This is a genomic window from Sinorhizobium chiapasense (assembly GCF_045277575.1).
Taxonomy (GTDB): domain Bacteria; phylum Pseudomonadota; class Alphaproteobacteria; order Rhizobiales; family Rhizobiaceae; genus Ensifer; species Ensifer chiapasense_A.
In genome coordinates, this window is the sequence record NZ_CP144206.1 from 685,816 (window position 1) to 743,486 (window position 57,671).

Below are 57,671 nucleotides of genomic sequence, written 5' to 3' on the forward strand. Positions count from 1 at the left end.
AGTCGGGACAGGTGCCGGACACCCCTTCAAACAGTGAAACGCTGGCCGTTTGGGCGGCCAGCGTTCCCGGGAGATGCGGTTTATCAGCCGCCGATCGTCGCCTTGCGGGCGTCGATGATCGGCTTGTAGAAGTCGGAGTTAACTTCGGTATAGCCGGTGAAATCACCGCCCTGGATGGCCGAGAAGCAAGCGGCGTCGGTCTTCGGCAGGTCCATCATGAACTGCTTGAACTTTGCCTTCATGTCGTCGTTCATCGAGGTGCGGACAACGATTGGGCCGTTCGGGATCAGCGGTGACTTCCAGAGCTCGACGAGGTCGTTCATGTCGAGGATGCCCTTGTCGACCATTTTGCGCAGGTTGCCGGAGGTGTAGCCGTCCTTGAATTCGCCGACGCCCGAGCCGAAGGTCGTGCCGGCATCGAAGGTACCCTTGACCACTTCGAGAACGAGGTTTTCGTGACCGCCGCCGAAGCCGGTCTCACCGAAGAATTCCTTGACCGGAGCGCCGATTGCTTCCGGCAGGGTGACGAGCGGAACGAGGTAGCCCGAGGTGGAGTCCGGATCGGCGAAGCCGAGCTTCTTGCCCTTCAGGTCTTCGAGCTTGGTGATGCCGGAATCCTTGCGGGCAACCATGATCGAGTGGTAGCCGGTCGAACCGTCGGTCTGGACGGTCGTCAGGATCGGCTCGACGGCGTCAGCCTTGGCGAGGTAAATCTTGGCGTAGCCGGAAGCGCCGAGCTCGGCGTAGTCGAGCGTGCCGCCGAGCAGGCCCTGGATAACGCCGTCATAGTCGGCGGCCGGGAACAGCGAGACCTTCTCGACGCCGATGGCGGCCGGCAGCTTGTCGACGAGGCACTGGAAGTTGCGCAGGCGGTCGGCTTCGTTCTCGCCGCCAAGGATGCCGATGCGGAATTCCTTGAGGTCTTCAGCCTGAGCGTGGCCGACGAGGGCGAGGAGCGCGACGGCGCCCAGAAGAGCTTTCTTCAGCATAAGGTTCTCCCGTGTGTCCGGCTCGGCCGGATCCTATTCGGTTTCAAAGAGGTGCCCTTGACGCGGGCTTTCGATCCTGGCGGGCGTCAGATGCCGGCCAGTGCCAGCGGCTTGAGGCCGGCCGATGCCGTTTCTTCCTGCGGTTCGGTCGCCGGAATGTTGATGCTGGTGGAGGTCATCGATTCCTCGATGCCCGTAGCGGCGCCATAGATCTCGGCAACCGCTGCCGCGGTCAGATCCTTGGGCTGGCCGTCGAAGACGACACGGCCGTGCGCCATGCCGATGATGCGTTCGCAATAGTTGCGCGCGGTATCGAGCGTATGAAGGTTGGTGATGACCGTGATGCCGTCGCGCTCGTTGATGTCGCGAAGCGCATCCATGACGATCTTGGCGTTGAGCGGATCGAGCGAGGCGATCGGCTCGTCGGCGAGCAACACCTTCGGCTGCTGCATCAGGGCGCGGGCGATTGCGACGCGCTGCTGCTGGCCGCCGGAAAGCGTGCCTGCGGCCTGAAGGGCCGTCTGCTCGATGCTCAGGCGTTCGAGCGCGCCGATCGCCATGATGCGTTCTTCGCGGGTGAACATGTTGAGGATGCTCAAGACCGTCGAGCGGTGATTGAGGCGGCCGAGCAGCACGTTGGTGAGCACGTCGAGGCGCGGCACCAGATTGAACTGCTGGAAGATCATCGCGCAGTCGCGCTGCCAGTTGCGAAGTGCTGCACCGCGAAGCGATGAGACTTCGGTACCGTCATAGACGATCGAGCCCGACGACAAATCGACGAGACGATTGATCATGCGCAGCAGCGTCGACTTGCCGGCGCCCGAGCGGCCGATCACGCCGACCATCTGACCCTGGGGGATGTCGAAGGTAACCGAACTCACGGCTGTCTTCTTGCCGAATTGGCGGGTTACACTCTTCAACTGAAACATTTGTAGCAGGTCCTCTTTCGGGGAGACCGGTCATCGGTATGACACCTGCCATATCGGCGCTTCATGAAAGCGAAATGTCAGTTTGTTGTAAGTTCTGTTACAGTTCACAGCCTGACGGGCTGAGTTAATCATGTTCGGGCGAAACGAGAGAATTCTCCTGCACAGCGGTCTCCTGAGCAGCTTAGCTCTGCCCGTCAGCTTCCGTTTCAAGCCGCTCGACTGCCGCTTCGATATGCTCCGGCTGTTCGTGTTCGAGGCCGACCACCCCGTTTCGGGTTTCATGCATTGACACGATGATTTCGTCGAGCTTGGCGTGGATTGCCGCCGTATCGCGATAACCTTGGATCAAGACGACGCTGGTGATCACGATCGCTGCGACCGACAGCGCATAGGTGACGACGTCGGTGAGGCCGAAAGGCACCAGGGCGGTGCTGCCAGCCATCGCCAGAATCACGAAATAAAAGCCGGGAGGACGAGATAGAAAATCAGCCATCTGAAAGAGAAAGTGATTCACTCCGTGTTCTCCGTAGGTCGATGCTCTCATTAACTATCGGACTCAGTCACTTTCTCCGAGGAAGTCAGCTCGAGCGTCGGCCGTTAACAGACGAGTTTCATCTCCTGTCCGTCTCAATCACCCTTGGTCTTGCCCGCATCCGACAGTTTGCCGCGGTGCGGATCCTTCAGGCTCTCACCAACGGCATCCCGGTCCTCCTCGGGATCGTCGGTCGGCGGCAAATAGCCGCGAGGTCGCGTTTCCTTAGGCCCTTCCCAACGTGGTGACTGGTCCGTCGTACCGGGCCTGCCCGTTCGTGGTTCTTTCATCGCGATCTCCCTTTTAACGCCGATAGAACCTTCAAATTTGAGGTTTGTTCCGGATCGCAAGTCTTCGTGCGTTCCGGAAGGCCGGTCATGAGCCCTCGATGCAGCTCGCGCGTTTCGATTCAGGCTCATGAGTCAGGCGACGGTCTAAGTCATGGAGGCGGAACGTGGGTAGCTGGGAGATGGCGCTTGCACCTCGCCGACATTTTCGGCCGCAGAGCCGTTCGTCCCCGTCTCATGGATCTCCGCGGCGAGATGATGAAGATAATGCGGCGACCCTCCCCCGTTGCGCTACCGCGACGTCCACTGAGCGCCCGGGCTGAAACTCTAAGGCGCCGCGCGTCTTGTCAGGCGCGCAAAGGTCGCTGCAGCACTTTGATTTACTGCATGCCTTCGTTCTCAAATCGGGGTCGATTAAAGGAGGACATGAAGTAGGGATTAAGGCCAGAGGCCAGAAAGCCTAGCGGCGCCGTGGCGCCGCTACGGGCCAGGTTCCAAGGTCGTTCCGGAAATATAGAGCGCAATCGGCCGGATCTCGTAGATTGCCGTCGGATTGCTGCGTCGCAACTCGCGCGCTGCCGCGATGGCTGCCTCGAGTGTCGGGAAGTCCACGACGTAAAGGCCCAGAAGCTGTTCCTTGGTTTCGGCGAAGGGGCCGTCGGTGACGATACCTTCGCCCTTGCCCCTCAGCGTCACCGCCCCTTCCACGGGGCCGAGCCGTGCGGCCGGGCCAAAGGATTTCTGTTGAACGAAGCGATCGTGAACCTGGAGCAGGTCGGACATCAAGGCCGCGTCCTCCTCCTTGCTCCACGATTCGACCACGCCTGCCGTGTGATAAGCCAAGATTGCGTAATACATTGGACCGTCCTCCCGGACGTATTCCTGTCAGGTTTCGCCGAAGGCTTCAATCGGCTCGGCGAGGTCGAGGGCTTCTGCACGCATGCCCGAAGTCGGAAACGGCGATGGCCGGCGCTTGCTGTCGGCGTGACCGTACCTCCGCGCTGGAACGCGCTTCCTTGGCTCATTCATCACGCAGACGCATGGTCCCATCACTTCGTTTCATGGAGTGAGCGTGCTTCCGCCCTTGACTCATCTTTATCGATCTTTTCTAACTTATGTTGTCAGACATCTTACATAATCGGGAACCCATTGCTGACGTTCAAACAGGAGGATCGCGTGAGGAAACTGGTTCTAAAGCTCGCCGTCGGCGCTGCCGCGCTGGCGCTTGCCACCGCCGCACAGGCAGGCGAGACGCTCGACCGGGTCATGAGCAAGAAGGCGATGGTGGTTGCCACCAACAGCGGGTGGCCGCCGCAGAGCTATCTCGACGACAGCAACCAGCTGGTGGGCTTCGACATTGACGTCTCCCGGGAAATCGGCAAGCGCCTCGGCGTCGAGGTCAGCTTCGAGACGCCGGACTGGGCCACGTTGACCGGCGGCCGCTGGCAGGGACGTTATGACGTCGGCGTCGGCTCCGTCACCCCCACCAAGGCGCGCGCCCAGGTCATCGATTTTGCCGGCATCTATTACTACAGCCCCTATGTCTATGTGCTGCACAGAGACAGCGAGGCGAAGTCGGTCGCCGATCTGAACGGCAAGGTCGTCGGCGTTGAAACCGCCACCACATCGGAAGACTTCATTCGCCGGCAGTTGGAAATCGATGCTCCGGGGCTGCCGCCGATCGAATACAAGCTGGAACCAGGCGAGATCCGCACCTTCGCCGACTCGATGCTTCCCTTTGACGACCTGCGCCTCGGCAATGGCGTGCGCCTCGATGCCGTCATCGCGCCGGAACAGACCGCACTGAACGCGATCAAGAACGGGTATCCGCTCAAGGTGCTTGAAGGCGAATACGCTTTCAAGGAGCCGCTCGTCGTGATTGCGGAAAAGACCGATCCGGAGTGGACGAAAAAGATCGGCGACGTCATCGCGGAGATGAAGAAGGACGGCACGCTCGCGAGCTTTACCACCAAGTGGTACGGCAAGGACTACAGCGCCGATTGACCTTGACAAGTCTGCGAGGCGGCAGTCGTGCCGCCCCGCAACCCTTAATCGCTGTCTGCGGGGCGAGAGAAAATGTCGTATCCGGATACCTATTACAAAAAGACGATGGTCGATCGCAGGGTCAGACCAGTCCTTTCGGAAACCATCGACTGTGACACGGTCGTCGTCGGCGGCGGGCTTGCTGGTCTGACAACGGCGCTTCAGCTTGCGCGCGCCGGGCAATCGGTCGTCGTGCTGGAAGCCGAAAGCGTCGGCTTCGGGGCTTCCGGTCGAAATGGCGGCTTTGTCAGCCCCGGATTTGCGACCGGTGGCGAGAATATCGCGCGAATGGCCGGTGCCGAGGGTGCACGGGAGATCCATCGGCTGTCGATCGAAGGTGTAGATTTCGTGCGCGATACCATTGCGGCACTGAAGATCGACAGCGCCCATGTGCAGCCCGGCATCACCAGCGTGCTGCGCTATGACGACGGCGGCAGCTTGAAGGCACATGCCGACGCGATGCGCCAAAACTACGGATACGAACTGGAATATTTCGACACCGAGCGTGTCCGCTCCGTATTGAAGTCGAAACGCTATTTCCACGCCTTGCGCGATCCGCAGGCATTCCACATGCATCCACTGAACTACCTTCGCGCCGTTGCGGGAGAGATCGAGCGGCTTGGCGGGCGGATCTATGAGGGCTCGGCGGCAACGGCAAGCATGCTCGACGGTACCGAAAAGACGGTGTCGACAGCCCGCGGTCGCGTCAAGGCACGCCAGGTCGTCTTCACCACCGGTGGCTACACCGGACCGCTCAACAGCCGGCTGAAGCGTGCGTTCCTGCCGATCGCAACCTACGTGATGCTGAGCGAGGCGGCGCCGGATCTGATCCGCTCGGCCATCGCCACAAGCGACGCGATCGGCGACAACCGCCGCGCCGGCGACTATTACCGGCTGGTGGATGGTGGCAAGCGGCTGCTCTGGGGCGGACGGATCACCACGCGGGCGGCGTCGCCCGCGGCCCTGGCCGCGGAATTGCGGCGCGAGATGACCGGCACCTATCCGCAACTCAAGGAACTTAAGACCGAACTCGCCTGGTCGGGGCTGATGTCCTACGCCCGCCACCTGATGCCCCAGATCGGCGAGATGCGGCCGGGGGTCTGGCATTGCACCGCCTTTGGCGGCCACGGCCTCAACACGACGGCGATCGGCGGTAAGCTGGTGGCCGAAGGCATTCTCGGCCAGTCCGACCGCTACAAGCTTTTCCGGCCGTTTGGTCTGGTCTGGGCCGGTGGCTATGCCGGGCTGGCGGTGGCCCAACTCACCTACTGGAAACTGCAGGCACAGGACTGGTGGCGCGAGCGCGCGGCCTGAACGCCGGAGATTTTGAGATGATTGGTCGTCTGATACTGACTTATCCGGATGTCGCGCGACGGTCCGGCATGTTTCTGATGCTGGCGCTCGTCACGCTGGCGATCTACGGGCTCGGCATCAGTCCCGCCTGGATCGGCCATCTGCTGCCGCCGTCGGCGGGCTGGCTGGAAGCCAACCCGGCGCTCGGCCGGCTGATGAGCGCCTTGATGGTCGCCCTGACCGCGGCGGCGAACTGGAAGGCCTTGCGGCAGCTGCCGCGCGGCGGACAGGTGATCGGCGTCTGGATCGAGCTCTTCGTGCTGTTGATGCTGTTCTTCTATTCGTTCGATCTGTCCTTCGCCTTCATCGCCAAGAAGATCGGCTACCTGGTCTCGCAAGGCGTCGTCACGACGCTCTACATCTCGGTGCTCTCGATCGCCATCGCCACGCTGATTGCGCTCGTCGGCGCCATTGCGAAGCTGTCGAAGAACGGCGTGGTCTATGGGCTGGCCACCTTCTACACCTCGCTCTTCCGCGGCCTGCCGCTGTTGATGCAGATCTACATCATCTATCTCGGCCTGCCGCAGGTCGGCTACGTCATCGGTGCGGTGCCGGCGGGCATCCTGGCGCTGTCGCTGTGCTATGGCGCCTATATGACCGAGATCTTCCGGGCCGGCATCGAGAGCATTCCGCGTGGCCAGACGGAAGGCGCGACCGCGCTTGGTCTCAGCCCGAGCCAGACGATGGCGCTGGTGATCATGCCGCAGGCGATGCGGGTCATCATCCCGCCGACCGGCAACCAGTTCATCGCCATGCTGAAGGACTCCTCGCTCGTCTCCGTCGTCGGCGTCTGGGAGATCATGTATCTCGCCCGCACCCAGGGCCAGACCGAGTTCCGCCACATCGAGATGCTGATCACCGCCTCGATGATCTACTGGATCCTCTCGATCGGCCTCGAATACCTGCAGTCCCGTGTCGAAGCCCGCTTCGGGCGGTTCGATGTTCGCTGAGCACGGTGCGCGCTAATTCCTTGCGGTGAAAAGATTGAAGGCGCCCGCCATATACCCGGCCCGGTATTGAACCGGGCCGGGTAGGGCGGGCGAATTGCGTCAAAGTTTGTGCGGTTGCTGCGGAAACCCGCCGACATGGGTGCAGGTGCGCGCAGCGAGGTCGCGCCCGGCCTCCAGCCGTTCGATGAGCGGGCGGCCTTCGAGATGAGCGAGAATGAACCCGGCGATAAAGCTGTCGCCTGCGCCGGTGGTATCGATGACGTCCACCGGACGGCTGCCGGTCGATACCCGTTCGGCGCCGTCGGTGGCGAGTGAACCGAGGGCGCCTCGCGTGACGACGGCCAGTTCGGCTCCCCGAGAGAGGAAATCAACGGCCAATCGTTGTGCGTCCTTACCACCGTCGCCGCCGGACCCGAAGGCGATGCTGAGCCCCTCTACGCCAACGTCGGCAGGGGCGGCATTGACGGAGACGTCCTGTGAGACGCTGACACCGGCGGCGGCAAGGCTCTTGCGCAACGCGCCACCGTCGTCGAGCCAGCCGATATGCACGTGATCCATGGTCTTCAGAAGGGCGATGTCGTCCGCGTCGGGTCGGTAACCGGCGCAGGCGCCGAAATCCTCATAAAGGAAGACGCGGTCGCCCTCCGGCGTGATGCCGATGTCGGTATAGGCGGTGTGGACGTCGCGCTCGTTGAGGCCGTCGAGCCGCACGCCGTTCTGCTTAAGGAGCTGCCGCACTTGCGCGCCGTTGCGGTCACGGCCGACGGCGCCGAAGTAGAATGACTGCTGCCCAAGAAGCGCCAACTGCACGGCGACATTGATCGCATTGCCGCCGACATAGGTTTCGCCCACCGGCGCCTGGAAACGGTCGATGCAATTGTCGCCGACGGCGGCAAGGCGGAAGGTGGTCATGGCGTCTCCTGGCAGCCGCATGGAAAGGTCGCGAACGCGTTTTCGCATCCGCGACCGCTCTGCATGTCTCCTTAAATCGACCTCGATTTGAGGACGAAGACATACAGCAAATCAAAGTCCTACAGCGACCTTTGCGCGTCTGATAAGACGCGCGGCGCTGTAGGCGAACGATTACGTTTCGAATGCTCAGTAGGCAACGCGTTTGTAGTAACGCCGCGTCGTCAGCGGGTGATTGCGCATCACCTCCAGATGGGCGCTGATGCGCTCGAGCACGGTTGCAAGCACGATCGGCGAGACGAGACCGCGCACGTCCGGAGAAAGCCCGGGGAGGATAAACTCCGCGGTGTCGAGGACGGTCAGCTTGCTTGTGTAGTTCGGCACGAAGTTCTGAACGCGCTCGGCAAGGGGGCGCATCGCATCTTCGCCCTTGAACAGGATGACGCTGACGTCCTGTTCCACCAGTTCGAGCGTTCCATGGAAGAAGTCGGAAGCATGCACCGGACGGGTACGGATCCATTGCATCTCTTCGAGAATGCACATGCCGTAGTAGAAGGCCTCCGGCCACGCGTTACCGGCGCCGGTGATGATGTGATAGTTCGAACCGGCAAGAACCTTCGCGAATTCCTCTGCCCTGGCTTCGAAGCCGCGTTTCACCTCCAGCAGCGATTGCGGCAGGGTTTCGAGTTCGCCCAAGATCCGCTCGTAATCTTCAAGCTCCCCGCGGTGGCGCATGATCGAAAGTGCGATGAAGAGCGATTGCAGATAGAAGGATTCGCAGGAGGTGTCGTCTTCGGCGAAGTTGACGAAGACGTGGTCGCCGCCTTGGCCGAGCGGCGTGTCCCGATGTCCAACGAGCGTCAAGACGGTCGCGCCAACCGCCTTTGCCTTCTCTAGCAGCGCCACGCTTTCTTTCGTCGTTCCGGAGAGGGAGGGAATGACGACGATGGACCCGGAGTTCAGGTTCGCCGATCCGGAAAGGACGAGCTCTGCCGGCAGGTCGATAAAGGTGGGAAAGCGGGACCGGCGTTGAAGAAGCTGGGCGGCCGGCTGCATCAGGATGGCGGCGCCGCCCGTCCCAGTGAAGAAGATGTTCTCCGCGCCGGCGGCGAGACAGGCCGCGATCGTGGCGTCTAGTTGTTGGCGCAGCGCGACCGCGCCCGACTGGATGCGAAGAAATCTCTGTTCGTCAAAGTTCAGCATGACACGCTTTCCTGGTGGTTGCCTCGGCCGGCGGTCTTGGTGTCCGCCGCTCCCTTCAATGTTGTAAGACAACTGACAACAATGCGAGCCGGTGTCAAGGGAGATATCTCGCCAGCACGCACCGCGCATCGGGATGCACGCGGAGAAGCGTCAAAAATCCGGGCGACCTGGGGCGCACTTGACCTCCCAGGATTTGTCAGACAAGAACATCTTTGTGATTGTTCAGCGGAGTGAGAGGAATTGGACGAACCCCTTCGTGATACGCGCACACTGGTCATTCAGCTTCGCGACCGCATCGCGGATCTGATTCGCGACGAAGGGCTCAATCCCGGCGATAAATTGCCGACCGAAGCGCAGTTGACGCAGCGCTTCAAGATCTCGCGTCCGGCGCTACGCGAAGCGCTGAAGTTGCTCGAGCAGGACAGCATAATCTATGTCGAGCACGGGCGGGGACGCTTCGTCTCGGCGATGTCCGCCGTTCATGTCGATCGTCCGATCACCGTCTTCGAAAGCGTCACGGACATGGCCCGGCACTATGGCTACGCCACGGCCAACAAGGTTCTCTCCGTAGCGGAAGAAACACCTGATGCGACCACGGCGGAGCAGTTGCGGCTCCAGCCGGGCGAGCGGGTGATCCGCCTCGAACGGCTGCGGCTGCACAAGGACGAGCCAATCCTCTATTGCGTCGACTTTATCCCGCGCAGCATCATCCCGTTGCGCCTCTACGATGTCGATTGGACCGGTTCACTGCTCGATCTTTTGGATCAGCACAGGAGCAGGCCCAGGATGTCGGCTGCGATCGTCTCTGCCGTCATGCTTCCCGATGATGTGGTCGAGCGCAACGATTTGCGCGACTTCGGGCCGGCGCTGCTGATCCGCGAGACCTGTTTCAATGCGGCAGGCTTGCCGGTGGTTTACGCGCTCGACTATCACCGCGGCAGCCATTTTTCCTTCAGCCTGGCGCGCAAGTAATCCGGCCGGCCGTCGGCGGTTGCTGACGATCGGCTCGTGACCGACGACAAACCGATCCCGTTACTTCTCGAAGCGTGCCGGGCTGAATTTCGATGGGTTGAGGCCGATGGCGTCAAAGCCTTCCGGCGCTGCGGCGCCGATGACGAGGTTCGCGGCAAGGGCGCCAAGCGCGGGCGAGGTCAAGATGCCATAGCCGCCTTGGCCGGCGAGCCAGAAGAAATCCGGCCGGTCGCGGGCAAAACCGATGACCGGTAGTTTGTCGGGTGAGAAGCTACGCATGCCGGCCCAGCTCTTGAAGATGCGCCGAACCGGGACGGTCGTTGCCTCTTCGATATAATGCGCTGCCCAGGCGACATCGATTTCCTCGGGCTGGACGTCGGCCGGCTCGCAAGGGGTGGCGTCGGCCGGCGAGGCGAGCAGTCGCCCACCCTCGGGCTTCATGTAGAAGTCTTCATCGATCTCGTTGATTTCCGGCAAGGTGAGCGCGTCGATGCCTTCGGGAAGATCAACGGTGATCGCCGTGCGCCGGTGCGGCACGATGCCGACGGGGGCGACGCCGAACAGGTCGGCAACCGGATCGGCCCAGCCGCCGGCGGCGTTGACGATCGTCTGTGCGCTGAGTTCACCGGCACTCGTCGTCAGTACCCAGCGGTTACCGTCGCGGCGCGGTGCCAGCACGTCCGAGCGTTCGACGATCGCCGCACCATGGCGGCGGGCGCCCCTGACGTAACCCTGCACGAGGTTTTCCACCTCGATGTCCCAGAAATGCGGATCGTAATAGGCGGCCGCAACATAGTCCCGCCGGAGGATCGGCACGCGCGCGATCACCTCCTCGACGGTCAGCCTCCGGATTTCAGGATTGGCGCTGTGTTCCGCCAGGAGGACCTCCTCGAAGCGGTCAGCCTTCTCGGCATTGGCGATCATGACGCCGCCGCGTTGCTTGAGCAGTGCCACCTCTGAGAATCCTTCAGGCGGATTGTCGAAAAAGGACTTGGATAGGGTCGCGAGCGCACAGACCTCGGGCGCGTTGTAGCGCAGCACGAACTCTGCTGCCGAGCGTCCGGTGCTGTGGTAGCCGAGCCCGTCCTCCCGCTCGATCACCACGACGGAGCGATGTGGCGCCAGGAAATAGGCGAGCGACAGCCCGGCGATGCCGCCGCCAATGATTGCCACATCGTATTCGCGCATGTCCCGCCTCCGTTGGTTGTTGGCGGGACCATAGGCAAGCTGCTATCCGCGTTCAAATTTATAACCAGAAAGGCGGCTATCAATTCTGATGATGGTTAGACGATCTCATCGAGGCAGTGGTCGAGCGGTTCCGTGTCGGCGACATGAGCCAGAAACGCAGCCTCAGCCGGATTGAGGATCGCGTTGGGGTTGGAGATGCGGAAGACATTGGTCGTCGGCAGGTCGGTGTAGGGCGGCAACTGCCAAAGCTGGCCCTCCGCCGCGGCCGGCGCCGCCAGGTGATCAGGCAACATGCCGATGCCGACATTGGAGGCGATCAGCCGCATGACCTCTTCGACATTGCAGGAAACGGCACGGACCTGCTGACCGAAGGAGCCGATTGCGCGCACCGCCGTCACCGAGTTCATGTGCTGGCCACCCAGCACGTCGGCGATGAAAGCAATATAGGGATTACCCCTAAGGTCGTTGAAGTCGATGCCCTCGACGCCGAACAGCGGATGACTTCGGCCGCAATAGAGGGCATAGCGCTCGCGCACGTGGAATCGCTTGTTGAGCCAATCGGGTATGTTACCGTCGCAAAGGCCCATCGTCGCAACGTTGCGCTCGACCGCACTCAGCACGTCGACAGTCGTCGCGATGGTGACCGACAGCGTCACTTTCGGGTGCAGCCGGAAGAAGCTTTCGAGCTTGCGGTCCCAGGCAGGATTGTGGGCGTGACTGACGGAATGGATGTTGAGGTGGCCGGTGATTTCCTCGCCTGCGGTTTCCAGAACGTTCGGCAGGCGGATGACAGCTGCGAAGATATCGCGGCACTGGGCGTGCAGCCGGGTGCCGGCATCTGTCAGGTTGAAGCGTCCGGGACGCCGGTCGATGAGTTTCTGGCCAACCGTTTGCTCCAGCCGCTTCAGCGCCATGCTGACGGCCGGCTGCTGCAGAAGCAGCCGGTTTGCGGCTGCGGTAATGCTACCTTCCTCGACAAGCACGACGAAGGTGCGCAGCAGATTCCAGTCGAGATTGTGAGCGAAGCGTTCGAGGCGGTCGTTGGCCATGGTCGTGGCTTGCTTTTGGTCTCTTGCGTTGACTGGGCCGCTCGGCAGCGAGGATTGGCGGCCCAAGGGACTTCAGTTCTTGTCGTCATATTTCAGCGATTTTGCAACACGGGGCGCGTCCCGGGTCGAAGAAGAGGCCATTCCCTGGACGCATGAGGCGGTGCCTCAATTTCGTTTGAAACCGCCTGCACCCCTTGCGATAAGATCAGCCGAGTAATCCGATGGGAGAGAAACATGGCCGGCAAGACGCAATTTCAATGGGATGATCCGTTCCTCCTCGAAGATCAGTTGACCGAGGACGAGCGTATGATCCGCGACACCGCGCGGGCCTATGCGCAGGACCGGCTGCAGCCGCGCATCATCGACGCCTACCGGGAAGAGTCGACCGACCCGGAGATCTTCCGCGAAATGGGCGAACTCGGCTTGCTCGGCGTCACCGTCTCGGACACCTATGGGGGCGTCGGCGCTTCCTACGTCGCCTACGGCCTCGTCGCACGCGAAGTCGAGCGCGTCGACAGCGGCTACCGCTCGATGATGAGCGTACAGTCTTCGCTGGTGATCTATCCGATCTATGCCTACGGCTCCGAAGAACAGAAGCAGAAGTATCTGCCGAAGCTGATCAGCGGTGAGTGGATCGGCTGCTTTGGCCTGACCGAGCCGGATGCCGGTTCGGATCCGGCCGGTATGAAGACCCGCGCCATCAAGACCGAGAGCGGCTACCGCCTCGTCGGCTCGAAGATGTGGATCTCCAACGCGCCGCTCGCCGATGTCTTCGTCGTCTGGGCGAAATCGGAAGCCCATGGCGGCGCAATCCGCGGCTTCGTGCTCGAAAAAGGCATGAAGGGCCTTTCCGCCCCGAAGATCGCCGGCAAGCTGTCGCTGCGCGCTTCGATTACCGGCGAAATCGTCATGGACAATGTCGAGGTCGGCGAAGAGGCGCTGCTGCCGAATGTGGAAGGCCTCAAGGGTCCGTTCGGCTGCCTCAACCGCGCTCGCTACGGCATTTCCTGGGGCGCGCTCGGCGCCGCCGAATTCTGCTGGCATGCGGCGCGCCAGTACGGCCTTGACCGCAAACAGTTCAACCGCCCGCTGGCACAGACGCAGCTCTTCCAGAAGAAGCTCGCCGACATGCAGACGGAGATCACGCTCGGCCTGCAGGGTTCGCTGCGCGTCGGTCGGCTGATGGACGAAGGCCTCATGGCCCCGGAGATGATCTCGATCGTCAAGCGCAATAATTGCGGCAAGGCGCTCGATATCGCCCGCATGGCGCGCGACATGCACGGCGGCAACGGCATCTCCGAGGAATACCAGGTCATGCGCCACATGGTGAACCTCGAGACCGTCAACACCTACGAGGGCACGCATGACGTACATGCGCTGATCCTTGGTCGCGCCCAGACCGGCCTCCAGGCCTTCTTCTGAACGGCACGATCATGGAAGCGCCGCTGAAAGGCATTCGTGTCCTGGAACTGGCCCGCATCCTCGCGGGCCCCTGGATCGGCCAGACGCTGGCCGATCTCGGTGCCGACGTCATCAAGGTTGAAAGTCCGGCAGGCGACGACACACGCACCTGGGGCCCGCCCTTCGTCGCAGGCGAAGATGGCGAGAAGCTCGACGCCGCCTACTTTCACGCCTGCAACCGCGGCAAGCGCTCCGTGGTGCTCGATTTCACGACGGAGGAGGGGCAGGAGGCGGTGCGCCGACTGGCGGCGCAATCGGATGTTCTGCTGGAAAACTTCAAGGTCGGCGGGCTCACCAAATATGGGCTCGATTACGAGAGCCTGAGGAAGATCAATCCGCGGCTGATCTATTGCTCGGTCACCGGCTTCGGCCAGGATGGTCCCTATGCCCATCGTGCCGGCTACGATTATATCGTCCAGGGTATGAGCGGCATCATGGATCTGACCGGCGAACCGGATCGCGAGCCGCAGAAGATCGGCGTCGCCTTCGCCGATATTTTCACCGGCCTCTACGGCGTGATCGCCGTGCAGGCGGCCCTTACCCAGCGCGAACGCACCGGCGAGGGGCAGCAGATCGACATGGCACTACTCGACTGCATGACCGGCGTGCTTGCCAACCAGGCGCTGAACTTCCTGGTCTCCGGCAAGGCGCCGCGCCGGCTTGGCAATGCGCACCCGAACATAGCGCCCTATCAGGTCTTTCCGACCTCCGACGGCCACCTGATCGTCGCTGTCGGCAACGACCGGCAGTTCGTGAAGTTCTGCGCATTGCTCGGGCGTCCCGAGCTCGCGACAGACGAACGTTATCTGACCAACGCGCTCAGAGTGCAGAACCGGGACACGCTGACCCCGGAACTGGCCGCGGAGACCGCAAAGATCGAACGCGACACGCTGTTGAAGATGTTGGAAGATGCCGGCGTGCCCGGCGGGCCGATCAACACCGTCGCCGATGTCTTTGCCGATCCGCAGATCGCGCATCGGCAGATGCGGGTGGATACGCCGCATTCGGGCGCTGCTGCCGGCACATCACCGGGTGTCAGGACCCCGATCCGCTTTTCCGGTGCCGAACTTGCGCTTGAGCGCGGCGTGCCGCGGCTAGGAGAACACACCGACGAGGTGCTGGCGGAGATCGGGATGCAAGTCGCGAAGACGAACTAGCGCCACGTAAGGCGACAAAAGCGCAAGTTAAGTCGCCGCTGAAGGAAAGAGCAAAAAGCCCCGGAAATCATGGAGATTTCCGGGGCTTTAACTTTAGGCTTTCAGTGCGCGATCGAAGACGCGCGACAGCCGTTCGGCAAAGGCGCGCGGATCCTGCGGCTTCTCGCCGTCGAGCACGCGGGCCTGGTCGAGCAGGAGCTGAACGGCATCCGTCCGGAAAGCGGTATCGCCGGCAGGGCTGGCGGCCATTGCGGTGATCAGCGCATGGTTCGGATTGACCTCGAGGATCGGCTTGGCCGCGTCTTCGAGACGGCCGGCGCCCTGAAGCATCTTTTCGAGCTGGCGATCGGGACCGTGCTCCGGTGCGACCAGGCAGACGGCGCTTTCCGTCAGACGGTCGGACGTGCGGACGTCGGAGACGGCCGCGCCGAGTGTTTCCTTGGCAAAGGCGACGAAGTCGATGACCAACTGGCTGGCCTTCGGCGTTTCTTCCTTGCCGCCTTCGGGCTTGGCGATATGGCTGAGATCGGCAGCGCCTTGGGTGATTGACTTCCAGGGCTTGCCTTCGAAGTCGGGGGCGGACGTCACCCAGAAGCTGTCGACCGGATCGGTCAAAAGCAGGACCTCGATGCCGCGAGCGCGAAAGCCCTCGAGCTGCGGCGAGGCCTTGAGCTGGCCGAGATTGTCGCCCGTCAGATAATAGATTGCCGACTGGCCTTCCTTCATGTCCTTGACGTAGTCGGCGAGACTGCGCCGGCCTTCGTCCGAGATGGTGGTCCGGAAGCGTGACAGCGCGACCAGTTGTTCGCGGCGCTCGTAATCTTCGTAGATGCCTTCCTTGAGGACGCTGCCGAAATTTTCCCAGATCTTGTCGAAGGTCCCTGGCTCGCTCTCCGCCAGCTTCTCGATCGCAGTCAGCACGCGGTTGGTGACCCCCTTGCGGATGCTTGCAAGCAGCGGGCTTTCCTGGATCATTTCGCGCGAGACGTTCAAAGGCAGGTCCGAGGTGTCGATGAGCCCGCGCACGAAACGCAGGTAGCGTGGCAGCAATTCCGCCTCGTCGGTGATGAAGACGCGCTTGACGTAGAGCTTCATCCTTCCCTTGCGATCCGGATCGAAGAGGTCGAAGGGCTTCGAGCCGGGCACGAAGGCAAGTGCCGTATATTCATGCCGGCCTTCGGCGCGGAAGTGTACCGTCAGGGCAGGGTCGTCATACTGCCCGGCAACGCCGCGGTAGAAGTCCGCATAGTCTTCCTTGCTGATCTCGCTCTTCTGCTTGGTCCAGAGCGCCGTGCCGTCGCCGACCTGAACGGGTTCCGCGCCTGGCTTTTCCAGAATGGCGATCGGCACCGGTACGTGGCCGGATTGATCCTTGACGATGCGCTCGACCGTCCAGCGCGACGTATAGGTCTTGGCATCCTCCATCAGATGGAGCGTGATGCGCGTGCCGCGCGCCGGCGCGTCCGCAAGTTCGACCGCAGAAACGGTGTAGCTGCCCTTGCCGTCGGAGGACCATAGCCAGGCGTGTTCAGAACCTGCGCGGCGCGACACGACGTCGACCTTGTCGGCGACCATGAAGGCGGAGTAGAAGCCGACACCGAACTGACCGATGAGCTGTGCGCCTTCCTTGCCCTGCGCGGCCTCGATGCGTTCCATGAAGGCGCGGGTGCCGGAGCGAGCGATCGTGCCGAGCGCCTCGACGAGCTCATCGCGGCTCATGCCGATACCATTGTCTTCGACGACAAGGCGGCTGTTTGCTTCATCGAGCGTCAGGGTGATGCGCGGGGTCGGATCGCCGGAAAGCAGCTCGGGCGAGACGATCGCTTCATAGCGCAGTTTCTCGCAGGCATCCGCGGCGTTCGAAATCAGTTCGCGGAGGAAGACGTTCTTGTCGGAATAGACCGAATGCACCATCAAATGGAGCAGTCGTGCCACATCGGCTTCGAAGACATGTTTCTCTACGGACATTTCGGTTTCGCTCATTGCCTTGGCAACTCCTTGTGGTTTTCGCCCCAATTGGCAAGCTCCGTCCTGAATTTCAAGGGCCGTCTTGCGTGGTACCGTTTTCTGTATGATGCTGCACTGCGAAGAAACGCCAATGGTCGGCGATGCGTATGCGTCCTTGACGGGGTTAGGGCGAAAAGATCGCTGCGGCGACAAATCGCCGTAATACTCCACTGATATGCTCCTGCGGCCCGGTTAAACGTTCTCGGGTCATCTATGTCGAGTTCATATTGCGGCCATGCCGCCTGTCTCTTTGACTAAGGTCAATGCGAGACCGATTGCGTTGTTCTATTGGTCCTGGCAACGGGCCGGCCTTCAATCGCACCGAGGAGTGGACACCATGCCCAAGCATCCCACGATCCCGACAATACCGACGTTTGCCGATGCCTATTCCTATTCGCTCGATGCCTGGCAGCGCTCGATCCTTTTTCTTGACGTGATGCGGCAGCGCGGTGCGCAATACGAGGAGCACAGGACGCAGACCGCGCCGAACGTGCTGGAGTTCGAGGCCCGCCTCGTTCGCGACGGACGCACGCTGGCGCGGCCGGTAAACTATGCGTTGGTCAGCATCGTTCCGCCCGATGGTGTCGTGATCGATCCGTCGAAGCGCCCCTTCGTCGTCGTCGATCCCCGTGCCGGTCATGGTCCGGGGATCGGCGGCTTCAAGGCGGACAGCGAGATCGGCGTGGCGATGAAGGCGGGCCATCCTTGCTATTTCATCGGCTTCCTTCCCGATCCGGTTCCTGGGCAGACGATCGAGGATATCGTTCTTGCCGAAGCCCACTTCCTCGAAACCGTGATCGCGCGCCATCCGGACGCGGATGGCAAGCCCTGTGTGATCGGCAATTGCCAGGCGGGCTGGGCCGTGATGATGGTTGCCGCGCTGAGGCCGGAGCTTTTCGGCCCGATCATCGTTGCCGGCGCGCCGCTTTCCTACTGGGCCGGCGTCAAAGGGCAGAACCCGATGCGCTATTCCGGTGGGCTTCTGGGCGGAAGCTGGCTGACGGCGATGACCGGAGATCTTGGCGCCGGTGTCTTCGATGGGGCCTGGCTGGTGCAGAATTTCGAGAACCAGAACCCGGCCAATACGCTTTGGACCAAACAATACAATCTCTATTCGAAGATCGACACGGAGGCCGCGCGCTACCTCGGCTTTGAGCGCTGGTGGGGCGGGCACGTCACTCTGAATGCCGAGGAGATGCAGTTCATCGTCGATGAACTCTTCGTCGGCAACAAGCTCGCCTCCGGCGAAATCCGGACGTCGGACGGCACTGCGATCGACCTTCGCAACATCCGTTCGCCAATCGTCGTGTTCTGCTCGAAGGGAGACAACATCACCCCGCCGCAACAGGCGCTCGGCTGGATTCTCGACCTCTATGACAGCGTCGACGAGATCCGCGCCTACGGCCAGACGATCGTCTATACCGTTCACGAGACAGTCGGGCATCTCGGCATCTTCGTGTCCGCCGGCGTCGCCCGCAAGGAACATGACGAATTTGCTTCCAACATCGATTTCATCGACGTGCTGCCCCCCGGCCTATATGAAGCGGTGCTGACGCCGGCGAGCAACGTCACGGAGGGCAGGGACCTCGTCTCCGGTGAATGGCTGATGCGCTGCGAGGCGCGAACGCTCGACGACATCCGGGCGCTTGGCGGCAACGACATCGAGGACGAGCGTCGTTTCGCCGCCGCCGCGAAACTTTCGGAAATCAATCTGGCGCTCTACCGCACCTATATGCAGCCGATGGTCAAGGCGGCAGCGACGCCACCCGTCGCAGAGGCGATACGGAACATGCATCCGTTGCGGCTGCAATATGCGCTGTTCGGACCGGACAATCCCTTCATGGCCTGGACATCAGCGCTTGCGGACCTTGTTCGCGAAAACCGCGAACCGGCGGACGCGGGCAATCCGTTCATCGCCTGGCAGGAGGCCCTGTCGCATCAGATCGTGGACGGGCTCGACGCCTGGCGGCGGACAGCCGAATATCTTTCGGAGCAGAGTTTCCACGCCATCTACGGCTCGCCGACCCTGCAGGCCGCACTCGGGATCGACAGGAATTCGAACCAGCCGCCCCGCAAGGCCGAGAAGAGCCTACTGCATCAAGCGCTCGTCGAGGCGCGGATCGCCGAGCTTAGGGCCAAGTTGGCGGACGGTGCTACGTGTGAGGGGCTTGCCCGGGCGTTGATCTTCGTCGGCATGGCGCGTGGCGGTGCCGACGAACGCGGACTTGAGGCCGTTCGCAGGCTTCGCCGTGCGCACGCCTCGGCCAAGCAGTTGACCCTTGCCGAATTCAAGGCGGTGATGCGCGAGCAATACTTCATGCTGCTGATCGACGAGGACGCTGCCCTTGCGGCGCTTCCGAAATTGTTGCCGGAAGCAGTCGAGCAGCGTCGCGCCGCCTTCACCGCCCTTCGCGAGGTCCTTGAAGCCTCCGGTGCGCTGACAGGTCTCGCAGCCGAGCGGCTGCAACGGGTGGCGTCGCTTTTCCAGTTGGAAAGCGAGCCGCCGGTTGCGATCAATGGCGGCAAACCCGCCCGCACGCGCGCCGCATCCTGATTGAAGGCCGCATCCTGATTGAAGAAGGAGTTTCGACGTGTCCGAGGTAGCTGCACTGCCACTCCAGCAGTCCAAATACGACCTCCTGATTGCCGCCGCGCGAGATGAAACGCCGGCGATCACCATCGTCGCACACCCTTGCGACGAGACCTCACTGCGTGGGCCGCTTGAGGCCGCCGAAACGGGATTGATCAAGCCCGTGCTCGTCGGCCCGGAGGCGAAGATCCGTAGCGTCGCCGCCGAACACCGGCTCGAGCTCGGAAGCTACGAGATCGTCGACGTGCCGCACAGCCATGCGGCGGCGGCGAAGGCGGTGGCGATGATCCGCGAGGGCCGCGGCGAACTGCTGATGAAGGGAAGCCTGCATACGGACGAGTTGATGCGCGAGGTCGCGGCCTCCGCGACCGGCCTCAGGACCGATCGAAGGATCAGCCACGTCTTCATCATGGACGTGCCGGGCCATGCCGAGACACTCTTCATCACCGATGCCGCCATCAACATCTTCCCGGACCTGGAGGCCAAGCGCGACATCGTGCAGAACGCCATCGACCTCTGGGTGACGATCGGTCTTGGCGAGCCGCGCGTCGCCATTCTTTCGGCCGTCGAGACCGTGACGACGAAGATCCCCTCGACGATTGAGGCAGCTGCGCTCTGCAAGATGGCGGAGCGCGGCCAGATCACCGGTGGCGTTCTCGAAGGCCCACTTGCCTTCGACAATGCGATCGATCCGGAGGCCGCGAAAATCAAGGGCATAGTTTCCCCTGTTGCCGGCCGAGCGCAGATCCTGGTGGTGCCCGATCTTGAGGCCGGCAACATGCTGGCGAAGAACCTCACCTTCCTGTCTCATGCCGACGCCGCCGGCATCGTGCTTGGCGCACGGGTGCCGATCGTGCTGACCTCGCGGGCGGACTCGGTGCGGACGCGTCTCGCCTCCTGTGCCGTCGCCTCGCTCTACGCGGCGCGGCGCCGCACGCCAGAAGTCGCGGCGGTGTAACTATGGATGCGCTTCTCGTCGTCAATGCCGGATCGTCAAGCCTGAAGTTTCAGGTGTTTGGGATCACGGATGCTGGCCTCGAACGCCGGGTGAAGGGGCAGATCGGCGGCATCGGCACGCGACCACGCCTGCAGGCGAAATCGGCCGACGGTACCGTGCTCATCGACCGAAGCTATGAAGCCGCCGTCGTTGGCGACCTGCCGGCGGCCATTGCAGCGGCGCGTGACTGGCTGTTGACCCTCGAAGGCTTCACGCTGCGTGCAGTCGGCCATCGGGTGGTGCATGGCGGCCCCGACTTTGCCGAGCCGGTGCTGATCGATGCCTCCGTGCTCGAACGCCTGGCGAGCTACCAGGACCTCGCCCCACTGCATCAGCCGAACAACCTGGCGCCGATCCGCCAGGCGATGGCGATCAATCCGGACGTGCCGCAGGTCGCCTGCTTCGATACCGCTTTCCACCACGGCCACCCGGAAGCAGTGAACTGCTACGCCATACCGCGCAGCTTCTACGACGACGGCGTCCGGCGCTATGGCTTCCACGGGCTCTCCTACGAGTACATCTCGGAGCGCCTGCGCGACGTTGCACCTCAGATAGCAGACAGCCGCGTCATCGTTGCGCATCTCGGCAGTGGTGCGTCGATGTGTGCCCTGCGCGACGGACATAGTATCGAGAGCACCATGGGCTTCACCGCGCTTGACGGCTTGCCGATGGGAACGCGGCCTGGTCAGCTCGATCCGGGCGTGGTGCTCTATCTGATCCTCCAGCGCGGCATGAGCGCAAAGGCCGTTTCGGATATGCTCTATCATGAGGCAGGCCTCAAGGGGCTATCCGGCGTGTCGAACGACATGCGCGATCTTCTTGCAAGCGAGGATCCGCACGCCAAGCTCGCTATCGATCATTTCCTCTATCGCTGCGGGCTCAATGCCGGGATGCTTGCCGCTGCGCTCGGCGGCATCGATGCCTTCGTCTTCACGGCGGGTGTCGGTGAGAACTCCGCCGTGATCCGCGCGCGTATCGCGGAGAACCTCGCTTGGCTCGGCGCCGAACTCGATCCGGCCGCGAACGAGGCGGGTGCCACGCTGATTTCCACGCCTTCAAGCCGCGTCGCGCTCTATGTCATCCCGACCGACGAGGAATTGATGATCGCACGCCACACGCTGGCACTCCTTAAAACTCGTGCTGCCTGATCCATCGGAGACAATCCATGTCCATTCCTGTCGCAAAGGCCAAACTTCTGGACGGCCGCAAAGGTCTGATCGTCGGCATCGCCAACGATCGGTCGATCGCCTGGGGCTGCGCCCGCGCCTTTCGCGCCTTCGGAGCGCAAGTCGCCGTCACCTATCTGAACGACAAGGCAAAGCCCTATGTGGAGCCGCTGGCGCGTGAAATCGAAGCGCCGATTTTCCTGCCGCTCGACGTTGCTGTTCCCGGTCAGATGGAGGCGGTCTTCGAGGAAATCGGCAGGACCTGGGGAGAGCTCGATTTCCTCGTGCACTCGATCGCCTTTTCACCGAAGGATACGCTCGGCGGCCGCGTGGTCGATGTCCCGCGCGAAGGGTTCTTGAAGACTATGGACATATCCTGCTGGTCCTTCATCCGCATGGCCCATCTTGCCGAGCCGCTGATGAAGAACGGCGGCACGCTCTTCACCATGACCTATCACGGCTCACAAGTGGTGGTGGAAAACTACAACATCATGGGCGTCGCCAAGGCGGCCCTTGAAAGCGCAGTCCGCTATCTTGCCTCGGAACTCGGCCCGAAGGGGATCCGCGTCCATGCGATTTCGCCGGGAGCGCTTGCGACCCGCGCCGCCTCCGGCATCCCGGAATTCGACGCGCTGCTCGAAAAGACGAAGGTCAAGTCGCCGTCCCGCGAACTCGTCGACATCGACGATGTCGGCGTTGCCACGGCCTTCCTTGCCCACGATGCCGCCCGGCTGATAACGGGCCAAGTGCTCTATGTCGACGGCGGCTACCACATCGTCGACTAGCCGTCCGCTGTGACCGGCTGTTTTCTCAGGGAAGTCGGGTCGACGGGAGCGCATGCTCCCGTCGAGACGACGATACGGTAAGTCCTTGAAATCCGCTCTATTAGGGCCGATATTTTCTTCACTTCTTTTTCATCCGGTTGAATGCGAAAGGAGGACATCATGCTCAACCCGGAATTGGTATGGATGACGTCCGTTACCGTTCAAATGAAGGACGGGACGCGACAGGTCTTCACTTCGGTCAACGACGTGCTCGATTTCCTCGAAGACGATTGGGCCATCTATCGAGGCAGAAAATACAATCGGGCAGTTCAAACGTGCCGCCGCGCTCTAAATCGAATGACGCCAGTTGCTATCGCGCGCGAAGCGTTCATTGACGCCTGCCGCGATGCCGGCATGCCGACGGACGCCGACGGGCCGCTCGGGACGAAGCCCGGCGCTGGCGGTCGGCACTCGCTCGCCTAGGTGACCGTCTGGGGCATTTCCTTGCTTCAGGCGCCACTCCGGCTGTCACCAGCCTTTCCGGAGTGGGGAAGGGTGGTCGAGCCTGGTGCCAGGGCGTGGCCGATCGCCTCGCCCTGGGCGCTCTGGGACAATCGGAGAAATAGGTAAGTAGGGCCCGCCGCAGTGGTTTCGTCCTCGACGTCATCGGTTTATGTCGGATCGGTAACCAGCCGGGTACGGTTCACCCGGCTGGCCGTAGGGCGGTGGGTATTTATTTGGCGCTGTCGATCGTGATCCGCTTGACGTTGGCTCGCGCCTTTTCGGTCTTGGGCAGGGTCACTGCGAGCAGACCATTCTTGAACGTTGCGGCAATCTTGTCCTCATCAACCTGGCGGCCAAGAGCGAGCCGCCGTTCGAAGCGCCCGTAGGTGCGCTCACTGAACCGGCGATCCTTGTCCTCGGTCTCCGATTTGCTCTCGCCGCGAAGCGTAAGCGTACCGTCTTCCAGCAGCACCTCTATATCGTCTGGGTCGATGCCCGGAACTTCCGCAGTGACGCGAATCTCGGTGTCATTCTCCTCGATCTCCACGTGCGGCCAAGACCCGTTGAACGTCGGCATGCTGTCGAACGGCCGGCCGAAGCCGCGGAAGACTTCATCGAACAATCGGTTGACATTACGATGCAGCGACAGGAATGGATCCATGTCGTCAGCGCGGTAGATGTTCGGAACCTGGCTCGTGCCACGGCTCCACGGGATCAGATCACGTACATTCATGGTTTCATCCTTTCTTCGGTTTTTCTTCCTCCTTCTTCGCGAAGCTGCTTTCCTTCATCTGTCCGGCCTCACCTGTTCGGCAACAGATGAGGACCGAACAGCGCGCGCCACTCAGGCGGCCTTGTCACCTTCGATCTGTTTCGAAGCGGGCTTCGTCGTCTCCGATCTGATGGCGATCCGACGCGGCTTCATCTCCTCAGGAACTTCCTTCTTGAGAGTGATGACCAGAAGCCCGTTTTCGAGCTTTGCGCCCTCGACGGTGACATAATCGGCGAGTTCAAATCGGCGCTCAAACGACGTCGGAGCGACAAGGCCCTGATGGAGGTACTGGACCTCTTCGTTCTCCGATTTCGCGCCGTTGACCACGAGCATGTTCGCCTCGTGGGTAACCGTCAGTTCGTCCTCGGTGAAACCGGCGACCGCGATGACAATGCGGTACGCATCTTCGCCAAGTTTGACGATGTCATAGGGCGGTCCGCTGTCAGTGTTGAGGCTGGCGTTCTCCAACAGGTCGAAAATGCGATCGAAGCCAACGCTCGACCTGTAGAAGGGCGAAAAGTCGAGATTTGTTCTCATAGCTACATCCTCCGTAGAGCAACATAGATACGAGGAAGCGCCAAGAAGCTCGGCGCTCCCTGACCGTGCCGACCCCCACTACGTGGGCTGTCGACAGAAATGAGGTGGGGATCACATCGCGTGGCGTCAAGGGGGAACGCAGCCGTCCTCGAGTGGTGGCGGCGAGAAATAGTGTCATGAATTCATGCCGGTAGCACTCTATGTGGTAGAGTGCTAAAAATTTTCGTCGCCCTCTTGAAACTCGACGAAACAGAAACCAGATCGACTTTGCGCGCGATGCCGGATGGGTCGGCGCACGCCCGCGTCGGTTTCGTTCCGAATGCGGCGCGGAGAACCTCTTGAAATTCTCTTTGTCTATGAGGAGAGCGACATGATGTTCCGTCCCTTGCATGACCGTATCTTGGTTCGCCGCCTCGAGGCCGAGGAAAAAACGGCCGGCGGCATCATCATCCCAGACACTGCGAAGGAAAAGCCGCAGGAGGGCGAGGTCGTTGCCGCCGGCCCGGGCGCCCGCGACGACAGCGGGCAACTGCGACCGCTCGATGTCAAAGTGGGGGATCGCATTCTCTTCGGCAAATGGTCGGGCACCGAGATCAAGCTCGATGGCGAGGATCTCCTGATCATGAAGGAATCCGACGTAATGGGCGTGATCGAGGTCGGCGCCGCAGCGAGAAACGCGGCCTAGTGCCGATCTCGCCCCGCTGACAGGGAATGCTGCCTGAGGAAGGAGTAGAAAAATGGCTGCCAAGGAAGTGAAATTCCATTCCGACGCCCGTGAGAAGATGCTGCGCGGCGTCGATATTCTCGCCAATGCCGTCAAGGTTACGCTCGGTCCGAAGGGCCGAAATGTCGTGATTGATAAGTCGTACGGCGCGCCTCGGATCACCAAGGACGGCGTCACTGTCGCCAAGGAGATCGAGCTTGAAGACAAGTTCGAGAACATGGGCGCCCAGATGGTGCGCGAAGTGGCGTCGAAAACCAGTGACGTCGCCGGTGACGGTACCACGACCGCGACAGTCCTCGCGCAGGCGATCGTCAAGGAAGGTGCCAAGGCCGTGGCTTCGGGCATGAACCCGATGGACCTGAAGCGCGGGATTGACAGGGCCGTAGACGCCATCGTTGCGGAATTGAAGACAAACGCGCGAAAGGTCACCAAAAACGACGAGATTGCCCAGGTCGGGACGATCTCGGCCAATGGTGACACTGAGATCGGTCGCTTCCTCGCCGAAGCGGTCGAGAAGGTCGGCAACGATGGCGTCATCACCGTTGAAGAGGCCAAGACCGCGGTGACGGAACTGGAAGTGGTCGAGGGCATGCAATTCGACCGCGGCTATCTCTCGCCGTATTTCATCACCAACCAGGACAAGATGCGGGTCGAACTCGAGGAGCCTTACATCCTCATCCATGAGAAAAAACTTTCGAACCTGCAGGCGCTGCTTCCGGTCCTCGAAGCGGTTGTTCAGTCCGGAAAACCTCTTCTTATCATCGCCGAGGATGTTGAGGGTGAGGCGCTCGCAACCCTCGTCGTCAACAAGCTGCGCGGAGGCCTGACGGTTGCAGCTGTCAAGGCGCCTGGCTTTGGCGACCGGCGCAAGGCGATGCTGGAAGATATCGCGATCCTCACCGGCGGAACTGCCATCTCTGAGGATCTCGGCATCAAGCTCGAGAATGTGACGCTCAACATGCTTGGCCGTGCAAAGAACGTCGTCGTCGAGAAGGACAACACGACGATCGTCGACGGCGCAGGCTCGAAGAAGGAGATCCAGGGCCGCGTCGCCCAGATCAAGGCGCAGATCGAGGAAACCACGTCGGACTATGATCGCGAGAAGCTGCAGGAGCGGCTGGCCAAGCTTGCTGGCGGCGTTGCCGTCATCCGCGTCGGCGGTTCGACCGAGGTTGAGGTGAAGGAACGTAAGGACCGCGTCGACGACGCGATGCATGCGACGCGGGCGGCCGTTGAGGAGGGGGTACTGCCCGGCGGTGGCGTGGCTCTCCTGAGAGCCGTCAAGGCACTGGACGGTGTTCCGACCGAGAGCATTGACCAGAAACATGGCATCGAGATCGTCCGCCGCGCACTTGAAGCGCCGGTGCGCCAGATCGCCGAAAATGCGGGTGCCGAGGGCTCGATCATCGTCGGTAAGCTGCGCGAGACGAGCGATTTTGGTTATGGCTGGAATGCCCAGACCAACGCGTTCGGTGATCTTTACGAGCAGGGCGTGATCGATCCCGTGAAGGTCGTTCGCACCGCCTTGCAGGACGCGGCCTCGATCGCCGGTCTGCTGATTACCACCGAGGCAATGGTCGCCGAGAAGCCGAAGAAGAAGGAGGCAGCCGTGCCGCCGATGCCGGAAGGCGGCATGGACTTCTGACGGAAACGATACGTCCGCGCCCGATAGGGCGGACAATCGGGAGCACCGTGGCAAGATGCGTTGCGAGCCGGAATGCGGCCGGCAGCCAGTGGCACGATAACGCTCGATTTGTCTCGCGCCGGGTCGGATCACTTGCCGGTGACCTGGTAGGTGGTTGGTCAACGCACGACGTCAAATTCAATGTCGCGTGGAGAAGAACGATGAAACTCGATTGCTTTCAACACCCAGTCACAATCCTCGTGGGGCTCGGATTTCCGGCTGAGATCCGCAGCGTGAGAGAGGCCTATGCCTGGCTCCACGAGTGGCCGCCATCGAAGCGAAATGCGAAGCACGCCGTAGCGCTCAATGCTTGCAAGGCAGCACTTGCCGGCGAAATCGATGTCGAGACCGCTCGCCGAACATTTGTCGCCTTCGCGCAACGGGCCAATCTTCTCGCACCAGACGCGGAAGCGATCGTCGCCGGTAGCGAAGCCGGTGCGCGTGCGCAAATCGGAAACAGCAAAACGATGTAACCTTTGGAGCCAAGTAGACGATGAGCGATATTCAGTTTCCCGTTCCAGTGAGACTGCGTCTGAGCTCAACCGGCGAGCGGGTTGTCGCCAATTCCTGGGAAGCACTGGAGTGTCTTCGCGACCAGTGGCCCGAAGGCGCGAGGGGGCGAACCTATCGCGCAGCTTATCGGGTCTGCCGCGACGTCCTGGACGGCTGGAGGCAGCCGCACGAAGCAAGGCGCGTATTTGTGAGGGCGGCCCGCCGCGCGGGGCTGCTAGAGGACAAAGCGTTGATTTCCCCGAACAACGCAAGATCGAAACGGGGTTGGCGTGCGCAGCGCGCAATTCGATCGACCAAAGGGAGGTAGCGTTATGTGCCCCAGCACCGGCTTCTATTCCCTTCCACTCTCGTCTGATGATCTCGATACGCTCCAACGAATATTGGATCGTGAATTGGAAGCGAGACAGATAGCAAGCGACAGTGACGAAGCGGACATGCTTGCTCGAACTCTCATCGAGCTCTTTCGAACCGGCGTCAGAGGTGAAGATGCGTTGCGCGAAATGGTGAAGGGAGGCGTAGGCAACTAAGACCGTCCTCCGTGTTCGCGAGACGAGGTGAGATGTGTCCCATCGATCGAGCGGGCGCCCGGATCGTAAAGACGCACGAAGACGTTAGGCGCCTGTGGATCGGCGGGCCGCGGGCCCAATAGACCGAGCGGTGCCGGTGGACGAGCGTTCGACCAGATGACAGGCAAGCTCCACCCGCCGCGGCGGTGCCGGAATGCCCGAGAGCGTGTCGCGCAAAAGATCGAGTGCGACCGAACCAATCTCGCGCATCGGGATATGCATCGTTGACAGTGGTGGGTTGAGGAATGCCGCCTGTGGCAGGTCGTCCATGCCCATGACGGAGACGTCGCCGGGAACCGAAAGGCCTTTCTGTTGAATGCCGAGCATGGCGCCGACGGCCAGGCTGTCGCCGGCTGCGAGCACCGCGGTGAAATCCAGGCCCCGGTCGCCGATCCGCTGTATGATCGCCTGCATCGCCAGTTCCGGCAGCCAGTCCTCGACGGTGACGAGCAAGTCGTCGGTGGCGGGCAGGCCTTTTGCCAACAGCCCGTCGCGCCAGCCTTCGTACCGCCGCTCGATCGTGCGCCGTCCCGGCCGCATCAGGAACAGGATGCGCTGGTGCCCAAGCTCGATCAGATGGTCGGTCGCAAGCCGCGCGCTCGAGCGATTGCAGGGGGTGACGCTCGATAGTCGCATATAGGGGTCGTCGCTGTTCAAGAGCACGACCGGCTTGTCGAAACCGCGGGTGGCGGCAAGCATCCCCTCGTCGTCGATCGTGAGAAACAGAAGGCCTGCGACCCGTTCGTCCTCCTCGGCCTCGGCGAGTACCGCCAGTTCTTCGCTCTGGTTCGCGATAGGCCGGGTGACGATTTCTAGGTCGAGCGCCTGGGCCCGCTCCTTCAACCCCTCAAGTACGTAGTGGGTGAACTGGTTGCGCACATAGTCGATCATCGCGGCGCTCGATGCGGCAACGATGACCTTCTGTCCGGCGACCGCCGTCGGGATCATGTAGTTCGCGTTCTTCGCCGCCTCCAGCACCCGCTGGCGGATTTCCGCACGCACGCCCTTTTCCCCGGCAAGCGCCCGGGAAGCGGTGCTCAAGGAAACACCACAGGCTTCGGCGATATCCTCTAGCCGAACCTTCTTGCTTTTCTTGCCACGCTTGCCCGGCAGCGGTTTTGCAACCATGCGATCCTCCACAGTCGCAATTATGAGAAAAATTTTCATATTGCGCAAGAAAAAACATCATGCCTTTATCTCCTCCAAGAAAGCCGAGGGAAGAGCGGCTTAAGGAGGAGGAGTGCCATGGGCCTCAACGCCCGCGATATTCGCATCGCTCTCGATCGCCTTGTCGGCGGCATGACCGGTCTCAAGCATGATGGCCGCTTCGACGAACCGAACCTCGACGGGACGGCAGGCGACTACATCAGTTTCGACAGTTGGGAGTGGCCGCAGGGCGTCGGCCTTTACGGCCTGATCAAGCTCTGGCTGTTTACCGGCCGCGACGACATCCGTGAGCTCATCGAGGGCTGGTACGAAGGGCGCCTTGCCGCCGGCCTTCCCGAGCTCAATGTCAACACCACCGCACCCATGCTCGGCCTTTCTGTGCTCTGGGCCAAAACCGCAAACCCGCGCTGGAAGCCGCTGCTCGACGAGTGGGCGAACCGCGTCATGAACGAAATGGGCCGGACGCCCGAAGGCGGTTTCGAGCATCACGTCTCCGACAAGGTCAATGACAACGAGCTCTGGGACGACACGCTTTACATGGTCGCCCTTTTCCTCGCTTCCTACGGCCAGGCAAGCGGCCGGCGTGAACTCGTCGACGAGGCGTCACGGCAGTTCCTTGTCCATGCCCGCTATCTCGCCGATACCCAGTCGGGCCTCTGGTTCCATGGCTGGACCTTCGATGGCCGGCACAATTTCGCCCGCGCCCGCTGGGCCCGCGGCAACGCCTGGATTACCGCTGGCATGCTCGACCTCTTCGACCTCGCGGAGATCGCAGTACCGGTCAAGGAGTACCTGCGCGGGGTGCTCGTCACTCAAGTCGAGGCGCTGCTGCCGCTGCAGGCGACATCTGGGGCATGGCGCACGCTGCTCGACGACGCTTCATCTTATGAAGAGATCTCCGCGACGGCCGGCATTGGCTACGGCCTGCTCAAGGGCTATCGCCTCGGTTACGGCACGCCTGCCTGGAGAGCCGCCGGCCTGCGCGCGCTCGAGGCGGTAATGCACAACATCGATGAGAGCGGCACTGTGCTCAACGTCTCCTATGGAACGCGCATGGGCCACGACCTGCAATTCTACAAGGACATTCCAATTCAGCCGACCGGCTATGGCCAGGCACTGGCAATTCTGTGCCTCTCCGAGGCCCTGCAGCACGTCGGCGCGGAAGGACAGGCAGCATGACGATGAAGGTTCTCTACGGGGCCAATCCCGAAGACATCAAGACTTACGACACGGCGCGGCTACGGCGCGAGTTCCTGATCAGCGACCTCTTTGCCGCTGATGCGGCAAACTTCACCTATACCCATGTCGACCGGCTGATCCTCGGCGGCGCGATGCCGAAGACGAAAAGCGTTTCCTTCGGCTCCGGCACCGATATCGGCACGCCCTATCTGCTTTCGGCCCGCGAGATGGGCATTGCCAATCTCGGCGGCACGGGCACGATTACCGTCGACGGCAAGAGTTTCGTGCTCGAAAACCGCGACGTGCTCTATATCGGGCGCGGCGCGAAGGAGATCGTCGTTTCGAGCGAAACCGCCGCTAGACCGGCACGCTTCTACATGAACTCCGTACCCGCCGGCGCCGATCTGCCGCACCGGCTGATCAAGAGGGCGCAAGCAAAGGCGCTGGAGCTCGGCGACGTCAAGCGCTCGAACAAGCGCCGCCTCGTCATGTACATCCATCCGGAAGTCATGCCTTCCTGCCTGCTTCTGATGGGCATTACCGATCTGGCCGAGGGCAGCGCCTGGAACACCATGCCGCCGCATGTGCACGAGCGACGAATGGAAGCTTACTGCTACTTCGACATGGCCCCCGAGGACCGGATCGTCCACGTGATGGGAGAGCCTGACGAAACGCGGCACCTGATCGTCGCCGACGGTGACGCGGTGCTGTCACCGGCCTGGTCTATCCATATGGGCGCCGGCACCGGCCCTTACGCCTTCGTGTGGGGCATGACCGGCGAAAACCAGGAATATAACGACGTCACCCCCGTAGCCTTGGCTGAGCTGAAATGAGCGATACGATTTTCCATTTGAAGAAGAGCCTCGTTCCGGGGCAGGCCATCGGCTACTGGCAGCTTGGCGCGATCGCCGAGGAACGCTTCGATGTGCCGGATCAGCCGATGAAGGGCGAAATGGACCCCTTCTTCTTCCTGACCAAACACAAGAACTTCATTCCGCACGAGTATCCCTGCCGGACGATCTTTGCTGAGACCTATCGCGGCAAGCGGCCGGACGTTCGCGGCGCGTTCGAAGCCACCCGCTGGTGGCTGCCCTTCGGTTCACCGCGGCTCGATCTTTCCGGCTTCTGGTTCCGGCCGACACGGCTTGCGACCTGGGCCCGCACCTCGGTCGAGGCAGAAACGGCGGGCACCGCCAAGATCCGTCTCGGCACCTGCGGCGGCGCGGTGCTCTTCCTGAACGGTACCGAAATCGGCTGGATGGCGCCCTATAGCCGCAATCTCGAGGCAAAGGCCGAATTCGATTTGCCGCTCAAGGCCGGTCTCAACGAGGTCACGATCTTCTTCGACGACCTCGCCGAACGCGACGCGCGCTACTTCTTCCAGTTCGATTATCTTTCCGGCCCGGCGGCGCGCGTGGCGCTTCCTGTCCCATGCCCGAGCGAAGCGGCCGCCGACATCGAAGCTGTACTGGACGGCATGCATTTTGACCGTACCGCCTATTTCGAGGGCGACATCACGCTTCTTTTCGCCGCCACCCTGCCGCTCGACGTGAAGGTCAATGTCGCGGTTGAAGGCGACTTCATGTCGACCGAACGCTTCGACCACGACTTCGTGATGAAGGCCGGCGACAAGAAGTTGACGATCGGCCCATCCGAGGACACTCCGGCGGATTTCCGCCATTTCCGCATCACGCTCTATGCCGACGGTTTCGTCGCCTCGCGCTCGCTCGGTGTCGAGATCTGCCATGCCGGCCGCCAGGGCAAATCTCCCGAAACGCTCGCCGCCCGCATCACTGAGACGCTCGATGAGATTTCCGATTTCTCGGAACGTGACACGGTCCGCGCCTTTGCGCGGCTCGCCAGCGGCCGCGGTGGTGCCGACACGGACGCGATGATCGAGGAGATTCTGCCCTCGATCGAGGATTGCCATGACTGCGCCGACTTTTCGCTGGTGCCGCTCATCTGGTCGCGCACCACCTGGGGCGACGACATTGGAGAGACGACCCGCGGCCGCATCGATCAGGCGATCTTGAACTTCCGCTACTGGATGGACGAACCGGGCAACGACGTGCAGTGGTACTTCTCCGAAAACCACGCGCTGCTGTTCCATACCTCGGCCTATCTTGCCGGCCACCTCTTCCCCGAGGCGACCTTCCGCCGCTCAGGCCGCAAGGGAGGCGAGCAGAGCGCCGTTGGTGCTGCCCGCGTCCGCGCCTGGCTCGATCACTTCGAGGCCTGGGAAATGGCGGAATTCAACTCCGCACCCTATTTCCCGATCGACCTCAAGGGCCTGACGGCGCTCGCCGCACTCTCGCCGGATGCCGATATCGCCAACCGCGCCAAGAAGGGCATTGTCCGTCTCTGCGAGATCATCGCCCGCTCGGCCCATCATGGCATGGTAACGGCAGCCCAAGGTCGCTCCTACGAGCACACGCTCTGCGCCGGCCGCTCGCTGGAACTGTCGGGCGTTGCCCGACTGCTCTGGGGCAAGGGCTGGTATGGACGTCGCGTGCACGCGCTGCCACAACTTGCCGTCTGCCTGCGTGACCAAGGCCTCGCCGTGCCGGAAGTGCTGGCTGCGGTCGCCTGCCACCAGGACGAGGCCCGACACCAGGAGTGGCGTTTCGCCCAGGGAGAAAATCGCTTTGCCGCGCTTTACCACTACAAGGGTCGGCACTTCGCCATGGGCTCGGCTGCGCATTATCGCTGGAACGAGTGGGGCTACCAGGAAACGGTGCTGCACCTGCGCCTTGGCCAGCGCCCCGAGGCGGCGATCTGGATCAATCATCCGGGCGAAACGATTCAGTTCGGGTACGGCCGGCCATCCTATTGGGGTGGTTGCGGCACCCTCCCTCGTGCCCACCAGTACAGGGGGCTGGCCGTACTCGACTTTGCGACCGTCAGCGAGCAGCCGGATTTCACCCATGCGTGGTTCCCGGTCGCCGAGTTCGACGAAAGCAAGGTCAAGGGCAGGCTGGCGTTGGCGCGCAGCGGCCGCGGCGCCGTTGTCCTGATTGGCGCAAGTGAGCTGGTCCCAGTGACCGAGGGCCCGTCGGCAAAAGCGGAGCTGCGCCAGGCCGGACACAGGACGCGCTGGATCGTCCGGGTTTGCGAAGCCGAAGGGCTTCCCGAGGTGGAAGCGAAGCTTGCCGGTCTCGCGGTCGAGGAAACCGCCGACGGCGCCTTCGTCATCAACGATCCCGACTATGGCCGCGTCGTCTTCCGCAAAGACGGCTCGACCGAGGCCGAAGGGCGCACGATCGTCGCCAAGGATTTCACCGTTGCCGGCGAAGCGGCCATGCTCGCCGCCCGGTAAAGGTACCAGGAATTGCGCCGGCCGGGAGAAGCCGGCGCCATCCCAAACGAGCGGGAGGACGCTCGTCTATGGATATGTGGAGGAGAAGGACAATGAAGAAGACCAAAACGATGCTCGCGGCGCTCGCCGTCGGGCTTCTGACGTCGACGGCAGCGATCGCTGGCGACGTGCGAATCATGTGGTATTCCGATGGCGTCGAGGGCGAGGTGCTGAAGGACCTGCTCGATCGCTTCATGAAGGAGAACCCCGGGATCAACGTGATCCTCGACAACGTCTCCTACAGCGTCGTCAAGGAGCAACTGCCGGTCCAGCTCGAAGCCGGCAACGGCCCGGATATCGCCCGCGTCACCAACCTGAAGGCCCAGAGCCAGCACTGGCTCGACCTTAGGCCGCTGGTCGCCGATCCCGCCTATTGGGACGAGAATTTCGGCGCGCAGGCCGACTGGATGCGCCCCGACGGCTCGAACCAGATCTCCGGCTTCATGACTCAGATCACGATCGCCGGCGGGTTCGCCAACAAGACGCTGTTCGACCAGGCCGGCGTCGCGATCCCCGGCAAGGACGCGACCTGGGACGATTGGGCGAAGGCGGCCAAGCAGGTGGCAGAAAACCAGCAGGTGCCCTTCCCAATGGCGCTTGACCGCTCTGGCCATCGCCTCAGCGGCCCGAACCTCGCCTATGGCGGCAACTATATCGGCACTGACGGCAAGCCGGCGCCGCTGGACGAAGGCACGAAGAACTTCCTGAAGACCTTCGTCGGCTGGGTTGCCGACGGCACGATGAGCAAGGACGTCTGGGTTTCGGCCGCAGGCTCGACGTATCGAGCCGCTGCCGACGACTTCATCAACGGCCAACTCGTCTATTACTATTCCGGCTCCTGGCAGGTCCCGAACTTCTCGACGAAGATCGGCACGAACTTCGACTGGGTGGCGACCGGTAGCCCCTGCGGCCCGGCGAACTGCACCGGCATGACCGGTGGCGCCGGTCTGGTTGCAATCAAGTACACCAAGAACCCGAAGGAAGTCGCCAAGGTGATGGACTATCTTGCGAGCGAACCGATCGTGAAGGAGTTCTCCGAGCGAACCCTGTTCCTGCCCGCGCATAAGGGTGTGCTCGCCAAGGGGCTGGACTTCAAGACCGACGACGCCCAGGCGAAGGCCGCGCTCAATGCCTTCGTCGAAGCGAGCACGTCGCTTTCCGACGTTGCGCGCAAGCTGCCCGGCTGGCTGTGGTCCGATGCCGTCTATGGCGCGCTGGTCACGCGTGTCAGCCAGGCGGCTGCCGGCGAGATGACGGTGGACGAGGCCTTTGCCCGCATCGACTCGGATATCGCCACGAAGGTGAAAGATAGCGGGAACTGACCGGAGCAATTGATACCCGATGTCCGCCGGCATGAAGCACCGTGCCGGCGGGGTCACCTCGCGTATCAGCGCGGGCAGCGTCGCGTTCTTGCGTAAGCGCTCGAAGCAACACGCCCGACAGTCCGCCCTTCGGCAAACCGAAATTTATCAAACTCCGGCAGCGATAGTTGCATACATAATAGCGATCGGTGGGTGAGGAGCCAGGAATGAAGGCAGATGTTCCAAAGGGAAGCGGATCCGGCCTGGGGGAAACAGCGATGGTGCCCGTTCGCCTGGCGATGGCCGCCATCGATGCGCCGCTGCGCTGGGTTCAGCGCCGGCTCGGCATCGGCGGCATGGCGACCTTCTTCCTGCTGCCGAACATGCTGATCTTCGGCATATTCGTGCTGCTGCCCTTCTTCATCAACTTCGCCTATTCCATGACCGGCGGCACGGCTCTTTTCCTGCCCGACCGGAGCTTCGTTGGAGGCGACCAATATGCGCGCCTCTTCGATTGCGTAAACTACGCCGACCCGAACTCGTGCGCGGAAGACACCTTCTGGACGGCCGTCGGCAACACCGCCTGGTTCGTGGTGCTGCAGGTCACCCTGATGATCCTGTTTTCGCTGGTGACCGCCCTTATCCTCAATCGCGATCTGATGGCGCGCAGCTTCTGGCGAGCGGTGTTCTTCTTTCCCGTGTTGCTGTCGCCCGTCGTTGTCGGCTTGATCTGGAAGTGGATCCTGCAGCGCCAGGGCCTGCTCAACTTTGGTCTCTACGGCCTGGGTTTTGAGCCCTACACCTGGCTCAACGACCGCAATTGGTCCTTTGCTGCGACCGTCGGCGTTTCGATCTGGGCGCATATGGGCTTCTACACGCTGATCCTGCTTGCCGGCCTGCAGGCGATCCCGAAGGATCTCTATGAGGCGGCCGAGATGGACGGCACCCGTCCGGCGCGTGCCTTCTGGCGCATCACCCTGCCGCTCCTGATGCCCAACCTGCTCGTTGTCATCGTGCTCGTCCTGATCCGCGCCGTGCAGATCTTCGACGAGGTCTATGTGCTGACCGGCGGCGGCCCGGGCACCAGCACGCTCTACATCACGCAATACATCTACGAGACCGGCTTTGCGACGCAGTTGCGCAATCCAGGCCTTGCGGCAGCGGCCTCAATCCTGATGGGCGCCGTGCTGGTGGTGCTGACGCTGGTCCAGCTCGGCCTTGGCCGTAAAGGCGAGAAGAAGGGAGCCCGCAAATGAGCCGTGTCGCCGAATTCATCTTCCGCCGCCGCGGCCGCAACGGCTGGCACTGGACCGACATCTTCACCTGGGTCTGGCTGATCGGCGGTCTCTTCATCATGTTCGGCCCAGCCGTCTGGCTCGTCGGTTCCTCCTTCAAATCGCCGGCGGCCCTTGCCGAATTCCCGCCTTCGATAATGCCCTATGTGACTCAGAAGGCTACGGTCGAAGGCTACGACAAGCCGCTCGACCTCTACGAGGTGACAATGCCAGATGGCAGCAAGAAGGTGCTCGCCGAGGTCCGCCGCATCGGCATTGTCAGCCAGATGGTTTCACTCGAGAAGCCGACCGAGATCGTCAAGGTCAAGATCGCCGAGCGCACGCCGGTGCGCACGATGTCCTTCGCGACGTCGAACTATAGCGAGCCTTTCACACATTTCGACTTCGTCCGCTATCTCTGGAACTCCGTGTTCGTGACGGTGACGGCGACGGTGATCACGCTGATCGTCAACTCGATGGCTGCGTTCGCGCTCAGCAAATATGAATTCCGGGGCCGAACCTTCGCGATGCTGCTGATCCTCGCCACCCTCATGGTGCCACTCTCGGTGATCATGGTGCCGCTCTATTCGATCGTCTCGGCGCTCGGCCTCTTCAACAATCTCTGGGGCGTGATCCTGCCGACGGTCGCCACACCGACCGGGGTCTTCATCCTGCGGCAATACATGCTGACCATCCCAGACGAGTTGATCGACGCGGCACGGATGGACAAGGCGTCGGAGTGGCAGATCTACTGGCGCATCATTCTGCCGCTGACGTCACCGGCGCTCGCCGTGCTGGCGATCTTCTCCGTCGTCTGGCGCTGGAACGACTTCCTCTGGCCGTTGATCGTGCTCTCGCGCAAGGAACTTTACACACTGCAGGTCGGCTTGAGCATCTATTCCGGCGAGCTGAACGTGCAGTGGCATTTCATCCTCGCCATGACGGTCGTGACCATGATCCCGGTCGTGCTCGTCTTCATCTTCCTGCAACGCTTCATCACCACCGGCATCGCCGGCACCGGACTGAAATAAGGGGGCACCCATGGGCCACATCAAGCTTACCAATGTGACCAAGTCGTTCGGCGCCGTCGACGTGCTTCATGACATCAACCTGGAGATCAAGGACGGTGAGTTCGTGGTCTTCGTCGGCCCATCCGGCTGCGGCAAGTCCACGCTTCTGCGCATGATCGCCGGATTGGAAAAGCCGACCGGTGGCGAGCTTTCGATCGACGGCAAGGTGGTCAACGACGTACCGGCCGCCGACCGCGGCCTTGCCATGGTGTTCCAGTCCTATGCGCTCTATCCGCATATGAGCGTGCGCCAAAACCTCGCCTTCGGCCTCGAAAACACCCGGATGCCGAAGGCGGAAATCGCCGAGCGCATCGCGGAAGCCGCGCGCATGCTGGAGATCGAAGCCTATCTCGAGCGCCGCCCCGGGCAGCTCTCGGGCGGCCAGCGCCAGCGCGTCGCAATCGGTCGCGCCATTGTTCGTCGCCCGGTCGCCTTCCTGCTCGACGAACCGTTGTCGAACCTCGACGCCGAGCTGCGCGGCTCCACCCGCGCAGAGCTTGCGGCCCTGCATGCACGGCTCTCGGCGACGATGATCTATGTGACGCACGACCAGGTCGAGGCGATGACGCTCGCCGACCGCATCGTCGTCTTGCGTGCCGGCCGCATCGAGCAGATCGGCACGCCGCTCGAACTCTACAACAGGCCTGCAAACCGTTTCGTTGCCGGCTTCATCGGCTCGCCGCACATGAACTTCCTTGAAGGTACGCTCGAAGCCGCCGGTTCCGGCTCGGCTGTCGCGACGCTGAAGGGCGGTCACCGACTGCAGGTTCCGATCGACGGGGCCGCGATCACAACCGGCGCGCCGATCACCCTCGGCGTTCGACCCCAGCACGTCACGCTTGATGCCGGCGAAAACAGCATCCCGGCGAAGATACGCCTCGTCGAGGCGCTTGGTTCCGAAACCGTGCTGCACGCTGATGTCGCCGGTCAGAAGCTGCTGGTCGTCGCACCCGGCCAGCATGACCTGGCACCCGGCGTCGATATCAGGTTGTCGCTGGCCGCCGCCCCCATCCATCTCTTCAACGACAAGGGGCTTCGCCTTGAACGCGCTGTTTGATCTCACCGGCAAGACCGCCCTCGTTACCGGCGCCCGAACTGGCCTTGGCCAGGGCATGGCGCTCGCACTGGCACGCGCCGGCGCCGATATCGCCGCCCTCGGTTCCTCGCCGATGCCCGAGACGGCGGCGCTGGTCCGCGAAGCGGGCGTGCGCTTCCACGAACTGACGGTCGACCTCTCCAAGCGCTTCGATGCGAGCGCAACCATTGCCGAGATTGTCGCCGCCCTCGGCGGCATTGACATCCTCGTCAACAATGCCGGCATCATTCGCCGCGCCGACCTGCTCGATTATCGCGAGGAGGATTGGGACAGTGTGCTCGACGTCAACCTGAAGGCAGCTTTTCTGCTGTCGCAGGCCGTTGCGCGACACATGGTGGAAACCGGGCGGGAAGGCCGGATCGTCAATGTCGCCTCGATGCTGACCTTCCAGGGCGGCATCCGCGTGCCGGCCTATGCCGCCTCGAAGCACGGAATTGCCGGCCTCACTAAGGCCATGGCCAACGAGTTGGCGCGGCACGAAATTACCGTCAATGCGATAGCGCCGGGCTACATGGCGACCGACAATACCGAGGCGCTACGCAACGATCCTGATCGTAACGCGCAGATCTCCGCCCGAATTCCGATGGGGCGCTGGGGGACACCGGACGACCTGGCAACGGCCGTGCTCTTCTTTGCCGCGCCTGCCTCCCGCTATGTCACCGGAACGGTGTTACCCGTCGACGGCGGCTGGCTGGTCCGGTAGGCAATCTGGATCGGTGGCCGGAAAGCTGGGAGCAATATCTGCCCAAGCCTTGCCGGTTTGCAGGAAGAAGCGCAGAGTCAAGATCATCGCTGGATGAACTTCGGGCTGCTCTGATGGTCGGCGCAGGAAGGCGCCGCTTGCTTAGACGGAGTCAAGCAAGATCACGCAATAGCTTTCCAGCGGCAGCGAGCGGCATTGCCTCGACGTTATGGCTTAGTGGAAATACTCCCGAGCCAGGATATATGACAAGCCGTCGTTCGGGATCTATTGCCTCACAAGCGAGGTAGAAGCCCTTTTCGAGTTTTGGGGTGAGGCTGCGTTTGATCTCGATTGCCCACGGACGCCGACCCGCGGGCGTTATCAGGAGATCGATTTCGGCGCCGGCTGCCGTACGGTAGAAGTTCATTTGAGTGCCGTAGGGCAGGACTCCAGAAAGCGTTTCTATGACAAAGCCTTCCCAACTGGCGCCCGCCACGGGGTGGCCAAGGACCTGTTCTTGGTTTGTCAGTCCTAGAAGCGTATGGGCAATCCCGCTGTCGCGGACGTATACGCGGGGCGACTTGACGAGGCGCTTACCGAAATTGGAGTGCCAGGGTACCAACCGTCTGACTAACAGGAGATCAACAAGTAGGTCGAGGTAATTCGCCACGGTCTTGCCGTCGACGCCCAACGCGCGGGCAAAATCCGCAGCGTTGAGGAGGCTCGACTGGTGATGCGCAAGCATCGTCCAGAAGCGCCTAAGCGTCTCGGCCGGGATGCGGGGACCAAATTGCGGGATGTCTCGCTCGAGGTATGTTCGGATGAAATCTTGCCTCCAGCGATGGCTGGCCCGGTCACTCGCGGCAAGGAAACTGTCAGGAAATCCCCCGCGCACCCAAAGTGCGTTGATATCCGTCTCCGGAACTTCCAGGCCGTTGATCGGGTGCATTTCCAAATAGGCAATGCGGCCAGCGAGGGTCTCGCCAGTTTGCTTCAGTAGATCGATCGATGCGGAGCCTAGCAGCAGATACTGTCCAGATCGTCTGCCAGATCTTCGGCCGCGATCGAGCAGGCCACGCAGGTTTTGAAAGAGGTTCGGCAACCGGTGGACTTCGTCAAGGATTACCAGCTTGTCCATGTGTTGCTCAAGATAGAGCTCTGGTTCGCTGAGCTTGGCCCGATCTGCCTCGGATTCGAGATCAAGATAGATCGATGGACGCTGCTTAGCGATCGCAAGTGCAAGCGTGGTCTTCCCAACCTGGCGCGGCCCAATGAGTGCCACCGCAGCGTTGGTGTCGATGAGGTCTGTTAGCGTAGTGGTTATCTGCCGCTCGATCATCCTTGCATTTATGGAGTTTAGTTCCAGAATTGCAAGGTAGATTCTTCATGGGGAGACCTACTCGCGGCACTTGCCGCCTGTGCCACACGTTTTTACGCCCCAGTTCAGATCCTAATGACGAAGTCAGTGTCATCTTAAAGCGCAAGGTCTGCATGGGTCAGATGTTGCCCATGCAGAGATATTTCATCTCGAGATAGTCTTCGAGCCCGTGGCGTGAGCCTTCGCGGCCGATGCCCGATTGCTTGATGCCGCCGAAGGGGGCGGCTTCCGAGGACATGCGGCCGGTGTTGATGCCGACCATGCCGTATTCCAGTGCCTCGGCCACATGCCAGACCCGCTTCAGGTTCTCGGCATAGAAGTATGCCGCGAGACCGTAGATCGTGTCGTTGGCCTCGGCGATCACCTGCTCGGCCGTTTCGAAGCGGATGATCGGGGCGATCGGACCGAAGGTCTCTTCCTGAGCAACGCGCATGTCGGTCGAAATGCCGGTGAGGACGGTCGGCTCGAAGAAGGTGCCTGACGTACCGATCCGGTGGCCGCCGGCGCGCACCTTGGCACCTTTGGCAACGGCGTCGGCGACATGGGCCTCGATCTTCTCGATCGCGTGCTTGTCGATCATCGGGCCGATGGTGATGCCCGTGGCGAAGCCGTCGCCAACGCTCAATTCGGCGACGCGCCGGACGAATTTCTCGGCAAAGACGTCATGCACGCCCGATTGCACATAGATGCGGTTGGCCGAGACGCAGGTCTGGCCGGCATTGCGGAACTTCGCCTGGATTGCGCCATCCACTGCCTCATCGATGTCGGCGTCGTCGAAGACGATGAAGGGGGCGTTGCCGCCGAGCTCCAGGCTGACCTTCTTGATCTGGTCGGAGCATTGTCGCATCAACAGCCGCCCGACTTCGGTCGAGCCGGTGAAGCTGATCTTGCGGACCTTCGGATTGCTGCAGAGTTCGCGTCCGATCGCGGCACCTTCCGCGGCATAGATGAGGTTGACGACACCCGCGGGGAAGCCGGCCTTTTCGGCGAGCACGAACATGGCGCCGGCAACGAGCGGGGTTTGTTCGGCGGGCTTCAGCACGATGGCGCAGCCGGCGGCAAGCGCCGGCGAGATCTTCCGTGCCACCATCGAGGCCGGGAAGTTCCAGGGCGTGATGGTGCCGACGACGCCGACGGGCTGCTTGATGACGAGCATGCGGCGGTCGTTTGCCGGTGCCGGGAAGGTCTCGCCATAGATGCGCTTCGCCTCTTCCGCATACCATTCGACATAGGCAGCTGCGTGCAGCACCTCACCCTTCGATTCGGCGATCGGCTTGCCCATCTCGGCCGTCAGGATGGCGGCGAGATCGTCGGCGTATTCGACGATCAGGTCATGCCAGCGCCGAAGCACGGCGCTTCGGTCCTTGGCAGGTTTTGCCGCCCAGAGGATTTGCGCCCTTGCGGCAGCCTCGATCGCCACATGGGCCTCTTCGATGCCCATGTCCGGGAGGGTTGCCAGCAGTTCGCCGGTAGACGGATTGAAGACGTCGAAGGTTGCGCCGGTCCAGCCTTTGGCGGCATGTGCTATTGCGGGAAGCGGCGCGAACAGTTCGGCGGCGCGCAAGTGCTTGGTCAAGGCGGGGGTCAAAGTCATTGGCGGGCATCCTCCGGCGATGGCCCGCCGCGAGGCGGCAGGCCCGCTTTTGCTTGTTCTTGCGAGTACCGATCGACGCCGGCACCCGAGCTTTGCGCGCCTGAATTGGCGCACGGCACCCACAGTGCGGCGCGTTTTTCAAGACGCGCTAAGATCGCCGCTGTAGTCCTTTGAATTGCTGCATAATTTTGTCCCTAAGTCGATCCCGATCCAAGGAATTATGCACCGGGCAACCGGGTTAGCGGTCGCCCGGTCGGGCGTCAACCGCGCGCCGCGAGGATCGACGCTTCGAGAATGTCGAGCGCTTCGGCGAAGACTTCGTCCTGGATGGTGATCGGCGCCAGGAAACGAATGACGTTGCCGTGCACGCCGCAGGTCAAGAGGATCAGGCCTTTTTCCAGAGCGATCAGCCGCACCTTGTTGGCGAAGTCGGCGCTCGGCAGGTTAGTCTTCACGTCGTTGAACTCGACGGCGTTCATGAAGCCGGGGCCACGGATGTCGGCGATCTGCGGTGCCTGCTCGCGGATGGCGGCGAGGCGCTGCTTGAGGCGGCCACCGAGTTGTTCGGCGCGTTCGCACAGCTTCTCCTCGGCGATGACATCAAGCACCGCATGCGCAGCCGCAATGCCGAGCGGATTGCCACCATAGGTGCCGCCAAGGCCGCCGGGGGCCGGCGCATCCATGACCTCGGCGCGGCCGGTGACGGCGGCCAGCGGGAAGCCGCCGGCGAGGCTCTTTGCCATGGTGATGAGATCGGGTGCGACGTCGTGGTGCTCCATTGCGAACATCTTGCCGGTACGCGCAAAGCCGGTCTGCACTTCGTCGGCAATGAGCAGGATGCCGTGCTGGTCGCAGATCTCGCGCAGCGCCTTCATGAAGGCGGTGGGAGCGGGGTAGAAGCCGCCTTCGCCCTGCACCGGCTCCAGGATGATGGCGGCGACGCGGCCCGGATCGACGTCGGCGGCGAAGAGCTTCTTCAGCGCCGTGAGCGATTGTTCGACGGTGATGCCGTGCAACTCGATCGGGAAGGGGGCGTGGAAGACGTCGCCCGGCATCGCGCCAAAGCCGACCTTGTAGGGAACGACCTTGCCGGTGAGCGCCATGCCCATGAAGGTCCGGCCGTGGAAGCCGCCGGTAAAGGCGATGACCGCCTGACGCCCGGTCGAAGCGCGGGCGATCTTGACGGCGTTTTCGACAGCCTCGGCACCGGTGGTCACGAAGATCGTCTTCTTGGCGAAGTCGCCGGGCGTCAGTGCGTTCAGGCGCTCGGCGAGGTGCACGTAGGATTCGTAAGGGACAACCTGATGGCAGGTATGCGTGAAGCGATCGATCTGGGCTTTGACCGCTTCGATGACCTTCGGGTGGCGATGCCCGGTATTGACGACCGCAATGCCGGAGGCGAAGTCGATGTAGCGATTGCCTTCCTTGTCCCAGATTTCCGAGTTTTCCGCACGATCGGCATAGATCTGGGTGGTCATGCCGACGCCACGGGAGATGGCGGCGTTCTTGCGGTCGGTAAGGCTGGTCATGGCGCGTTCCTGTCACATCTGGAGTTAATATATTGCATTTTTTCTGCAAGTTTATTCTGGAAGTGGTACACCTTTCACTGTCGATTGCAAATCAAATTTGGTGATCGAGACAACACGGGCGCTGATGTGTCGTTCTTGTCAGATCTCGATCGCGACGGCTAAGGTTGGCGGCACTTCGGCACGGCACGGATTCGTGTTGACGCCGACGGTTAGTGAAGGAAACGGAGAATGGGCGCGGTGCGCTACAAGGTTGCCGAAGCGGCGCGTCTGGCGGGGGTTTCCGCTTCGACGCTGAGGCTGTGGGAGACGCAAGGGCTTGTTGTGCCTGAGCGCTCGCCGACGGGGCATCGGCAATATACCGAGAGCGATCTTGCCCGGTTGAAGCGCATCGCCTGGTTTCGCGCGGAACGCGGCCTCAATCCGGCGGCGATCCGCGAGGCGCTCGAAGCAGAAGGTGCCGCGGAAGACCACAGCGGAACGACGACCAGTGACGGCACCGACAACCAGGTGGGACGCAAGCTCAGGAGCCTGAGGCATGCGGCCGGCAAGACCCTGGAGCAGGTGGCCGGCGAGATCGGCATCGCCGCATCGGTGCTTTCGACGCTGGAGCGCACCTCGCAGGGCGTTTCGGTGGCGGTGCTTCATAACATTGCCGAATATTTCGGAACGACCGTTTCCAGCCTTTCGGGTGAGGGGGAGGCGGATGCACGCGCCGTGGTGCGGGCGGGCGAATGGCGGACCTGGCCGCGCACGACGCCGGGCGTCACCGTGCAACTGCTCGCCGATGGCCGCAACCAGATGGACTGTCACCGCTTCGTGCTGGAGCCAGGCGCTTCCAGCGAGGGCGCCTATCGGCATGAGGGTGAGGAATTCGTCTACGTCCTCTCCGGCCGCGTTGAGTTCATTCTCGACAGCGACCAGTTCTATGACCTCAGCGTAGGGGACTCGCTCTACTTTGAGAGCAAAAGGCGTCATGCCTGGTCGAACCGGCACGACGGCGAAACCGTGTTGCTTTGGGTCAACACGCCCCCGACGTTCTAAACCGCGAGGCTCAAGCAAAACAAAGGTTTGCGACATTGGTGCGCGGCGACGGTCGGACTCGTCGGCGTCCCAATACTCATTTGTCTAGTTGGCGCCACGGCTCGTTGCTAACCAGAGGTCAAAGTTTGGCCCCTATTCGACCCTAGATTTTTAAGGGCCGCCTTCAACGCATAGTGCGACGACCAGACCTTTCACGCTTCTTTCGAAGCAAATGGCAACCTCGCGGCAAAAATCGTAGCTGACCAGAGAGTTGGCTCCACAAGGAACGAGGCCTGCAAGGGTCGAAACTCCGAGGGGATGTTCAATGCCGAATATGCGCGACCGTCAGTTGGACGGGTTGCGAGCCGCTGCCGTTTCAATGGTACTGTACGCGCATTTTTTTGCCGCGGACGATTCCCATTGGGGACACATCGGCGTGCGGCTGTTCTTTGTTCTCAGCGGCTTTCTGATCACACGGCTACTGCTCGACGCCCGTTCCGCCGCTCAGTTCGAGCCGGTGACGGCTCTCAAGTCCTTCTACGCGCGTCGCGCCCTGCGCATCTTTCCACCCTATTTTGCCATGCTGGGCGTCCTGTGGCTGGTTAACCTGGAAGGCGCCAGGGAAGGCTGGGTCTGGCATGCGCTCTACTTCTCGAACTTCTGGTATGCGCTGAGGGATGCATGGACACCGTGGGTGCTCTGTCACACCTGGAGCCTGAGCATTGAAGAGCAATTCTACATCGTCTGGCCGTTGCTCATTCTGCTGACGCCGCGCCATCTGCTTGGGCGGCTTTGCGTCGGCGTGATCGCCGCTTCGCTGGCCTACCGCTTCTATTGGCCGCTGACGGGAGAACCGTCGCTTGCGCGCGACCTGTTGCCGCCCGCCTCGATGGATGCACTGGCGGCGGGAGCGCTCCTCGCCGTCCACCGTTCGACGACCATGTCTTGGCCGCGGTGGATGACGATCAGTTGGCTGCCGCTTTCCGTCGTGTCCCTTGCGCTCCTTTGGGCCCGCGTGACGGCGATGGGACCGGTGCTCGATTGGCTCGTCTGGATCGGTCTCGAAGCCCTTCCGCTCGTCCCGCTTGCGATGCTGGTGGGGCGTGCTTCCACCGGCTTTGGCGGTCGGGTCGGCAGGCTGCTCGAACTTCAGCCGCTGACCGCGCTCGGGCGCGTCAGCTATGGCGTTTATCTGTTTCATCCCGTTGTGCTTGCGCTGGTCGTCAAGGCGCAGGCGTGGATACCGATCAACGTTGCCGAGCAGGGGCCTGGGCGCTTGCTCGTCGCCGGCTCCGTCACATTGATCGTGGCTGGTCTCTCCTGGTCCGCATTCGAAAAGCCGCTCAATGCCCTGAAACGGCATTTCCCCTATGTGCGCCCGAACAGCGGCTTCGGCGCCGCCCCGATGAGCACGGCGCAAGCCGACGATTGGCTTCTCGGGCAAACCGACGAGGGGCTGCGCCCTGTTTACCTTCCGGGGGCAGGTGCTTCCTGCGCCCGGGGAAAGACGCTTCAGGCGTCAGATCTGCAATAACGTTCGAGGTTGCCCATGACCGTTCCGTTGGTTTCCGTCCTGTTGCCCGTCTACAATGCCGAGCCCTATCTCGGTGCGGCGCTCGAGAGCATCCTGAGGCAGGACCACCAGCGGCTCGAGATCATCGCTATCGACGACGGTTCGCACGATCGCTCGCTGGAAATCATGCGGCGCTATCAGCAAGCGGACGGTCGCATTACCATCGTCTCCCGCGAAAATCGCGGGCTGATCGCAACCTTGAACGAGGGCCTCGCCCTGGCGAAAGGCGATCTCATCGCCCGGATGGATGCCGACGACATTTCCTATCCGTCGCGACTGTCGCGCCAGGTGTCGTCGTTCGTTGAGCAGCCGGAGCTCGCACTCTGCGGCACGGGCATCGACACGCTCCTTGGCGACCGCATCATCCGCGGCACGCCCAATCCGATCTATCAGCCGGCAAGCCTCAGGGCATTGTCGAAGTTCTTCACGATCTTCATCCACTCGACCGTCGTCTACAACAGGCACGTCATCCCGCAGGATATGCTGAGCTACGACGCGCATTATGTGCATGCGGAGGATTTTGATCTCTTCCGGCGTGTCACCGACCGTTATCCCGCGAAGATGATCGACGAGGCGCTGATCGCTTACCGCATCCACGGCAACAGCGTGACCAATACGCACAAGCGCCAGATGCGCCGCACGCATCTGGCGATCGTTGCCGAAAACCTCGAGCGCGAAGGTCTTTGTCACAATCCCGGCGTCTTGAACGATATCGGGCTTGCGCTGACGTCCGAAACGATCCGGCAAGCGGCCGGGTGCATCCGTTCACTCGAGGAGAGGGTCTCGGCGCTTCCTCCGCAAACCCGCGCGGGCTACGAGGCGGGCACGTTGAATCTCTTCTATTTTCTCTATCAGCTCGTCAGCGACGAACGGCGGCCGGAACTCACCCATGCGTTTTTGACGCAGACGGACAAATGGGGGCTCATTCGTCGTCGGGAACGATATGGCCTTATCACGGGAGCCCGTGCCCCGTGGTGCAGCCGCCTGTCATTGGCGGCCACCAGCCGGCTGGACGCTTTGTCGCGATATCTGCGTTCCGTACCGGCGGCGAGCGTGCTTCCAGCCGAAGGGATGCACTAGCATGACCGTCGAAGGCTTGAAGTGGAATGCGATGGAGCGGAGCGGCGTGGCGGAGACCTCAGCCGCGTTGGCGCCTACGTCACGCGAGGCGCCTTTCGCAAGCTTTATCGTCTGCACGCGCAACCGCGCCGAGGCGCTCGAGACCTGCATCCGATCGATCGAGACGGTTTGTGGTGTCCATGCTGCCGTCCGGTCGGAATTGGTTGTCGTTGACAACGGATCGACCGATGACACGCCGGAGCGAATTGCTCGGATTATCGCCGCATCACCGCTGACTGTCACGCACGTGGTCGAGAGACGGCCGGGGCTCGCTGCTGCGCGCAACGCGGCCATGGCACGCGCCCGCGGCTGCATCTTGATCTTCATCGACGACGATTGCGAAGTCGACGCGAACTATCTGCGCGACCTGGAGCGCCACTACGCAGGTGGCGAAGGCGCGATCATCCGCGGTGGCCGCGTCGAGCTCGGAGACGCCAGCGACCTGCCCTTCACGATCAAGCGGTCGAGCGCACGCGAACGTTTGACCAGTGATGTTCATCCGGGTGGCTTCATCTTGGGCTGCAACATGACGATGCAGCGGGAGGTCGCACTGCGGATCGGTGCTTTCGACGAACGTTTCGGTGCCGGCGCCCCGCTGCGTTCGGCCGAAGACACGGACTATCTGGTGCGCGCCTATCGGCTCGGCATTCCGGTCGAATATGTTCCCGATATGGCCGTCTTCCATCACCACGGCCGCCGTGCCCGCACGACCATCGAGACGCTTCATCGCAACTATAGCTTCGGCAATGGCGCACTCTGCGTGAAACACATCCGCACCGCGCCATGGCTGCTGCGGCATTTCTGTTGGACCCTCCGGTCTGCCTGCGCGGAAATCTTCGGTGGCCCCCGGTTTGACCCCGTGTTGCACCTCTCTCACTGGCCGATTGCCTTGATGAACCTGCTTGGCGCTCTGAAGTTCCTCCGTCTGTTCGTCGCCGCACGGACGGCGGGCCAAGTCGAGCAGCGGGCCGAAGAACAACTCCAGGGCTGAGGAGACGCCATCATGTTCCGTATCCTCCTGCCGAGCCTGCAGCTGCTGCGCAATGCATTGGGTGGCCAGTTGCGTCTGCTTCCGGTCGTGACGATCCTCGGCCTTTGCAGTGCGGCACTGGAGGGCGTCGGGATCGGCCTCATTATTCCGATGCTGGGAATCATCGCCGGCAATCAGGACCCGGCGGCGTTGAGCGGCATCTCCGCTCTCTTCCAGCAAGTTGGATCGGGCATGGACGACCGTCAGCGGCTGATCGTCATCGCGGCTGCCGCCTTTGCCCTGATTTCTCTCAAGAACGTCCTGGCTTTCGCCAATACGGTGCTTGCGACCTTCATTTACGGCAAGGCGGGCCATTCGATCCGCGGCGCTCTGTCGTCTCAGCTCCTCAAGGTCGGCTATCCCTTCTTGATGAAGGAGAATCCGGGGCGATTGCTCAACATCATTTCAAACGAGTCCTGGCGGGCTTCCGATGCGGTGCAAACGGTGCTTGCGGCGTTGGTGAATGGCTCGGCCGCCATCATCCTGCTCGCGTTCCTTCTGCTTTTGTCCTGGCAGATGACCTTGTTCGTCGCGCTCGGCCTCGTCCTGGTCCAGCTCCTGCATTATGTCCTGTCCGCAACGCTTAAAGCCCCGAGCCGCGATGTCACCGCCTTCAACGGCGAACTGGCGGCGCGCATGCTCCATCTGGTTCACGCCGGCCGCTTGATACGGATATTCGGCCAGGAGGCGCGGGAAAAGGTCGCGTTCGATGGAGCGTCGGATGCCGTTCGGCGCGCAGCGTTCACGCTACAGGCCCGCCAAGGCCTGCTGCCGCCGCTGACAGAGACGCTCCACTCCGCGCTCTTCCTGGCCGTGGTCGTCGGCGCCTGGTCTGTCGGCGTTATCTTTCCCGTCATCGTCGCCTTCGTGGTCCTGCTCTACCGCTTGCAGCCGCATATGCGTGCACTGCAAATGTCCTGGAGCCAGATCCAGGGATGGAGCGGTTCGCTGGAGGAGGTGCGCTGGCTGCTGGATCCGTCCGACAAGCCAAGGCCGCCGGAGGGAAGGGAGCCCTTCAGCGGATTGCGACGGCAACTGAGATTTGACGACGTCAGTTTCCGCTATCCGAACGCCGATTCCCGTGACGTCGTGCTGCAGTCGGCAGCATTCGAAATCCGCGGCGGCCGTTCGACGGCGCTTATTGGCCGGTCCGGTGCCGGCAAGACGACGATCGTCAATCTGCTATGCCGCTTCGTCGAGCCGGACGAGGGGAACATTCTGGTCGATGGTGTCCCGCTGAACCGGATCGACCCGGTGCAATGGCGAAGCCGGATTGCGCTTGCGAGCCAGGATCTGGAACTCGTTGATGGGACGATCCTGGAGAACATTACCTATGGCCGGGAGGAAACCACAGTAGCCGAAGTGGAGCATGCGGCCAGGATGGCCGAAGCGCATGGCTTCATCGTAGGCTTGCCGCAGGGCTATCAAACCGTCGTCGGCTATCGAGGCGCCAGCCTCTCGGCAGGGCAGCGGCAGCGGGTGGCGCTCGCCAGGGCCCTGGTGCGCGATCCGGATATCCTGATCCTGGACGAAGCCACCAACGCGGTCGACGGGCTATCGGAAGCGGCCATCGTCGAGACGTTGAAGTCGAGAGCGGGACGCCGCACGACGATCGTCATCAGCCATCACCGCAGCACGATCTCGTTTTGCGACGAGGTCGTCATCCTCGGTGGCGGTCAGGTGAAAAGCCAGGCACCTTTCGCCGACGTCGCCAGCCTGACCATGGACCAGCTTTATGAGCACGAAACCGTGGAAGAGCGGCGGGCTTGAGGGTCCTGTCGGCGCTGCCTCCGGTCGCTTGGCCACTCCCAGCTTTCGATGATCGAAACGCAATCGACGCGCGGCCGTCTGGTCACGGGCCGCGCGTCGATTTGTCTTTCGTGGGAATGGGCCGCCCGCTTCCCGTGGTCTCAATGCCTTAAGCGGAAAGCGGGCGGGTTCTCAGGAATCAGGCGGCCGCGTAGCGCTTGGCCATTTCCGGCAGGCGCAGGGCGCGGATCTTCGATGCCTTGCCGGCGGTGCGGAAGGCTTCGAAGCGCTCTTTGCAGACCTCTGTCATCAGTGCGGTGGCCGGCTTCAGGTAGTTGCGCGGATCGAAGTTCTCCGGATTTTCGGCGAAGTTCTTGCGGATCGTGCCGGTCATGGCGAGGCGCAGGTCGGTGTCGATGTTGACCTTGCGCACGCCGAGCGGGATCGCCTTCTGGATTTCCGAGACCGGCACGCCCCAGGTCGGCTTCATCTTGCCGCCATAGGTGTTGAACAGGTCCTGCAGATCCTTCGGCACGGAAGAAGAGCCGTGCATCACGAGGTGCGTGTTCGGGAGCTTCTTGTTGATCTTGGCGATCGTTTCGATCGACAGGATGTCGCCATCGGGCTCGCGGGTGAACTTGTAGGCGCCGTGGCTGGTGCCGATTGCAACGGCCAGAGCGTCGACGCCGGTCTTGGTGACGAAGTCGAGCGCCTGGTCCGGGTCGGTCAGAAGTTCTTCGCGCGACAGCTTGCCTTCGAAGCCGTGGCCGTCTTCCTTGTCGCCTGCGCCGGTTTCGAGGTTGCCGAGGCAGCCGAGTTCGCCTTCGACCGAAACGCCGGCCGCATGCGCGATCTTCACGACCTCTGCGGTGACTGCGACGTTGTATTCATAGCTGGCGACGGTCTTGCCGTCCTTTTCCAGCGAGCCGTCCATCATGACCGAGGTGAAGCCGTTGGTGATCGCAGAGATGCAGGTGGACGGCTGGTCGCCGTGGTCGAGGTGCAGACAGACGGGGATATGCGGGTATTCTTCCGCCGCGCCCAGGATTAGGTGGCGCAGGAACGCATCCCCCGCATAGGAACGGGCGCCACGGCTTGCCTGAAGGATCACCGGGGAATCGGTGGCATCGGCGGCGCGCATGACGGCCTGAATGTATTCGAGATTGTTCACATTGAACGCCGGCAGCGCGTAGTCGTTCTCCGCCGCATGGTCGAGCAGTTGCCGCAATGTGATCAATGCCATTCGCTATCTCCCTTGGTGCTTGGCGCAACCTTTCCGGTGCGCCACAAAAACAATCCGGCTTGAAGCGCCGCATGGACATCATCGCAGGCAGGCGATGGCCGGTATTTCCGTGCGGCGTGACAGCACACGCGAATTGGTCGCGCCCACCGAAGTCCGGCGCACAATAGTTCATCGAAGTGGTTTGACAACCGGGCAAAAGGCAGGTTGCCAGAGGTCGAAAGTCGCTTCAATCGATTTTACTGTGGACTGGAAGCAACACCCTTCCTGTGAACTGGTTTCACTTTCTGGTGGTGCCGGTGAGGGGATGGAGGCAAGAGCCGCAATTGCAACCAGTGGGCGTCTGTTTCGCATTGCACCCTACGCCGGTCGCGTGCGTGGTGGAAACGATCTGTCGCCAGGAAGGGAACGGGCCGCAAGAAGATTGCGGCGAACGGCGCCATTCTTTGCGCACATTACGTAAACTGCCGGCGAAATTCACAAACTTTGCACGAGGCTTGATTCGATGGTGACTCCGGCCTTGTTTTGCCGATAAAATTTTCAGACCTAAAACGTTGCAGGAGATTTCCCGAAATTGCCCTGCTTTCGTCATATGTCCGTCGCAAAGGCGACGAAAAGAATCGCAAACGAAATACAACCTATGAGATAGAAGGAATTCTGTCCTATAGATAAAGATGCAGACAGCCGCAGAATCCGCCTTGCGTTTAAGGACGATTTGCACTTCTCTCCTGCGATCACAAACCCAAAACAAGGGGAAGGAGAGAAACAAAATGGCTTCACTGAAACTCAACCTTAGCGCTGCCGCGCTGATCGGCTCGCTGCTCATCGGAGCAAGCCCGGCGCTGGCCGAAGCTGTCCTGCATCGCGGCAATGCGGGTGAGCCGCAGACCCTGGATCAGGCCCATACGTCGATCAACATCGAGGCGTTCATCCTCAAGGACCTCTACGAAGGCCTGACGGTTTATGACGCCGCAGGCAAGATCATTCCCGGTGTGGCCGAAACGTGGGAGCTTTCGGACGACGGTACGGTCTATACCTTCAAGCTGCGCGCTGATGCGAAGTGGTCGGACGGTTCGCCGGTGACGGCAGAAGACTTCGTCTTCTCCTTCCGTCGCGTCGAGGATCCGAAGACTGCAGCCGGCTATGCCAACATTCTCTTCCCGATCAAGAATGCTGAAAAGGTCAACAAGGGCGAACTGCCGACCGACCAGCTCGGCGTGAAGGCGGTCGATGAAAAGACGGTGGAAATCACCCTCGAGCGTCCGACCCCGTTCTTCCTGGAGCTCTTGGCGCACCAGACCGCACTTCCGGTCAGCAAAGCGAGCGTCGAAAAGAACGGCAACGACTTCGTCAAGCCGGGTGTGATGGTTTCCAACGGCGCGTTCACGCTGACCGCCCACGTTCCGAACGACAGCCTGACCGTCGTCAAGAATGCCAACTACTGGGATGTGGCCAACGTCAAGCTCGACAAGGTCATCTTCTACCCGATCGACGACCAGGCTGCCTCTGTTCGCCGCTTCGAAGCCAAGGAAATGGACCTCGTCTACAACTTCTCGGCCGACCAGATCGACCGTCTGCGCAAGTCCTATGACGATCAGGTCCACGTTTCGCCGTCGCTTGCGACCTACTACTATGCCTTCGACACCCGCCAGGCGCCTTACAATGACGTGCGCGTCCGCCAGGCCCTGTCGATGGCCGTAGACCGCGACTTCCTTGCCAAGGAAATCTATGCCGGCTCGCAGCTCCCCGCCTATTCGATGGTTCCCCCGGGCATCGAAAGCTACGGTGAGCCCTCCAAGGCCGAGTTCGCTTCGATGTCGCAGCTCGACCGCGAAGACAAGGCGATCGCCCTGATGAAGGAGGCCGGCTACGGCGAAGGTGGCAAGCCGCTCGAAATCGAGCTGCGCTACAACACCAACCCGAACCACGAGCGTGTTGCGACCGCTGTCGCCGACATGTGGAAGAACACCTTCGGCGCCAAGGTGTCGCTGGTGAACCTCGACGTGTCCTCGCACTACGCCTACCTGCAGGAAGGCGGCAAGTTCAACGTCGCCCGCGCCGGCTGGCAGGCGGACTATGCGGACGCAGAGAACTTCCTGGCACTCAGCGTCGGCTCCAACAAGACCTTCAACTACGGCCACTTCGAAAACGCTGAATTCGACGGCCTGATGAAGAAGTCCTACGACGAGCAGGATCCGGCTGCTCGCTCGAAGCTGATGCATGAAGCCGAAGCGCTGCTGATGAAGGAACAGCCGATCGCTCCGCTTCTGACCCAGGCCGATCTGTGGCTGGTCGCCAGCCGCGTCAAGGGCTGGGCGGACAATGCGCCGAACGAGCACTTGAGCAAGTTCCTGAGCATCGCCGAATAACGAACAGGAACGACGCGCGGTGACAGGCCGCGCGTCGCCTCCGGAGTACGTCCATGATTTCCTTCATCCTTCGCCGATTGGCGAGTGCGGTGCCGACTTTGTTTATCGTCGTCACCATATCCTTCTTCCTGATGCGGTTCGCCCCTGGTGGCCCCTTCAACCTCGAGCGTCCTCTTCCGCCACAGACGATGGCGAACCTGATGAAGACGTATCAGCTCGACCAGCCGCTTTGGCGCCAATACACGCACTATCTCAGCAATGCGGTGACCGGCGACTTCGGCCCGAGCTATGTCTATAAAGACAACAATGTTGCCGAACTGATCGGCAAAGGTCTGCCCTATTCGATGGAGCTCGGCTTTTACGCGCTTCTTGTCGCGCTGATCGGCGGTGTAACCGCTGGTACGATCGCGGCGCTTAGGCAGAACAGCGTCCTCGATTTCACGATCATGTCGTTCTCGACGATCGGCGTCACCGTGCCGAACTTCGTCGTTGGACCGGTGCTGACGCTTGTCTTTGCGATTGTGCTCGCATGGCTGCCGGCCGGCGGCTGGGGCGATGGTTCCCTGCGCTTCCTGATCCTGCCGATGATCGCGCTGGCGCTGCCGCAGCTCGCAGTCTTCGCGCGCCTGACGCGCGGCTCGATGATCGAGGCGTTGCATACCGACCATATTCGAACCGCCAAGGCCTATGGCCTGCCGTCACGCACCGTTGTCGTGACCCACGCCATGCGCGGTGCGATGCTGCCGGTCGTCTCCTATCTCGCGCCTTGCGCAGCAGCGCTTCTGACCGGTTCCGCCGTCGTCGAGACGATCTTTACCATTCCAGGTGTCGGCCGCTATTTCGTACTCGGCGCCATCAACCGCGACTACACGCTGGTGATGGGCACGGTCATCCTCGTCGCCATCTTCGTCATCGTCTTCAATCTCCTGGTCGACATTCTCTACGGCCTGCTCGATCCGAGGGTTCGCCATGACTGATATCGTCCAGACACCGGTGGCGACACCGGAAACGAAGGGGCGAAGTCTCTTTCAGCTCGCGGCCATGCGCTTTAGGCGCAACCGCGCTGCCATGGCCGGCTGCTTCATGCTGGCCTTGATCGCACTGTTCTCGTTCCTCGGGCCGCTGTTCGTCCCGCACACCTACGATCAGGTCTTTCCGTCCTACGTGTCGATCAGCCCGAGCCTCGAGCCGCGCCCCGATACATCCACGCTTCAGGACGTGATGGAAGGTGTGGCGACCCGCGCTCGTGTCACGCTCAAGGAGTTCAACGTCGAGGGTGAAACCTTCACCGCGACCATCACCTCCGAACAGCCGATCGACGCCCGTGCAACGCGTTACTTCGACCGGGCCAACGAATTCCGCGACACGCAAGTGGTCGCAACTGAAGACGATGGGCGGACGCTGAAAGTGACCGGTCAGGTCGATCGTGAATACTTCCCGTTCGGCACCGATTCCAACGGCCGCGACCTTCTGGTGCGCGTCATGCTCGGCGGACAGATCTCGATCGCCGTCGGTCTCCTCGCAAGCCTGGTCTCGCTTGGCATCGGCGTCGTCTATGGCGCGACATCGGGCTATATCGGCGGCCGCGTCGACAACGTCATGATGCGCCTGGTGGAGATTCTCTACTCTCTGCCCTTCGTCTTCCTCGTCGTCGTGCTCGTGGTGTTCTTCGGCCGCTCATTCATCCTGATCTTCCTGGTGATCGGCGCGGTGGAATGGCTCGACATGGCCCGCATCGTGCGCGGTCAGACGCTGGCGCTCAAGCGTCGCGAATTCGTCGGCGCCGCGCAGGCACTCGGCCTCACAGACTGGCAGATCATCCGTCGGCACATCATCCCCAACACGATCGGCCCGGTCATCGTCTTCGTGACCGTCGTCGTGCCGAAGGTGATCCTGCTCGAGAGCTTCCTCTCCTTCCTCGGTCTTGGCGTTCAGGCGCCGCTGACGAGCTGGGGCGCGCTGATCTCGGAAGGCGCAAACAACATCCAGTCGGCGCCGTGGCTCTTGATCTTCCCGGCCATCTTCTTTGTCCTGACGCTGTTCTCGCTGAACTTCGTTGGCGACGGCCTGCGCGATGCGCTCGACCCGAAGGATCGCTGACATGGCAGATACCAAGGAAACCATCCTGGCCGTGCGCGGCCTCAAGGTAAACTTCTCGACGCCTGACGGTACCGTGGAAGCGGTCAAGGGAATCGATCTCGATGTCCGTACCGGCGAAACGCTTGCCGTCGTCGGCGAGTCCGGCTCCGGCAAAAGCCAGACGATGATGGGGATCATGGGGCTGCTCGCCAAGAACGGTGAGGTCGAAGGCTCGGCGCGCTACCGTGGCCAGGAGCTTGTCGGGCTGCCGCCGAAGGCGCTCAACCAGGTGCGCGGTGCGAAGGTCACCATGATCTTCCAGGAGCCGATGACCTCGCTCGATCCGCTCTATCCGATCGGCCGCCAGATCGCCGAGCCGATCGTGCACCACCGTGGCGGCACGTTCAAACAGGCGCGGGCCCGCGTGCTCGAACTGCTCGAGCTCGTCGGCATCCCGGATCCGGGGCGCCGTATCGACAGCTATCCGCATGAGCTATCGGGCGGTCAGCGTCAGCGCGTGATGATCGCCATGGCGCTTGCCAACGAGCCGGATCTCTTGATTGCGGATGAGCCGACGACGGCGCTCGACGTGACGATCCAGGCACAGATCCTCGATCTGCTGAAATCGCTGCAGAAGCGCTTCGGCATGGCGATCGTGCTGATCACCCACGACCTCGGCATCGTCAAGCACTTCGCCGATAGCGTTGCGGTGATGCGCCGCGGCGAAGTGGTGGAGCGAGGCGCGACGGCTGACATCTTCGAACGGCCGCAGGCCGACTATACGAAGATGCTGCTTGCCGCTGAACCCAGCGGTCGCAAGGCATCGCCGGCCGACAGCGCGCCGATCATTCTCGAAGGTCGTGACGTCTGCGTCGATTACCAGATCGGCGGTGGCCTGTTCCGGGGCGGCAAGTCGGTCTTCCGCGCCGTGGACAGCGTCAACCTGCGCCTGAAGGAAGGACAGACGATCGGTGTCGTCGGCGAGTCCGGCTCGGGCAAGTCGACGCTCGGACGCGCGCTTCTCCGGCTTCTGCCGAGCAGCGGTCACTACCGCTTCGGAACCACGGATATTTCCGGTTTCGATCGCGGGCAGATGCGGCCACTACGCCGCACGCTGCAGCTCGTCTTCCAGGATCCCTACGGCTCGCTTTCACCGCGCCGCACCGTCGGCGAGATCATCACCGAAGGTCTCTATGTGCATGAGCCCGAGCTCAGCCGTGCCGAGCGCGACCGCCGGGCGTCCGAGGCGCTGAAGGAAGTGGGGCTCGATCCGGCGTCGCGCAACCGCTATCCGCACGAGTTCTCGGGCGGCCAGCGGCAACGCATCGCCATTGCCCGCGCGATGATCCTGAAGCCGAAGGTCGTCATTCTCGACGAGCCGACGTCGGCGCTCGACCGCTCGGTGCAGGGCCAGGTGATCGAACTTTTGCGTGACCTGCAGCGCTCGTATGGGCTCTCCTACATCTTCATCAGCCACGATCTTTCGGTGGTGAAGGCGATGTCGGACTACGTGATCGTCATGAAAAACGGCAAGATCGTCGAGGAAGGCCATACCGACGCGATCTTCGAGGCGCCGAAGCAGCCCTACACCAAGACGCTGATCGGCGCAGCCTTCAACGTCTAGGCTTTGCCTGGCATGCTAATCGACAGGGACGCGAGCGATCGCGTCCCTGTTTCTGTTGTGCGCCCAGCATGGGCGCATTCTTGTGGGTGAAGTCCCACCGTAAGCTGGTCATGGCGAGCGAAGAGAAGCGCAACTGCGTGAGGGTGACCGAGCGTGGGGAGGAAGCGTGGATCGCAACTGCGGGCCGATGAACAAGAACCGGATATGAGGCGATGCCGAGCAGGGCGAGCGGCAACAAACCGCGAAGCTCTCGTGACCAAGGGTCGGTGGCGTAAATCCGGCGGTCGTGCAGTGAAGGAATGCGTTCTTACCTGGGGAGATCTCGCCTTGTGCCTGAAAGGGCGACGGCGTCGAGCCGGAGCGAGAAGTCAGCAGAGGCGGTAGTAGGGAGCGCCTT

49 protein-coding genes are annotated in these 57,671 nt (G+C 62.0%); 32 read left to right on the plus strand and 17 right to left on the minus strand.

Annotated elements, in window-relative coordinates; all coding sequences use genetic code 11:
- Positions 1-83: 83 nt before the first annotated feature.
- The 5 genes from phnD to QM996_RS22020 form a co-directional block, all read right to left on the minus strand.
- A complete protein-coding gene (gene phnD / locus QM996_RS22000) occupies positions 84-989 on the minus strand; it encodes a phosphonate ABC transporter substrate-binding protein (RefSeq protein WP_334198170.1) in 906 nt (301 codons plus the stop codon).
- A gap of 86 nt (positions 990-1,075) precedes the next feature.
- Positions 1,076-1,918 (minus strand): phosphonate ABC transporter ATP-binding protein, encoded by an 843-nt coding sequence (gene phnC, locus QM996_RS22005; protein WP_334198171.1) that lies wholly within the window; start codon positions 1,916-1,918, stop codon positions 1,076-1,078.
- A 181-nt stretch (positions 1,919-2,099) separates the two neighbouring features.
- A complete protein-coding gene (locus tag QM996_RS22010) occupies positions 2,100-2,432 on the minus strand; it encodes a low affinity iron permease family protein (RefSeq protein WP_334198172.1) in 333 nt (110 codons plus the stop codon).
- A gap of 113 nt (positions 2,433-2,545) precedes the next feature.
- Positions 2,546-2,740 carry a hypothetical protein gene (locus tag QM996_RS22015; RefSeq protein WP_334198173.1) on the minus strand — a complete coding sequence of 65 codons (195 nt, stop codon included), beginning with the start codon at positions 2,738-2,740 and terminating at the stop codon, positions 2,546-2,548.
- A gap of 477 nt (positions 2,741-3,217) precedes the next feature.
- Complete coding sequence (locus tag QM996_RS22020) at positions 3,218-3,595, minus strand: YciI family protein (RefSeq protein ID WP_334198174.1); 378 nt, start codon at positions 3,593-3,595, stop codon at positions 3,218-3,220.
- 318 nt (positions 3,596-3,913) lie between these two features.
- On the opposite strand from QM996_RS22020, the gene QM996_RS22025 reads away from it, so the two are divergent.
- The 3 genes from QM996_RS22025 to QM996_RS22035 all read left to right on the plus strand — a co-directional run bounded on the left by QM996_RS22025 (position 3,914) and on the right by QM996_RS22035 (position 7,083).
- Positions 3,914-4,741, plus strand: coding sequence for a transporter substrate-binding domain-containing protein (locus QM996_RS22025; RefSeq protein ID WP_334198175.1), 828 nt, complete (start codon positions 3,914-3,916; stop codon positions 4,739-4,741).
- Between the two features lie 72 nt (positions 4,742-4,813).
- Positions 4,814-6,094, plus strand: coding sequence for an NAD(P)/FAD-dependent oxidoreductase (locus QM996_RS22030; protein ID WP_334198176.1), 1,281 nt, complete (start codon positions 4,814-4,816; stop codon positions 6,092-6,094).
- Between the two features lie 17 nt (positions 6,095-6,111).
- Positions 6,112-7,083: an amino acid ABC transporter permease gene (locus QM996_RS22035; protein WP_334198177.1), complete on the plus strand. Its 972-nt coding sequence runs from the start codon at positions 6,112-6,114 to the stop codon at positions 7,081-7,083.
- 99 nt (positions 7,084-7,182) lie between these two features.
- On the opposite strand, the gene QM996_RS22040 is transcribed toward QM996_RS22035, so the two are convergent.
- Positions 7,183-7,995 (minus strand): PfkB family carbohydrate kinase, encoded by an 813-nt coding sequence (locus tag QM996_RS22040; RefSeq protein ID WP_334198178.1) that lies wholly within the window; start codon positions 7,993-7,995, stop codon positions 7,183-7,185.
- 186 nt (positions 7,996-8,181) lie between these two features.
- Positions 8,182-9,195, minus strand: a complete 1,014-nt coding sequence (locus QM996_RS22045) for an SIS domain-containing protein (protein WP_334198179.1) — start codon at positions 9,193-9,195, stop codon at positions 8,182-8,184.
- A gap of 240 nt (positions 9,196-9,435) precedes the next feature.
- Here QM996_RS22045 and QM996_RS22050 point away from each other — a divergent pair, with 240 nt between their 5' ends.
- A complete protein-coding gene (locus tag QM996_RS22050) occupies positions 9,436-10,167 on the plus strand; it encodes a GntR family transcriptional regulator (protein ID WP_334198180.1) in 732 nt (243 codons plus the stop codon).
- A 60-nt stretch (positions 10,168-10,227) separates the two neighbouring features.
- On the opposite strand, the gene QM996_RS22055 is transcribed toward QM996_RS22050, so the two are convergent.
- Together QM996_RS22055 and QM996_RS22060 are read right to left on the minus strand one after the other, a co-directional pair.
- Positions 10,228-11,355: an NAD(P)/FAD-dependent oxidoreductase gene (locus QM996_RS22055; RefSeq protein WP_334198181.1), complete on the minus strand. Its 1,128-nt coding sequence runs from the start codon at positions 11,353-11,355 to the stop codon at positions 10,228-10,230.
- 95 nt (positions 11,356-11,450) lie between these two features.
- A complete protein-coding gene (locus QM996_RS22060; protein ID WP_334198182.1) occupies positions 11,451-12,404 on the minus strand; it encodes a LysR family transcriptional regulator in 954 nt (317 codons plus the stop codon).
- 234 nt (positions 12,405-12,638) lie between these two features.
- On the opposite strand from QM996_RS22060, the gene QM996_RS22065 reads away from it, so the two are divergent.
- Positions 12,639-13,826 carry an acyl-CoA dehydrogenase gene (locus QM996_RS22065; protein WP_334198183.1) on the plus strand — a complete coding sequence of 396 codons (1,188 nt, stop codon included), beginning with the start codon at positions 12,639-12,641 and terminating at the stop codon, positions 13,824-13,826.
- An 11-nt stretch (positions 13,827-13,837) separates the two neighbouring features.
- The gene (locus tag QM996_RS22070; protein ID WP_334198184.1) at positions 13,838-15,022 is read left to right on the plus strand and encodes a CaiB/BaiF CoA transferase family protein; all 1,185 of its coding nucleotides are present in this window, start codon (positions 13,838-13,840) and stop codon (positions 15,020-15,022) included.
- Positions 15,023-15,115: 93 nt separating this feature from the next.
- Here the strand turns inward: QM996_RS22070 and htpG are convergent, their stop codons facing one another.
- Positions 15,116-17,005: a molecular chaperone HtpG gene (gene htpG / locus QM996_RS22075; RefSeq protein WP_334198185.1), complete on the minus strand. Its 1,890-nt coding sequence runs from the start codon at positions 17,003-17,005 to the stop codon at positions 15,116-15,118.
- Between the two features lie 361 nt (positions 17,006-17,366).
- Between htpG and QM996_RS22080 the strand changes: the two genes are divergently transcribed.
- From QM996_RS22080 to QM996_RS22100, 5 genes are all read left to right on the plus strand, one after another.
- Positions 17,367-19,583 (plus strand): DUF3141 domain-containing protein, encoded by a 2,217-nt coding sequence (locus tag QM996_RS22080; protein ID WP_334198186.1) that lies wholly within the window; start codon positions 17,367-17,369, stop codon positions 19,581-19,583.
- A gap of 37 nt (positions 19,584-19,620) precedes the next feature.
- Positions 19,621-20,577, plus strand: coding sequence for a phosphate acetyltransferase (locus QM996_RS22085; RefSeq protein ID WP_334198187.1), 957 nt, complete (start codon positions 19,621-19,623; stop codon positions 20,575-20,577).
- A 2-nt stretch (positions 20,578-20,579) separates the two neighbouring features.
- On the plus strand, positions 20,580-21,764 hold the full coding sequence (locus QM996_RS22090; RefSeq protein WP_334198188.1) for an acetate/propionate family kinase: 1,185 nt from the start codon (positions 20,580-20,582) through the stop codon (positions 21,762-21,764).
- A gap of 17 nt (positions 21,765-21,781) precedes the next feature.
- Positions 21,782-22,567, plus strand: coding sequence for an enoyl-ACP reductase FabI (gene fabI, locus QM996_RS22095; protein ID WP_334198189.1), 786 nt, complete (start codon positions 21,782-21,784; stop codon positions 22,565-22,567).
- A 159-nt stretch (positions 22,568-22,726) separates the two neighbouring features.
- A complete protein-coding gene (locus QM996_RS22100; RefSeq protein WP_334198190.1) occupies positions 22,727-23,029 on the plus strand; it encodes a DUF982 domain-containing protein in 303 nt (100 codons plus the stop codon).
- Between the two features lie 250 nt (positions 23,030-23,279).
- Here QM996_RS22100 and QM996_RS22105 read toward each other — a convergent pair whose 3' ends face one another.
- Both QM996_RS22105 and QM996_RS22110 read right to left on the minus strand, forming a co-directional pair.
- Positions 23,280-23,783, minus strand: coding sequence for an Hsp20/alpha crystallin family protein (locus tag QM996_RS22105; protein ID WP_334198191.1), 504 nt, complete (start codon positions 23,781-23,783; stop codon positions 23,280-23,282).
- Between the two features lie 111 nt (positions 23,784-23,894).
- The gene (locus QM996_RS22110; RefSeq protein ID WP_334198192.1) at positions 23,895-24,359 is read right to left on the minus strand and encodes an Hsp20 family protein; all 465 of its coding nucleotides are present in this window, start codon (positions 24,357-24,359) and stop codon (positions 23,895-23,897) included.
- Positions 24,360-24,729: 370 nt separating this feature from the next.
- Here QM996_RS22110 and groES point away from each other — a divergent pair, with 370 nt between their 5' ends.
- From groES to QM996_RS22130, 4 genes are all read left to right on the plus strand, one after another.
- Positions 24,730-25,044: a co-chaperone GroES gene (groES, locus tag QM996_RS22115; protein WP_334198193.1), complete on the plus strand. Its 315-nt coding sequence runs from the start codon at positions 24,730-24,732 to the stop codon at positions 25,042-25,044.
- A gap of 52 nt (positions 25,045-25,096) precedes the next feature.
- A complete protein-coding gene (groL, locus tag QM996_RS22120) occupies positions 25,097-26,728 on the plus strand; it encodes a chaperonin GroEL (protein WP_334198194.1) in 1,632 nt (543 codons plus the stop codon).
- Between the two features lie 200 nt (positions 26,729-26,928).
- Positions 26,929-27,240, plus strand: a complete 312-nt coding sequence (locus QM996_RS22125; protein WP_334198195.1) for a DUF982 domain-containing protein — start codon at positions 26,929-26,931, stop codon at positions 27,238-27,240.
- Positions 27,241-27,260: 20 nt separating this feature from the next.
- On the plus strand, positions 27,261-27,587 hold the full coding sequence (locus QM996_RS22130; protein WP_334198196.1) for a DUF982 domain-containing protein: 327 nt from the start codon (positions 27,261-27,263) through the stop codon (positions 27,585-27,587).
- 304 nt (positions 27,588-27,891) lie between these two features.
- Here QM996_RS22130 and QM996_RS22135 read toward each other — a convergent pair whose 3' ends face one another.
- Positions 27,892-28,974: a LacI family DNA-binding transcriptional regulator gene (locus tag QM996_RS22135; protein ID WP_334198197.1), complete on the minus strand. Its 1,083-nt coding sequence runs from the start codon at positions 28,972-28,974 to the stop codon at positions 27,892-27,894.
- Between the two features lie 117 nt (positions 28,975-29,091).
- On the opposite strand from QM996_RS22135, the gene bglB reads away from it, so the two are divergent.
- From bglB to kduD, 8 genes are all read left to right on the plus strand, one after another.
- Positions 29,092-30,192, plus strand: coding sequence for a beta-galactosidase BglB (gene bglB, locus QM996_RS22140; protein WP_334198198.1), 1,101 nt, complete (start codon positions 29,092-29,094; stop codon positions 30,190-30,192).
- Entirely contained in the window at positions 30,189-31,025 is an 837-nt protein-coding gene (kduI, locus tag QM996_RS22145) for a 5-dehydro-4-deoxy-D-glucuronate isomerase (RefSeq protein WP_334198199.1), read from the plus strand. Before bglB ends, kduI begins: the two co-directional genes overlap by 4 nt.
- Positions 31,022-33,508: a hypothetical protein gene (locus QM996_RS22150; RefSeq protein ID WP_334198200.1), complete on the plus strand. Its 2,487-nt coding sequence runs from the start codon at positions 31,022-31,024 to the stop codon at positions 33,506-33,508. Before kduI ends, QM996_RS22150 begins: the two co-directional genes overlap by 4 nt.
- A 92-nt stretch (positions 33,509-33,600) precedes the next feature.
- Positions 33,601-34,869, plus strand: a complete 1,269-nt coding sequence (locus tag QM996_RS22155) for an ABC transporter substrate-binding protein (protein WP_334198201.1) — start codon at positions 33,601-33,603, stop codon at positions 34,867-34,869.
- A gap of 206 nt (positions 34,870-35,075) precedes the next feature.
- The gene (locus QM996_RS22160; protein ID WP_334198202.1) at positions 35,076-36,104 is read left to right on the plus strand and encodes a carbohydrate ABC transporter permease; all 1,029 of its coding nucleotides are present in this window, start codon (positions 35,076-35,078) and stop codon (positions 36,102-36,104) included.
- Positions 36,101-37,153: a carbohydrate ABC transporter permease gene (locus QM996_RS22165; protein ID WP_334198203.1), complete on the plus strand. Its 1,053-nt coding sequence runs from the start codon at positions 36,101-36,103 to the stop codon at positions 37,151-37,153. The genes QM996_RS22160 and QM996_RS22165 overlap by 4 nt, the downstream gene beginning before the upstream one ends.
- Positions 37,154-37,163: 10 nt before the next feature.
- Positions 37,164-38,249, plus strand: a complete 1,086-nt coding sequence (locus QM996_RS22170; RefSeq protein ID WP_334198204.1) for an ABC transporter ATP-binding protein — start codon at positions 37,164-37,166, stop codon at positions 38,247-38,249.
- A complete protein-coding gene (kduD, locus tag QM996_RS22175) occupies positions 38,233-38,991 on the plus strand; it encodes a 2-dehydro-3-deoxy-D-gluconate 5-dehydrogenase KduD (protein WP_334198205.1) in 759 nt (252 codons plus the stop codon). Before QM996_RS22170 ends, kduD begins: the two co-directional genes overlap by 17 nt.
- Positions 38,992-39,142: 151 nt before the next feature.
- Here kduD and QM996_RS22180 read toward each other — a convergent pair whose 3' ends face one another.
- From QM996_RS22180 to QM996_RS22190, 3 genes are all read right to left on the minus strand, one after another.
- Entirely contained in the window at positions 39,143-40,309 is a 1,167-nt protein-coding gene (locus QM996_RS22180) for an ATP-binding protein (protein WP_334198206.1), read from the minus strand.
- A 157-nt stretch (positions 40,310-40,466) separates the two neighbouring features.
- Positions 40,467-41,942 carry an NAD-dependent succinate-semialdehyde dehydrogenase gene (locus QM996_RS22185; RefSeq protein ID WP_334198207.1) on the minus strand — a complete coding sequence of 492 codons (1,476 nt, stop codon included), beginning with the start codon at positions 41,940-41,942 and terminating at the stop codon, positions 40,467-40,469.
- Positions 41,943-42,202: 260 nt separating this feature from the next.
- Positions 42,203-43,471 (minus strand): 4-aminobutyrate--2-oxoglutarate transaminase, encoded by a 1,269-nt coding sequence (locus QM996_RS22190; protein WP_334198208.1) that lies wholly within the window; start codon positions 43,469-43,471, stop codon positions 42,203-42,205.
- A 228-nt stretch (positions 43,472-43,699) separates the two neighbouring features.
- Here QM996_RS22190 and QM996_RS22195 point away from each other — a divergent pair, with 228 nt between their 5' ends.
- The 5 genes from QM996_RS22195 (at position 43,700) to QM996_RS22215 (ending at position 49,983) form a co-directional block, all read left to right on the plus strand.
- A complete protein-coding gene (locus QM996_RS22195) occupies positions 43,700-44,512 on the plus strand; it encodes a MerR family transcriptional regulator (RefSeq protein WP_334198209.1) in 813 nt (270 codons plus the stop codon).
- Between the two features lie 304 nt (positions 44,513-44,816).
- Positions 44,817-46,025: an acyltransferase family protein gene (locus QM996_RS22200; RefSeq protein WP_334198210.1), complete on the plus strand. Its 1,209-nt coding sequence runs from the start codon at positions 44,817-44,819 to the stop codon at positions 46,023-46,025.
- A 15-nt stretch (positions 46,026-46,040) separates the two neighbouring features.
- Positions 46,041-47,144, plus strand: coding sequence for a glycosyltransferase family 2 protein (locus tag QM996_RS22205; protein ID WP_334198211.1), 1,104 nt, complete (start codon positions 46,041-46,043; stop codon positions 47,142-47,144).
- Positions 47,145-47,175: 31 nt separating this feature from the next.
- On the plus strand, positions 47,176-48,174 hold the full coding sequence (locus QM996_RS22210) for a glycosyltransferase family 2 protein (protein ID WP_334198760.1): 999 nt from the start codon (positions 47,176-47,178) through the stop codon (positions 48,172-48,174).
- A 12-nt stretch (positions 48,175-48,186) separates the two neighbouring features.
- Positions 48,187-49,983 carry an ABC transporter ATP-binding protein gene (locus QM996_RS22215; RefSeq protein WP_334198212.1) on the plus strand — a complete coding sequence of 599 codons (1,797 nt, stop codon included), beginning with the start codon at positions 48,187-48,189 and terminating at the stop codon, positions 49,981-49,983.
- A gap of 178 nt (positions 49,984-50,161) precedes the next feature.
- Here QM996_RS22215 and fba read toward each other — a convergent pair whose 3' ends face one another.
- Positions 50,162-51,205 carry a class II fructose-bisphosphate aldolase gene (gene fba, locus QM996_RS22220; RefSeq protein WP_334198213.1) on the minus strand — a complete coding sequence of 348 codons (1,044 nt, stop codon included), beginning with the start codon at positions 51,203-51,205 and terminating at the stop codon, positions 50,162-50,164.
- A gap of 767 nt (positions 51,206-51,972) precedes the next feature.
- On the opposite strand from fba, the gene QM996_RS22225 reads away from it, so the two are divergent.
- Genes QM996_RS22225 through QM996_RS22240 form a run of 4 tightly spaced genes read left to right on the plus strand, consistent with a single transcriptional unit; the run spans position 51,973 to position 57,274 of the window.
- Positions 51,973-53,571, plus strand: coding sequence for a peptide ABC transporter substrate-binding protein (locus QM996_RS22225; RefSeq protein WP_334198214.1), 1,599 nt, complete (start codon positions 51,973-51,975; stop codon positions 53,569-53,571).
- 53 nt (positions 53,572-53,624) lie between these two features.
- Positions 53,625-54,548: an oligopeptide ABC transporter permease OppB gene (oppB, locus tag QM996_RS22230; RefSeq protein WP_247959647.1), complete on the plus strand. Its 924-nt coding sequence runs from the start codon at positions 53,625-53,627 to the stop codon at positions 54,546-54,548.
- On the plus strand, positions 54,541-55,671 hold the full coding sequence (locus tag QM996_RS22235) for an ABC transporter permease (RefSeq protein ID WP_334198215.1): 1,131 nt from the start codon (positions 54,541-54,543) through the stop codon (positions 55,669-55,671). Before oppB ends, QM996_RS22235 begins: the two co-directional genes overlap by 8 nt.
- A gap of 1 nt (position 55,672) precedes the next feature.
- On the plus strand, positions 55,673-57,274 hold the full coding sequence (locus QM996_RS22240) for an ABC transporter ATP-binding protein (RefSeq protein ID WP_334198216.1): 1,602 nt from the start codon (positions 55,673-55,675) through the stop codon (positions 57,272-57,274).
- Positions 57,275-57,671: the final 397 nt, after the last annotated feature.

Bases quoted from the DNA above. Each gene is read 5' to 3' on its own strand.
- phnD (WP_334198170.1), bottom strand. From the start codon at position 989: ATGCTGAAGAAAGCTCTTCTGGGCGCCGTCGCGCTCCTCGCCCTCGTC.
- phnC (WP_334198171.1), bottom strand. From the start codon at position 1,918: ATGTTTCAGTTGAAGAGTGTAACCCGCCAATTCGGCAAGAAGACAGCC.
- QM996_RS22015 (WP_334198173.1), bottom strand. From the start codon at position 2,740: ATGAAAGAACCACGAACGGGCAGGCCCGGTACGACGGACCAGTCACCA.
- QM996_RS22020 (WP_334198174.1), bottom strand. From the start codon at position 3,595: ATGTATTACGCAATCTTGGCTTATCACACGGCAGGCGTGGTCGAATCG.
- QM996_RS22030 (WP_334198176.1), top strand. From the start codon at position 4,814: ATGTCGTATCCGGATACCTATTACAAAAAGACGATGGTCGATCGCAGG.
- QM996_RS22035 (WP_334198177.1), top strand. From the start codon at position 6,112: ATGATTGGTCGTCTGATACTGACTTATCCGGATGTCGCGCGACGGTCC.
- QM996_RS22040 (WP_334198178.1), bottom strand. From the start codon at position 7,995: ATGACCACCTTCCGCCTTGCCGCCGTCGGCGACAATTGCATCGACCGT.
- QM996_RS22045 (WP_334198179.1), bottom strand. From the start codon at position 9,195: ATGCTGAACTTTGACGAACAGAGATTTCTTCGCATCCAGTCGGGCGCG.
- QM996_RS22055 (WP_334198181.1), bottom strand. From the start codon at position 11,355: ATGCGCGAATACGATGTGGCAATCATTGGCGGCGGCATCGCCGGGCTG.
- QM996_RS22060 (WP_334198182.1), bottom strand. From the start codon at position 12,404: ATGGCCAACGACCGCCTCGAACGCTTCGCTCACAATCTCGACTGGAAT.
- QM996_RS22065 (WP_334198183.1), top strand. From the start codon at position 12,639: ATGGCCGGCAAGACGCAATTTCAATGGGATGATCCGTTCCTCCTCGAA.
- QM996_RS22070 (WP_334198184.1), top strand. From the start codon at position 13,838: ATGGAAGCGCCGCTGAAAGGCATTCGTGTCCTGGAACTGGCCCGCATC.
- htpG (WP_334198185.1), bottom strand. From the start codon at position 17,005: ATGAGCGAAACCGAAATGTCCGTAGAGAAACATGTCTTCGAAGCCGAT.
- QM996_RS22080 (WP_334198186.1), top strand. From the start codon at position 17,367: ATGCCCAAGCATCCCACGATCCCGACAATACCGACGTTTGCCGATGCC.
- QM996_RS22090 (WP_334198188.1), top strand. From the start codon at position 20,580: ATGGATGCGCTTCTCGTCGTCAATGCCGGATCGTCAAGCCTGAAGTTT.
- fabI (WP_334198189.1), top strand. From the start codon at position 21,782: ATGTCCATTCCTGTCGCAAAGGCCAAACTTCTGGACGGCCGCAAAGGT.
- QM996_RS22100 (WP_334198190.1), top strand. From the start codon at position 22,727: ATGCTCAACCCGGAATTGGTATGGATGACGTCCGTTACCGTTCAAATG.
- QM996_RS22105 (WP_334198191.1), bottom strand. From the start codon at position 23,783: ATGAATGTACGTGATCTGATCCCGTGGAGCCGTGGCACGAGCCAGGTT.
- QM996_RS22110 (WP_334198192.1), bottom strand. From the start codon at position 24,359: ATGAGAACAAATCTCGACTTTTCGCCCTTCTACAGGTCGAGCGTTGGC.
- groES (WP_334198193.1), top strand. From the start codon at position 24,730: ATGATGTTCCGTCCCTTGCATGACCGTATCTTGGTTCGCCGCCTCGAG.
- groL (WP_334198194.1), top strand. From the start codon at position 25,097: ATGGCTGCCAAGGAAGTGAAATTCCATTCCGACGCCCGTGAGAAGATG.
- QM996_RS22125 (WP_334198195.1), top strand. From the start codon at position 26,929: ATGAAACTCGATTGCTTTCAACACCCAGTCACAATCCTCGTGGGGCTC.
- QM996_RS22130 (WP_334198196.1), top strand. From the start codon at position 27,261: ATGAGCGATATTCAGTTTCCCGTTCCAGTGAGACTGCGTCTGAGCTCA.
- QM996_RS22135 (WP_334198197.1), bottom strand. From the start codon at position 28,974: ATGGTTGCAAAACCGCTGCCGGGCAAGCGTGGCAAGAAAAGCAAGAAG.
- bglB (WP_334198198.1), top strand. From the start codon at position 29,092: ATGGGCCTCAACGCCCGCGATATTCGCATCGCTCTCGATCGCCTTGTC.
- kduI (WP_334198199.1), top strand. From the start codon at position 30,189: ATGACGATGAAGGTTCTCTACGGGGCCAATCCCGAAGACATCAAGACT.
- QM996_RS22150 (WP_334198200.1), top strand. From the start codon at position 31,022: ATGAGCGATACGATTTTCCATTTGAAGAAGAGCCTCGTTCCGGGGCAG.
- QM996_RS22155 (WP_334198201.1), top strand. From the start codon at position 33,601: ATGAAGAAGACCAAAACGATGCTCGCGGCGCTCGCCGTCGGGCTTCTG.
- QM996_RS22160 (WP_334198202.1), top strand. From the start codon at position 35,076: ATGAAGGCAGATGTTCCAAAGGGAAGCGGATCCGGCCTGGGGGAAACA.
- QM996_RS22165 (WP_334198203.1), top strand. From the start codon at position 36,101: ATGAGCCGTGTCGCCGAATTCATCTTCCGCCGCCGCGGCCGCAACGGC.
- QM996_RS22170 (WP_334198204.1), top strand. From the start codon at position 37,164: ATGGGCCACATCAAGCTTACCAATGTGACCAAGTCGTTCGGCGCCGTC.
- QM996_RS22180 (WP_334198206.1), bottom strand. From the start codon at position 40,309: ATGATCGAGCGGCAGATAACCACTACGCTAACAGACCTCATCGACACC.
- QM996_RS22185 (WP_334198207.1), bottom strand. From the start codon at position 41,942: ATGACTTTGACCCCCGCCTTGACCAAGCACTTGCGCGCCGCCGAACTG.
- QM996_RS22190 (WP_334198208.1), bottom strand. From the start codon at position 43,471: ATGACCAGCCTTACCGACCGCAAGAACGCCGCCATCTCCCGTGGCGTC.
- QM996_RS22195 (WP_334198209.1), top strand. From the start codon at position 43,700: ATGGGCGCGGTGCGCTACAAGGTTGCCGAAGCGGCGCGTCTGGCGGGG.
- QM996_RS22200 (WP_334198210.1), top strand. From the start codon at position 44,817: ATGCCGAATATGCGCGACCGTCAGTTGGACGGGTTGCGAGCCGCTGCC.
- QM996_RS22205 (WP_334198211.1), top strand. From the start codon at position 46,041: ATGACCGTTCCGTTGGTTTCCGTCCTGTTGCCCGTCTACAATGCCGAG.
- QM996_RS22210 (WP_334198760.1), top strand. From the start codon at position 47,176: ATGGAGCGGAGCGGCGTGGCGGAGACCTCAGCCGCGTTGGCGCCTACG.
- QM996_RS22215 (WP_334198212.1), top strand. From the start codon at position 48,187: ATGTTCCGTATCCTCCTGCCGAGCCTGCAGCTGCTGCGCAATGCATTG.
- fba (WP_334198213.1), bottom strand. From the start codon at position 51,205: ATGGCATTGATCACATTGCGGCAACTGCTCGACCATGCGGCGGAGAAC.
- QM996_RS22225 (WP_334198214.1), top strand. From the start codon at position 51,973: ATGGCTTCACTGAAACTCAACCTTAGCGCTGCCGCGCTGATCGGCTCG.
- oppB (WP_247959647.1), top strand. From the start codon at position 53,625: ATGATTTCCTTCATCCTTCGCCGATTGGCGAGTGCGGTGCCGACTTTG.
- QM996_RS22235 (WP_334198215.1), top strand. From the start codon at position 54,541: ATGACTGATATCGTCCAGACACCGGTGGCGACACCGGAAACGAAGGGG.
- QM996_RS22240 (WP_334198216.1), top strand. From the start codon at position 55,673: ATGGCAGATACCAAGGAAACCATCCTGGCCGTGCGCGGCCTCAAGGTA.